Source organism: Pseudomonas cremoris (genome assembly GCF_014230465.1).
The window spans coordinates 57543-115213 of the sequence record NZ_JAAXCY010000016.1 but is presented as its reverse complement, the minus strand read 5'-3'; the positions used below and the strand labels follow the sequence as shown (position 1 = coordinate 115213).

The following is a 57671-nucleotide window of genomic DNA, read 5'->3' as shown; positions in this document are numbered from 1 at the left end:
TGTCCGCCTCCCAAGTCCTGGATCAGATGACCTCGGCGGTCCTTGAGCACCCGTTGCTTGCCATCACGACCGGCAAGCACAGGCTCATACTCCAACTCCACGCCTTCACTGCCTCGATTGTCGATATCGGTAAAGCCGGTGACATGCGCGACAACTGAGCCCGCGGGGTAAAACCTGCGGGACTCCTGCAGCGTATAAACACCCGTGGCCTTGAGCGAGCGCAGGTTCTGCATTATCCCGTCCGCGGCTTGCGGTGGAATGCGTCGGAGCAGGTAGACAAATTCCTTGTTTCGATTACGCAGAACGATCGAACTCAACTCGGCCTCAGGCATACCCAGCGCGTTCGCCAACGTTGCCCAACGGTCTTTTTCCTGCAGCAACTCCTTGGGGTTTATCCAGATCGTCGTCACCGGCGTGCTCACGGATAACGGCTGTCCATTACGGTCCGTGATCAAGCCTCGGTACGCCGGTAACGTCATATATCGCACGCTGCGAGCATCGCCTTGGCGTATCAAAAATGCCTTGTCGGCAACTTGCAGCTGGATAATTCGGACGCACACAATAACCGCCATGGTTATCACAAAAATAACCGCCAGGCTGAATCGACATGGACAGCGCGGCGATGTTGCCTTGGTCAAAGCCATAACATTTAAATCGTTTCCTAATCGGTAATATCGGGCACCTACTTAGACAACCATGCAGGCGAATGTATATTCAACTTCTCTAACGTCTCAGGATTAATACCGCCGGTTAATGGCAGTTCACAATCCATCTGAAAGAGGAATATCGCTTCTGCAGTTTGCTCGCCTGCGACACCGTCCAGCGCACCTTGATAATAGTTGCGCACCGCCAACTCACGCTGCAGCGCACCGACTACTTCTTCGGCTACGGGCGCACGGGTGTCTTTTAATACGTAACGGTTATCGGCTGCGCCGCATCCCCGTAGTGCCAACACACAGCCAGAGAGCAAGACAAAGCCAAGACTCGGATAATGGCGCATCATCGTTATGCCTCAGGCCTTAATGCCTTTTATCGACCCCTCGCACTAACACATACTTTCCAACGACAAAGTATTTGCCCATCAGTTATTCGCGATGAACTACAAATCGTTTGGTAGGCCATTTTTACGGCTGCTAGAATATAGATCAACACGCAATCCAGGCTATCTGATATGAATCACATTGATATCGAAACGGTCGACCTCAATCTATTGAGAGTCTTCGTTGCCCTGATCGAAGAAGGCGGTGCCAGCCGTGCGGCTATCAGGCTCGGTGTCACCCAGCCGGCCGTCAGTGCCTCACTCGCTCGCTTGAGGGACATCTACGCAGACCCGCTGTTTGAGCGAACCGGCCGCGGCCTGCGGCCAACCATGCGCGCGAACGAGCTGTACCCGTTGATAGAAGAGGCAATCAACCGCTGCAGATTGGCGCTGGCCTTATCATCCGGTGGCCAGCAAGTGAAGGGCCGCACCATCACCATCGGGCTGTCGGATGACAGCGAAATAGCACTGGGGCAGCAGATTCTTTCGGTCGTGGAAGAACGCCTGCCGGGGCTGCGTATCATTTTCCGGCAAACCCACAGCGGCGTCGTACAAGACATGCTCATGGGGCAGAAAATAGACATCGCGATTTCGGCGGGCGGCCTGTCGTCGCAACTGATCACCAGGATCCGCCTCGGCAGGGGCAACTACCTGTGTGTTGCAGATGCCGACAACCCCATTCCGCAAACAGCGCAGGATTACGCGCAACGTCCGCACCTGCTGGTGTCTTCTGGCGGTTATATAGGCATCGTCGACGAAGGCCTGAACAGTGTCGGCCTGACCCGCACGGTCAAGGCCTCGACCTCACACTTCGCCGCAGTACCGTTTTTGCTGATCGGCTCAACGCTGATCACAACCGTGCCCACCCATGCCGCACGCGCGATGGAAAAAATCACCACGCTGCGGATTTTCCCCTGCCCGGTGCCTATGCCGTCCTACGAACTTGAACTGGGCATGCGCGTCGGCAGCAAACACGACAGCACGCTGCAGGTGGTCAAGTCACTGCTGTTGGAGTCGATCAAACAGCACTTCTTCCTGCAATGAGCGGCCCCTACAGGACGATAGATGTCCCTGGATAGAACACCGTGTTGAGCACAAACAACAGCATCCAAAACCCGATCTCCAAGGTTTCCGAAATCGGCTGGATGCGCTTCAGCGCGCCATACACATGCACGACAAACATCAGCGAAAACACCACAAACAGCAGATCGAACGCGTAACTGAAGCTGGTGCCAGTGGTGGCTGAGCGCAACATCGCCACTTCTATCACCAGGATGAACGCCCCCAGGCACCGGCCAAAATAAATCGCCAGATGCTGATGCTCGGGAATCGTCCAGCCCATGAGGCGCGCCCAGGTGATGGGGGCAACAAAGATCGGCAAGGCAAAAAACAACGTGGTGGTGAGCATCAGCACCGTGATGTAGTACTGGCTGTAGTGGGCGTAGTAACCGAGCATGGCGAGCGTCCTTGTTTGTGAGGGAGCGCTATGCAGAATTGCAGCCGCGCCCGCCGCCGTCCAACGCAACGAGGCCCTACACGACCAAAGAGAAAGGGCTTGGGCACCTGGGATTAATACGGAAGTGGCACGCACATTAAATAAAAATAGATGATCTTAAGCACCTATAAGATAACAATTTATAATAATTAGCTTATTCCAAAAAAGACTTTCACTCAGGTTTTTTATAGGAATATCTTCACATCACAGACCGACCCCTTACCTGGTGGAGGACGCACATCCGACCACCAGCCGCCTGATCCAGGCTTAAGGGATCCTTCTCGATATGCCCGACACCACCTACCCCTTCACCAGGTTTCACCTGTCATTCTTGACCAGCTCCCTGCTGCTAGCCGTAACGCCCTCCTTTGCCGATGCAGCAACCGAAGACGCCAAACTCGACACTGTCACCGTGATCTCCACCGGCCTGCGTGGCCAGGAGCGCACAGTGGCGGACAGCCCGGCACCAATTGACGTGATCAACAGTGACCAGTTGCTCAAGACTGGCCGCGCCGAGCTCTCGGAGGCGATTGCCAAGCTGCTGCCGTCGTTCAACTTCGGCACCAATATCGCCGGCTACAACTCGGTGACGCGCCCGTTGAGCAACCGCAGCCTGGGCCCCGCGTATACGCTGGTGCTGGTCAACGGCAAGCGTCGCCACAACGGCGCCACCGGCCAGCGCGGCTCCATCGACAACAGCGGTGCAAACGCGGTGGACATCGACCTGATCCCGGTCAGCGCCGTGGACCATATCGAAGTGCTCAAAGACAGCGCTGCCGCACAGTACGGTTCTGATGCGGTGGCCGGTGTGATCAACATCATCCTCAAGAACACCAAGAGCGGCGGCCACCTGGAAACCAGCTACGGCCAGCTGTATTCCGGCCAGGGCGAAACCATCAAGGTGGCCGGTGACCAGGGATTCGAGCTTGGCCAGGGCGGCTTCTTTCACCTCTCCGCCGATGCGCGCAAGCGTGGCAGCGCGTCGTGGAACGACAAGGCCGACAGCAGCGTGAGAGCCTTCAATGACCCGGCAAAGGAAGCGGCCTGGGACCGCGTGGCAATCAAGAACGGCGACCCCGACCTCAAGGCCTTCAACCTGGCCTACAACGCCGAGCTACCGCTGCAAGACCTGACGCTGTACTCGTTCTCCACCTACGGCGAGCGCGATGCCGAAGCCGCCAACTACTTCCGCCTGCCCACCGGCACGGCGGCGGTGCCCGAGGTATTCCCCGACGGTTACTTCCCGCTGAACAACATCAAGGACCGCGACTACCAATTGCTATTCGGCGGAAAGGGCCAGGTCGCCGACTGGAACTGGGACCTGAGCACCACCTACGGGCGCAACAATGTGCACCACTCCAGCGACTTGAACATCAACCCGTCCCTGGGCACTGCGTCACCGACCAAATTCGACAACCTGGCAACCTTTCGCTTTGAGCAATGGGTGAACAACCTCGACTTCACCCGCCGCTACGACAGCCTGTTCAACCTGACGTCGCCGGTGCAGGTGTCGGCCGGGCTGGAACATCGCTGGGAGCATTTCAGCACCTTCGCCGGTGACCGCGAGGCGTATATCACCGGCACTTACCCAGCGGCTTCGGGCGCGCAAGCGGCGGTGACGATTCGCCCGGAAGACGAGGTGAGCCTGATCCGCAATAACTACGCGGGCTACCTGGACCTGGGCTTTGACCTGACCGAGCGCTGGTTTCTCGACCTCGCCGGCCGCATCGAGCATTACGACGATGACTCGGGCAACACCTTTGGCCTGAAAGTGAACTCGCGTTATGAGCTGACCGACACCGTGGCCGTGCGCGGCACCGTGGGCACCGGTTTCCGTGCGCCATCGCTGACCCAGATCGGCTACACCGTGGCCGACAACCGCGTGGCAATCGACGCCAACGGCAACGTGGTTCCGGCAGTGACGCGCCTGACCCCATCCGGCAGCAACCTGGCCAAGGCCCTCGGCGGCGATGACCTCAAGCCGGAAAAATCGCGCAACCTCGGCCTGGGCCTCACCTGGCAACCCGCGCCGCGTACCAGCATCACCGCCGACGCGTACCTGATCGACATCGACGACCGAATCGCGCTCACCAGCAATATCTATGACCGTGGCAACGGCGCCATCAACTCGATCCTCACCGCGCAAGGCGTGCCTTCGGGCACCTGGGTCAACTACTACACCAACGCCTTCGACACCCGCACCAAAGGCCTGGACGTGGTCGCCGACCACACCACGCCGCTGGACGCCTGGGGCGATGTGCGCTGGAGCCTGGGTTTCAACTGGAACAAAACGACCATCGAAGGTAGCCGCGATACCCCGGCAGCATTGGCTAACTCAGGTGTGACCCTGGTAGGCCGCGACCGCGAAGGCGACCTCACCGATGCCTCGCCCAAGACCAAATGGATTTTGGGGGCCAACTGGAAGGTCTCGGACCTGGCAGTGAACCTGCAAACCGCACGCTACGGCTCGGTCAAGACCCTCGCGGTCAACCCCAGCGGCGACCGCAGCTTTGGCGCCAAATGGATCACCGACCTCGACGTCAGCTACACCTTCGTCGACAGCCTGACGGTGAGCATCGGCGGCACCAACATCTTCGACGTGCGCCCCGACAAGCACGCCGTCTACAGCAACCTGGGCCTGGCGGCCTACGGCAACCCGCCGTTCTACCCCGGCGGCGGCTACTGGTACACCAAGCTGGCCTACGACTTCTGATCCCAACCTCCCACGCACCCGAATCGCCATACGAGGGCAAACCATTGAATACCTCCAACTTGATGAGCCGTCTGCTGGCCCCTTGTGCCCTGGCCTTGAGCCTGGCCGCGTGTTCTCCGGGTAACGACACCCAGGCGAACAAGACCTTGAACATCGCGTTCTTCGGCGACAACACCATCCTGGTCAGCATCGACCCCTTCCAGGTCTATTGGCTGGAACACCGCGTGCTGCTGCGCAACGTCGCCGAATCCCTGACCGACCAAGACCCGGACACCGGCAAGATCATTCCCTGGCTGGCCAAAAGCTGGGAAGTGAGTGACGACGCACTTAGCTACACCTTTCACCTGCGTGAGGACGTGACGTTCAGCAATGGCGAGCGTTTCGATGCCAAGGCAGTAAAAACCGCGTTCGACAGTGACAAGGCCCTGGCCACCGAGTTGCCGGCGACCTTTGGTGCGACTTACCTGGCGGGCTATGACCACGCCGAAGTGGTCGACGACTTCACCGTCAAGCTGGTGCTCAACAAACCTAACGCCGGCTTCCTGCAAGCCACTTCCACGACCAACTTGTCGATCCTTGCACCGGCGTCCTACGCCCTCACCGTCAAGGAGCGTTCGCTGGGCAAGATCATCGGTACCGGCCCGTTCGTACTGGAGAGCTACACCCCGGAAGTCGGTGCGCACCTGACCAAGCGCAAAGGCTACGCCTGGGCGTCGGCGAATATGAAAAACCAGGGCGAAGCGCACCTGGATGCCGTAGACGTCACCTACATCCCCGAAGAGAGCGTGCGCAACGGCCTGTTCCTGCAAGGCAAGGCCGACATCCTGTGGCCACGCAACCCGTTCTCGGAAGTCGACTTGAAACTGTTCCAGTCCAAGGGCGCAACCATTCAGAGCCGCTCGCTGCCGGGCCCATCGCTGAACCTGTTCCCCAATACGCGTGGTGAGCGCGTGCTTGCCGACCAGAACGTGCGCTTGGCCGTGCAGAAATCCATCGACCGCAAGAGCTACGCCAGCACCGTGTACAACGCCGAGTTCCCGGTGGTGCAAGGTGTGTTCGATGTGACCACGCCCTACTTCAAAAGCCAGGCGGACAAGCTTGCCTACGACCCCGCAGGTGCCGAGCAATTGCTCGAGCAAGCCGGCTGGGCCAAGGGCGCAGACGGCTACCGGCAGAAAAACGGCAAGCGCCTGAGCCTGAGCTACAACATCAGCCCGGCGGAAACCGCTGGCGACGTGCTGATCCAGGACCAGCTGCGCAAAGTCGGCATCGAGTTGAAACTCAGCGTGGTGACCCGTGCCGAATGGGTGGCCAACAACTCCGCCGGCAACTACGACCTGACCATCAACTACATGACCCGCGCCGACCCGATCATTCTGCAAACCATCCTCGACCCACGCAGCGCTAACAGCTCCACCGTCGCAACCAACACCTACACGCCTGCGGTGCTGGACAAAGCCAAGGCCTTGTTCGATGCCGGCATCACCGCCACCCAAAGCCAGCAACGCGCAGCGGCGTATGGCGACCTGCAGGACTTGCTGATCGATGAAAGCTCGGCGTTCCCGATCTACGAGCGTGTGTGGCAGGCGGCAACCTCGGCCAAAGTGAAGAACTTCCGCTGGACCGCCGAAGGCTTCGCGCTGCTGGGCGATATTGAGATCGGCACGCCATGAGCCGCTATGTGATCGGTCGGGTCGGGCAAGCGCTTGTGGTGTTGTGGGGGGCCTACAGCATCACCTACTTCATCCTGTACCTGCTGCCGGGTGACACGCTGTCGCTGATGCTCAGCGCTTCGGGCATGGAAGCCGACTCGCTGTCGGTGGAAGACCTGGCCAAGGCGCGCGCCTATTACGGCTTGGACAAAGGCGTGTTCGAACAATATTTCGACCTGCTGTGGGGCGCGTTGCGGGGTGACTTCGGCCAGTCGCTTTCGCTGAACCGCCCAGTGGCTGAGTTGCTGGTGGAGCGGCTGCCGCAAACCCTGTCGCTAGCCGGCTTGGCCATTGTGTTGTCACTGCTGGGTGGTATCGGCCTGGCGTATTTGACCGCCTATATCCGCTGGCAACCGTTGAAAAAAGCGTTGACCCGCCTGCCCTCCCTGGGTTTCTCGGTGCCGGTATTCTGGATGGGGTTGCTGCTGATCCAGGTGTTCGCCTTTGGCCTGGGTTGGTTTCCGGCGACCGGCAGCAAGGGCTTTGAAAGCCTGATCCTACCGGCGGTGACCCTGGCCATTCCAAGTGCAGCGGTGTACGCCCAGGTGCTGCAACGCAGTTTCCAGGGCGTGTGGAAGGAGTCCTATATCGCCACCGCCTATGCCAAGGGCCTCAGCCGTGGCCAGGTGCAGGCGCGGCACGGGTTCAAGAACGCTGCGCTGCCGATCCTCACCCTGATCGGCTTGCAGGTGGGCAACACGGTGTCCGGGGCGGTGCTGGTGGAAACCATCTTCGCCCGCTCCGGTATTGGCCGTCTCGCCCAAGAAGCGGTGCTGCGCCAGGACATTCCGGTGGTGCTGGCCATTGTCGCCGTGTCTGCGGCGGCGTTTGTGCTGGTGAACCTGCTGGTCGACCTGCTCTACCCCTGGTTCGACCCGCGTATTTCCCACACGCCAAAGGTGTCGTAGATCATGACCATCCTCCAGCAAAACCTGCACGGCAAAGCCATCCCGGCCAGTCATCCTTTGTGGCGCCGCCGCAGCCGCCTGCAGCGCGCGTCGGCAGTGCTGCTGCCGTTGCTGCGACGGCCCGGTTTCAGCCTGGCCCTGCTGCTGGTGTTATTCGCGCTGGCCTCAGCCGTGGCACCGCACCTGCTGACGGGCTTCGATCCCTACGCCACCTCCCCCGTCGACAAGCTGCGCGCACCCAACCTAACGCATTGGTTCGGCACCGATGAGCTGGGCCGCGACCTGTTCACGCGGGTGGTCTACGGCGCCAGCCTGTCAATGCTCGCGGCCTCGCTGGCGGTGGGGATTGCCTTGGTGGGCGGGCTGGGGCTGGGCATTTTGTCGGGGTTTGCCGGTGGACGTATCGACTCGGTGATCATGCGTTTTGTCGACGTGTTGCTGGCGTTGCCTGGCGTGCTGTTGGCCTTGGCGATTGTCACCGCCATCGGTTTCGGCACGGTGCCGGTGGCCATCGCGGTGGGTGTCGGCATTATTCCGGGGTTCGCCCGCACCACCCGCGCCGAGGTGCTGCGGGTCAAGACCTTGCCCTATGTGGAAGCCGCGCGCCTGGGAGGCGCGAGCTGGGGACGTACCTTGCTGCTGCACATCCTGCCGAACGCCTGGGGCCCGGTGGCGGTGTTGGCGACACTCGATTTCGGCGCCGCGATTCTTGCGACGGCGGGGCTGAGCTTTCTCGGCTTTGGCGCTGTGCCCCCGGCCGCCGAATGGGGCACGCTGATCGCCAACGGCCGCCATTTCCTCATCACCGCGCCTTGGGTGTCGCTGCTGCCGGGCTTGTTCCTGGTGGCCGTGGTGTTCAGCCTCAACCATATCGCCCGTACCTTCGAGGAGAACCCGCGATGAACGCTTTAGTGGATGTTCGCCAACTCAGTGTCAGCTACCGCACCAACGGGCAGGTCAATCACGCGGTACGCGCGTTGTCGTTTGCCATCGCCAGAGGTGAAACGGTGGCGATTGTCGGCGAGTCCGGCTCAGGTAAGTCCACCCTGGCCAACGCGATTCTCGGCCTGCTGCCGGACACGGCGCAGATCAGCGCCGGCCAGTTGTGGGTGGACGGCAACGACCTGACCCACGCCAACGAACGCCAGAAGCGTGCACTGCGCGGTCGTACCGTGGGCCTGGTGCCGCAGGACCCGATGGTCAGCCTCAACCCGACGCTGCGCATCGGCCAGCAAATTGCTGAAGCGCTGATCCTGGCCAAGGGCAAGCGCTACCCCGCCGTCGATGCCGATATTGTCGAGCTGCTGCAACAGGTGGGCATCGACAAACCGGTATTGCGCGCTCGCCAGTATCCCCATGAGCTGTCCGGCGGCATGCGCCAACGCGTATTGATCGCCATCGCATTGGCCGGCAACCCGCGGCTGATCATCGCCGACGAGCCCACCAGCGCCCTCGATGTGACGGTGCAGCGCAAGATCCTCGATCACCTGCAGCGCCTGGTCAGCGAGCGTGGCATTTCACTGCTGATCATCACCCATGACTTGGGCGTGGCCACCGATCGCGCCGACCGCATCCTGGTGATGCAACACGGCGAGCTGGTGGAACAAGGCCCGCCCCGGCAGATCCTCACTGCGCCGCAGCATGACTACACCCGGGCGCTGATTGCTGCGGCACCGACGTTCGCCAAGCGCCGCGAACCGTTGATTCGCATCGACCCGATGGAAGAACCGATCCTGAGCCTGAAAAACGTCGGCAAGACCTTTGCCCTGCCCAAGGTCAAGGGTGAAGACAACACGTTCGTGGCCCTGGAAAACCTGAACTTCGAGGTATACCCCGGCCAGACGCTGGCGATTGTCGGTGAGTCCGGCTCAGGCAAAAGCACCGCGCTGCGCATCGCCCTCGGCCTGGAAAAACCTACCCAGGGCCAAGTCTGGTTCGAACAGCAAGACGTCACCCACCTGAGCTGGCGCGACTTCCGCCCGCTGCGCCAGCGCCTGCAATTAGTGCAGCAAAACCCCTTCGCCGCGCTCGACCCGCGTTTTACCGTGTTCGAAAGTATTGTCGAACCGCTGGTCTCGTTCGGCCTGCTCAAGGGCCCCGCCCTTGAACACGCAGCGCGGGAGTTGATCAGCCGTGTGCATTTACCGGTGAGTTTCCTCGATCGTTTGCCACGCGAATTGTCCGGCGGCCAATGCCAACGGGTGGCCATCGCCCGCGCCTTGGCGTTGAAGCCAGACCTGTTGCTGTTGGATGAACCGGTCAGCGCGCTGGATGTGTCGGTACAAGCGCACATCCTCGACCTGCTCGAAGAGCTGCAACGGGACATGGGTATTGCGTATGTGCTGGTGTCCCATGACCTGTCGGTGGTGGCCAACTTTGCCCATGAGGTGCTGGTACTGCGCAATGGCAAGGTGGTGGAACAAGGCACGGTGGAACGTATCTTCAACCACCCGGCCAGCGACTACACCCGCGAATTGATTGCGGCTATCCCTGGCCAGCAAACCACCGCCACCGCTGCCTGAGAATGATCAGATTCAAATGTGGGAGCGGGCTTGCTCGCGAAAGCGATGTGTCAGCCGATGCATATTTAGCTGATTCACCGCCTTCGCGAGCAAGCCCGCTCCCACATTTCGACCGAGTTGTATCTGATATCGCGCGGGTAACTATGGTTCTGCAAAAGGCAGGGGGGCGTCGGTGTCACGCCTTACAGCGAACACATTCAAGGTCATCGCCACCAGCGCGTAATAGCCAAAAACCCCCACCAATTCGACCACTGCGGGCTCACCGAACGCTTCAATCGCCTGCGCATAAAGTGCATCGTCGATTCGCCGCGTCTCGTACATCGTCTTGCCCAGCCGGTACACCAGTCGTTCGTCTTCTTGCGTGAACGGCGGTTCCGTCTGCTGTTGCAGGGCGGCGATCACCGCATCACTCACCCCTGCCGAACGCGCGATAGGCGCGTGAATCTGCCATTCGGCCTGGGATTGCCACCAGGCAGCAGTAAACAGGATGGCGAGCTCCGTCAGGCGCAACTCCAGCCGGGTGCCATAACGGCAGAATGCACCCAGCCGCTGGGCATGGTTGGCCAGTTCCGGACTGTGGATCCACGCCAGGAAAGGCCCGTCGAGGTTACCTCGCGGCCCCGCCAGGATGTCCTTGAGCACCGCGCGCTGCGCGTCGTCCATGGTTGCGTCGGTCAACGTGCCAAGGCGCGATTGGATTGCCATTGCAGGGTTCCCTCAGAGTTTTTTCAAGGTGGTGTTGATCGCGGTCAGGAGCTTGCCAGCGATTTCATCGAGGTGATGGTCCTCAAGAATAAACGGCGGCGCCAGCAGGATGTGATCGCCGCGCTGCCCGTCAAGGGTGCCGCCCATGGGGTAGCACATCAGGCCTTCAGCCATGGCCGCTTGCTTGAGCTTGGCATGCAACTTGAGCGCGGGATCAAATGCGGCCTTGCTGTCACGGTCGGCCACCAGCTCGATCCCTTGGAACAGCCCGCGACCGCGTATATCGCCGACGTGCGGATGATCACCCAAGCTCCCTTGCAGGCGCGCGCGCAAGCCGTCACCCAACTGATTGACGCGGGCCAGCAAGCCTCGCGACTCAATCGCTTTTTGCACCGCCAGTGCTGCCGCACACGCGGTGGCGTGGCCGATATAGGTATGACCATGCTGGAAAAAACCCGAGCCGTTGGCGATGGCGTCGCGGATTTTCTGGCTGACCAACGTTGCGCCGATGGGCTGGTAACCCGCCCCCAGGCCTTTGGCGACGGTGATCAGATCGGCCGTAATGCCTTCCTGCTCCGCCGCAAACAAAGTGCCGGTGCGTCCCATGCCGCACATGACTTCATCGAGGATCAGCAATACGCCGTGGCGATCACACACCTCACGAATGCGCTTGAAGTAGCCCGGCACGGCGGTGACAGCCCCCAAGGTCGCGCCAACCACTGGCTCGGCCACAAACGCCATGACGTTCTCAGCACCCAACCGCAGAATTTCTGCTTCCAGTTCCGCCGCCAGGCGCACGCCCATGGCCTCGCCGCTTTCCCCCGCTTGCTGCTCGCGGTAAGCGTAGCAAGGGCTGACGTGGCTGACGCCGATCAGCAGCGGCTCGAACTGCTTGCGCCTCCATTCATTGCCGCCGGTGGCCAAGGCGCCCAGGGTATTGCCGTGATAACTCTGGCGCCGCGCAATCAGGTGTTTGCGCTGAGGCTGGCCGATCTCGACGAAATATTGGCGGGCCAGTTTCAGTGCCGCTTCAATGGCTTCCGAGCCGCCTGAAACGAAATACACCGAGTCGATGCCTTCCGGCGCGCGGGCCACCAGGAAGTCCGCCAGCTCTTCCATCACCGACGTGGTGAAGAACGAGGTATGCGCATACGCCAACTGCCCGACCTGCTTGCGTATGGCCTCGATCACCTCGGGGTCGCTATGGCCCAGGCACGACACTGCAGCCCCGCCGCTGGCATCCAGGTAGCGACGGTTGTCGCTGTCGATCAGGTAAGGCCCGTCACCTTGAATGGCGGTGGGATAGCGCTGTGTGAGGCTGCGATGAAAGACGTGGCTCATGGTGCCGCTCCGGAGGGTTTTGCAAATAATAGGTGCACGAATTTTAAATGCAATTATTTTTTGCATAACCAATAAATGCATGTATATTTTGCGAAACAGCAAAAATATCGTGCGCCTCCTCTCTCAGGTGGCTAGCCGGGCTAACAACAAAAACAGTGGAGTGAATCGTTATGAATCGCTCGAAAAATTGACTGCCGCTATCCCCACTGCCCCAGGTTTGCCCTGGGGCCTGTATCCCCCTGAAGAGAAAACATGCATGAAGAACTTTCTGAAGGTTTCACTGGCGGTAATGGCATTGGCCACCGCCTCTGGCAGCTTTGCTGCGAGCAAGGAATTGCTGGTGGCCACCGACACAGCGTTCGTGCCTTTCGAGTTCAAGCAAGGCAACGAATACGTGGGCTTCGACATTGATTTGTGGGCGGCGATTGCCAAGGAAATGGGGGTGACCTACCAGCTCAAGCCCATGGACTTCAACGGCATCATCCCTGCCCTGCAAACCCATAACGTCGATGTGGCGCTAGCCGGCATCACCATCAAGGAAGAGCGCAAGCAAGCCATCGACTTTTCCGACGGTTACTACGACAGCGGTTTTCTATTGATGGTCAAAAGCGACAACGACACCATCAAAGGTGAAGCGGATATCGCCGGCAAGACCCTGGCCGTGAAAAGCGGCACATCATCGGCCGACTACGCCAAGGCCAACCTCAAGGCCAGCGACCTGCGCCAATTCCCCAATATCGACAACGCCTACCTGGAACTGCGCACTGGCCGCGTCGACGCCGCCATGCACGACACGCCGAACGTTCTGTACTACATCAAGACCGCCGGTGAAGGCCAGGTAAAAGCGGTTGGCCCGCAGATGCTTGCCCAGCAATACGGCATCGCCTTTCCCAAGGGCAGCGAACTGCGCGAACCGGTCAACGCGGCGCTGAAGAAGCTCCGTGAAGACGGCACCTATGCGCAGATCTACCGCAAGTGGTTCGGCACCGATCCGCAATAACCCCCGTCTTTCACCCATAGAGAATTCAGCATGCATTTCCAATGGAGCGCCATTTGGGATGCGCTGCCGGTCCTGCTTGAAGGCGCCAAACTGACCTTGTGGATTTCGATCCTGGGTCTGATCGGTGGCGCCGTCATCGGCGTGGTCGCGGGCTTTGCCCGCGCCTACGGCGGTTTTATCAGCAGCCGTGTTGCGCTTGTTTTCATCGAATTGATCCGTGGCACCCCGATCATGGTGCAGGTCATGTTCATCTACTTCGCCCTGCCCATGATGGTGCCGGTGCGCATTGACCCGTTCACGGCGGCTGTCGTGACCATCATGCTCAACTCCGGCGCCTACATCGCCGAGATTACCCGCGGCGCGGTGCTGTCGATCAACCGTGGGTTTCGCGAAGCCGGGCTGGCGTTGGGCCTGTCCAAGCGCGACACCCTGCGCTACGTCATCGCCCCGCTGGCGTTCCGGCGCATGATCCCGGCGCTGGGCAACCAATGGATTGTCAGCATCAAGGACACCTCGCTGTTCATTGTTATCGGGGTCGCCGAGCTGACCCGCCAGGGCCAGGAAGTCATCGCCGGTAATTTCCGTGCGATGGAAATCTGGTCGGCGGTCGCCGTCATCTATCTGATCATTACCCTGGTGCTGAGCTATGCACTGCGGCGCATGGAATCGAGGTTGAAAATCCTATGATCGAATTCAAAGGTGTCTCCAAGCACTTCGGCAGTACCCAGGTGCTGCATGACATCAACCTCAACATCGCCAGCGGCGAAGTGGTGGTGATCATCGGCCCCTCGGGGTCGGGCAAGTCGACGCTGTTGCGCTGCATCAACAAACTGGAAGAAGTCAGCGGTGGGCAACTGATGGTCGACGGCCTTGAGGTGAACAACCCCAAGGTCGATGAACGCCTGATTCGCCAGGAAGCCGGCATGGTGTTCCAGCAGTTTCACCTGTTCCCCCAGATGACCGCGCTGCAGAACGTCGCCTTTGGCCCCGTGCGGGTGCGCGGTGCCAGCCGCCAGGAAGCAGAGCAGCTCGCCGCCGGGCTGCTGGCCAAGGTCGGCCTGGCTGACCGCGCCAATCACTACCCGTCCGAATTGTCCGGTGGGCAGCAACAGCGCGTCGCCATTGCCCGGGCGTTGGCGGTAAAGCCCAAGCTGATGTTGTTCGACGAACCGACGTCGGCCCTCGACCCGGAGCTGCGCCACGAGGTGCTGACCGTGATGAAGTCGCTGGCCGATGAAGGCATGACCATGGTGATCGTCACCCATGAAGTGGACTTTGCGCGCAAAGTCGCCACGCGCCTGATCTTTATCGACAAGGGGCGCATTGCCGAAGATGGCGTGCCCGCCGAGCTGATCGCCAACCCACCCAGCGCCCGCCTGCGGGAATTTCTGCAACACGTGTCGTGAGGAGCTGCAATGACACTGCCTTCTATCCATCTTGACGGTAGCGCCTACGCCATTGGCCACGGTTTGGGCGTGTTCGGTCGCGCTGCGGTGCTTGAGCACCTGCGCCCGCTCGCACTCTGGAAATACCTGGCAGCGCAGGCAACCACACCGAAAGCCTTGCAGATGCGCCAACAGGTGCAAAACGAATTCCCGCGTTACTGGCAGGAAATCGAGGGGCTGGCCGATGGCTTGCAGTTGCCACTCGACGAAGTCTTCATGTGGAACTGCCGGGGTGACTATGTGCACGCACAAAGCGTGGACGGCTGCACCACCGTTTTCGGGCCTACACCCACCGGCACGCTGATCGCGCACAACGAAGACGGCTTCCCGCAACTGCGCGGGCACTGTGCGCTGCTGCATGCCACACCCGAAGCAGGTCTTGCGTTCACCAGTTTCGTCTACCCAGGCTCGCTGCCAGGGCACACCCTGGCCGTGAACGAGCGCGGCGTCGTGGCGACCGTGAACAATCTCCGGCCAACGCAGATCCCCATCGGCATCCCCCGGCAGATCCTGGCGCGTGCAACCCTGGACGCCGCCTGTGTGGACGAGGCGATTCGTATCGTCACCCGCACGGGTCGCGCCGGTGCCTTCCACCACACCTTTGGCCAAGCCGGCAGCGCACGCGTGGTCAGTGTCGAGGCATGTGCCGAGGGCAGTCACGTCAGTGAAGTGCAATGGCCGGCTGGGCATTCGAACCATCTGGTGTCGTTGTCGCTGGACCCGGTCGAACAACGCATCACCGCCAGTTCAGGTGCCAGGCAGCGGTGTGTCGACCAACTGCTGCACGGGATAACGGCGGATCTGGACGCCGATTCAGCGCTGAAGATTCTGCGTGACACGACAGGTGGCGCCCTGCCCGTTTACCGTTGCGCAGCGGATGATCCGGACGATGAAAACACCCTGGCAACCGGCGTTTTTCTGATCAGCGCCAACACTGTAGAGTGGCGCGTCTATACGCGGCCAAACACTGACCAACCCGATGCCGAAGGCGTGGTCCACCGCTCATTGATCGACGCCTGTTCAGGTCGATGAAGGTTTGGCGCTCACCCAATCATGGATACCGTTGATGAATAAAGCCCTGACTGCACTTCCCGACACGCTGGATGGCCTCAAGCAATTGCTCGCCGCCATCGAGCGGCGCGAGGTCGACATCGCGTTGGGCAGCAGCTCCAGGCGCGTCCTGATGGCGCTGATCGAATCCCCGCAACGCACGGCGGTGTCGTCGATCAGCGAGCTGGCGGAGCAGCTGGGCGTAAACGCCTCGACCCTGTCACGGTTGGCGCAGCGCTTGGGTTATGGCGGTTTCAGCAAGCTGCAGGATGTGTTCCGGCGGGAGATTACCGAAGGCAAGCACTTCTATAGCGACCAGGCCTCGCGGCTGGTGGTCAACAGCGAGGACAAGGACGTTCTCAACCAGCTGACCCGCCTGGGTCGCCAGGAAAGTGCCAATATCGTCAGCATGATTGAACAGGTCGATCCCGACGTCTTCGTGCAAAGCGTCGAACTGCTGGCCAGTGCTCGCCGGATAAGAATCCACGGTATGCGCCAGTTCAACTCGCTGGCGTTGTTCATGTCATACGGCCTGGGCATGTTGCGCCCAGATGTGGCAGCGCTCGACTCCAGCCGCCAGGGCGTGGCCGATGCCCTGGCGCAGCTGGAGGAAGGCGATGTATTGGTGGTGTCTAGCTGCTTCCCCTACACCCCCAGCGTGCTCGCAACGGCAGAGGTCGCTGCCCGCCACGGGATCAAGGTCATTGCGCTGACCGACTCTGCCAGCTCGCCGCTGGCCAAGGTGGCGCTGCACAGTTTCTACGTGCCCAACCACAGCCTGTTTTTCAGCAACAGCATGTGCGCGTTCATGTTGCTGGCACAGGGTCTGTTGAGCGCGGTTGCCGGCAAGTTGGGCGAGCAGGCGATATCGGCGTTGAAGTACCGTGAGACGCTGATCGACGAACTCAACGCATCACTGTGAAGTGGCTTCCTTGAGCCTGCGCGTGTTGTTCATCGTGGCCGTGGCGTTGATCGCTGCGGACCTGTTGATCAATCTGTTTTGTTCGTGAAGGTGGTGCCTCAGTCGGCAGATTCATTGACTGATGTACCGCCTTCGCGAGCAAGCCCGCTCCCACATTTGAACCGCGTCAGGCATTACAGGTGTATTCACGCCAGCTTCTGGCGCTGTCGCGTACCTGGGTGTCCAACGCCAACATATCCGCTTCACTGACGGGAGATTGCCCCGGCAACAATTGGGGCAACACCAACTCGATAGACACATCACCTGTAAACCCGTTGGCCATCAACGCCTGGTGCTGCGCCTGGAAATCGATATGGCCGCTGCCTATACCCCCGCGTCCCGAATCCGAGATGTGGTAGATCGCCGTCAACCCTGCGTGGTCGCGCAAGGTTTGCAGCGGGTCGGGTTCATTGATGTTCATGTGGAAGCTGTCCAGCACCATGCGCAGGTTGTCGCCGCCCACCTCACGGATCAGCGCCCGGCATTGGGCCGCCGTGTTGATCAGCGGCAGTTCGAAGTGGTTGCAGGGTTCGTACAGTGTCGGCACGCCGCGTGCTTGTGCATAGGCGTCAATCGTCTTGCAGCACGCCAGCAACCGCGCACGCGCCGAGGCTGCGTCGGGGCAATTGCGCGTCCACAGTGACAGGCCTTGCAGCGTGACCGGGACATTGCCCAGCGCAGCGGCAAAATCCACCACCTTGCGGTAGTACGCCAGGGCGTCTTCAGGCGTGGCCTGGGCGGGGTCCCGCGGCCCACCGTTGATCGGGTCGACCGCCAGGATAGCGATGCCTGCCTGCCGTGCCTGTTCGCGCAGGTTCACCGGGCAGGCGTCGCGGTGGTCGCCGGAATACTGGATCGCGTCCAGCCCCAACGCCACCGCTTTGGCCAGCACCTGCTCCGGTGCAGTGATGCCGAGGGTCCAGGTGACAACAGCTATCTTCATGGCGCGCCCTCAGGCCTTGGGATGAAATTCGATGGCCAGCCAGATCGCGTCCGAATCGGACCAATAGCGGTGCCAGGGGTACGTCGGGTTGCCCGCATTATCGACATGCACAAAGGGGTCATGGGTATAACCCGGCGCCATGCTGATCTGCTTGTAAAGGGTGTTTTCATCGCGCTCCAGAAATTTCTGGATACGCCCCGAACCGTGGATCTGGGTGTGGATTTCCAGGAAGGGATGCTCGTTGTGCAGGAAGCAATCGGTGTTGGTCGGCGCCCACCACAGGTTCAGGCGGATGCCGTATTCGCGCAGGTCGACGGCCTCTGCCCGCTGGTTGGCGAATGCATACGGGTCCAGGTGCACAGCGCCAATCTCGTCGTAGCGCGAGATGTACAGCGGCGTGGTGCGCGGGAACTTGGCGAAGCGGTTGCCGAACCAGTCCCACTCACCGAGCACGATGCCGCCCAGGTCAACTTCGCTGCGCACGCGAAACACCGCAACACGGTTGGCACTGGCAATCACGGCATTGAACAATACGGTGGATTTCCAGCCAGGCACCACAGTGGGCACAGGGCCGCCGATGTGCATCGGGGCATGGTCGAGGTTGACTGCTACGCCCCCCTCCACCTTGAAATCTTTAACGTTTTCGACCAGGTAACACGCTACAAACTGGTCGCTGAATTGCAGCTCGCGCTGTTGATTGGTTCTTGTCATTTGTCAGGCCTATGGCGGTGCATGAAGGCCTGCGTTCGTCCCTGAACACAGGCGAATCGATGGCGGGGTCAGAAGCCGCGGTTCTTCACGTACTCATCGCGGTACTCGCCGAGGTAGTCCGGCACGGTGATGTCCCACCAGCCGGTCGGGTGCATGTTGCTCCACGGCCGCTCAATGGAGCACATCGCCTCGATCACGTACGGACGGTTGGACGCCAGTGCCCGGTCCACGGCGGCGCCGATCTGCAGCGGGTCGGTCACACGCTCGGCAGCAGCCCCCAGCGACTTGGCGAAGTCGGCGATATTGGCCTCCCACGACGCGCCATCCGGGGTGCGGAAGTCGGTGATGATTTCGCGGTCTTCACCAAACATGTTCAGTTGCAGGTTGCGGATCGCGCCCCAGCCGCCGTTGTTGATGATCAGGAAAATCGCCGGAACGCCCATCATCACCGCTGTCGCCAGTTCCTGGCCGGTTTGCAGGAACGCACCGTCACCGCAAATGGCAACCACCGGCTGGTTTGGCGCGCCCATCTTGGCGCCAATGGCGGCCGGCAGTGCGAAGCCGATGCCGGAAAAACCACCCGGAGTGATGTGCTGTTTAGGCCCGTACACCGGAAACTCGTTGAACACCTGGTTTTGCGGGTTGCTGGAGTCGGTGACCACAATGGTGTTGCGCGGCAGGATCTTGCGGGCTTCGAACAACACCTGGGACACGGTCATCGGCGACTGGTTGCAGGTGCGCAGCGGCGCCAGGTGCTCTTCCCACTTGGCCTTGAGGTGCTGCAAGCGCTGGAACATCGGCGAGGTGCTGTAGTCCCGCGCGGGGCAACTGTTGCGCAATGCCGCCAGCAGGTCCTGCAGGATCGGCCCGGCATCGCCGACGATACCCACTTCCACCGGGTAGTTCTTGCCCAGTTCGAAGCCATCAATATCGATCTGGATCAGCTTGGTCTTGTTCGGAATGTCGAAGGTCACGCCAGGACGATACGAAGACGTGATGCGGTCGCTGAAACGGCAACCGATGGCCAGGATCACGTCAGCTTCGCGGGTCATCGCGTTGCCCGGAATCGAGCCCAGGTCACCGCACGGCCAGGCGTACAGCGGATGATCTTCGGGGATCGAGCCCTTGCCCATGAACGAGGTGGTTACGGCTGCGCCCACATGCTCGGCGATGGTCACCAGGTCGTCGCTGGCGTTGGCCGCGATCACCCCGCCACCGGCCATGATCACCGGGCGTTCCGCCGACAATAGCAACTGCACGGCACGGGCAATGTCCGCTGGGTCGCCATGCAGTCTGCCGTGGCCGCGATGGGTTTGCGGCGAAGGCAGCTCGATCTCGGCGCATTCGGCTTGCAGATCTTGCGGCAGGTTGATCAGCGTTGGGCCGCGACGGCCCTCAAGCATCACGTTGAACGCCTGGGTCATCACGCCCGGCAATTGGGCCACGGTGCCCGGCTGCCACCAGCGCTTGACCACCGGTTCGGCCATGCGCGGGAAGTTGTCGCCGTGGGGGCGATCCAGTTCCTGCAACACGCCTTTGCCGAGCATGTAGGTGTGCACGCCGCCGCTGATCACCAGTTGCGGCAACGAGTCGGCGAACGCGGTCGCGATCCCGGTCAAGGTGTTGGTGGCACCCGGGCCGATGGACGCACACACCGCCGCGATCTGCCCGCTGGCGCGGTAGAAACCGTCGGCCATGTGCGAGGCGCCTTGCTCATGCATCGCTGGCACCAGGGTGATCTCCGACTTGCGGTCGACAAAGGCGTCCAGCAGCGCGGTGTTGCCGTGCCCGGGAATGCCAAACACGTACGGCACTTTTTCGCGGATGAGGTACTCGACCACGATCTGCCCGCCGGTCATTTTTGTTTTTTTTGTATCAGTCATGCTGCGCTCCTGCTGTTTCGTAGATGAATACGGGTTGGGCCTGCACGTCGTCAGGCCTCTTGATGTGAGTGATGCCAAATTCTGTGTGGAGGATGTGTTCGGCCGCGCGCAACGCCTGAGCGGCGATGGTCAGCGCCGGGTTGACCGCCGCCGACGAGGGCATGAACGACGCATCGATCACGAACAGGTTGGCGTGGTCGTGACTGCGGCAATAGATGTCCAGCGCGGAGGTTTTGGGGTCGGTGCCGAACCGCACCGTGCCGCACTGATGGGACGTGGAGTGCTTGAGCAGTGGCTTGGTCAGCACGATCGGGTAGCCGCTGGCCCGCAGCAGCTTCACCAGCTTCTTGATGAAGCGCCGATGGGGCCCGAGGTTGTTGCGCCGGATCGCCATCTGGATCTGGCCGTCCTTGAGCACAATGCGGCTCTCGGGGTCGGGCAGGTCTTCGGAGAAGGCGATCCAGTCCATGCTGTGGCGGGCCATGGTCGAACCCACCGCCTTGGGCATGAACGGCACATTGGCCGACAGCATGCCGCCCTGCAGCTTGCCGAGCATCTGCGCATGCCCCAGCGGATACGGGTAATCCGGGGCGCCGAAGTAGAACTCGTTCATTGACACGGTTTTCTGGAACACCGTGTCGTTGGGGCGCATCGACAGCCCCATCAGCGCAGTCTGGTTATGCGCCATGTAATGGCGACCCACCACGTCGGAGCTGTTGGCCACACCGTTGGGCGCGGCGTCGCAGGCCGAACGCAGCAGCAACGCCGCGCTGTTGACCGCTCCACAGGCCACCACAATGAGCCTGGCCGTGAGCACTTCGCTCTTGCCGTCGGTTTCAACCACCACACCGGTGACCTTCTTGCCGTCCTGGCTCAACAACAGGCGCTTGACCAGGGTGTTGGTACGCAACGTGACGTTGCCCGTGGCCAGGGCCGGGCGCACCAGCGCAGTTTCCGCTTCCATTTTTGCCGAGATCTTGCACGGGAAACCGTCGCAGGTTTTGCACAGCGTGCAATTGCCTTCGCTCGAATAATTCACCGCCAGCGGCATGGCCGAGGTGCGCGCGCCAGCGGCCCGCATCCCCTTGCACATGGCCTCGACGATAGGCGCCGAGGCCACGGCGGGAAACGGATACGGTGCACTGCGCCACGGTGCTGACGGGTCGTCCTTGTCGTCGCCGTGCACTTTGAAGATTTGCTCGGCCTGGGTGTAATACGGCTCGAATTCGGCGTAGCTGACCGGCCACGCCGGTGAGATGCCCTCCTCGTGCACCAGTTCTTCAAAGTCGCGCTCGCGATAGCGGATCATCGAACCACCGTAGAACTTGGTGCAGCCGCCCACGTTGTAGTAAATGCTCGGGCGAAACGCTTCGCCACGGGCATCCAGCCAGGTGTCGTGTGCGGTGTACTTCTTGTCGAAAAACACCGAGGCCACGCGCCAGTTGTCCGGCTCCTTGGGCACCCAGTCGCCGCGCTCAAGCATCAGTACATTCACACCATTCTCGGCCAGGCGGCGGGCGGTCATTGCGCCCCCCACACCGCTGCCGATCACGATGACCTCAGGAAATACCTTCATGTCAGTCTCGCTCGCAGTTATTCAGCCGTGACCGACAGCGCCGGCTTGGATGGCTTGGCATCGGGTTTTATGCGCATCAGCAGTGGGCCGAAGATGGCGATCAGGCTCATGAGCACCAGCGGCATGTAGAACAGCGCGCCAATCCCATAAGTGCTCACCAGGTAGGAATAGATCGCCGGGCCCCCGAGCATGCCGCCAAAGCCGATGCCGTTGACGATGCCGACGTTGCGGCCCGAGTTGGCCGGGTCCTTGCGCCCTGCAGCCGACAGCATCAGTGGCGCGATGCACGCCAGGCCCAGGCCGAGCAAGGCAAAACCGGCCATGCCCAGCACAGGTGAGTGGCTGAGGGTGGAGAGGAAGATGCCGATGATCGAGATCACGCCGCAGCAGAACACCATCGCCGCCGCGCCGATGCGGGTGGCCAGCCAGTCGCCGGTCATGCGTGCGATAAACCCTGCGCCGGTGAAGAAGCTGATGGCCAGGCCAGCGGTGGAGATGGTCATGCCGGTCTCGCGTACCAGGAATTCCTGGCCCCAGTCACTGACCGAGCTTTCGCTGATCATCCCTGCAATCAACAGTGCGCCGAACGCGATCATCAGCATCAGGATCTTCCAATTACGCGACAACGGCGCAGCGGTGGCCTTGGCCGGTTCGGCGGCCACAGGCAACAACTCGTCTTTGCTGAGCATGAACTGGCTGGTCAGCAGGCTGAGCAGTGCCAGGGACAGGCCGGCGACGGTGAAGGGAATCATCGCGCTTTCGGTGGAAAAACCGGCCAGGTAACTGGCCAGGATGCCAAACAGAAACCCGCCCAACGAAAAGAACGCATGAAACGCCGACATGATCGAGCGCTGGTAAAAGCGTTCGACCTGCACGCCGTGGGCATTCAGTGCGGTGTCCACGGCGCCACGCAACGCCCCCAGCACGCAGCCGAACATCAGCGCGAAGGTGTACGCGGAGGCGTATCCCAAAGCGATCAGTGACAGTGGGTAGGCCAGCAAGATAAGACGGATAACGCTGCGCGGGCCGAAGCGGTCGACAAAGTGCCCGACGATAAAGGCGCCGATGGTGCCGCCAATGGCAATCCCCAGGGCGACCATGCCGAAGTTAAGGTCGCCAAGGCTACCTTCCATGCCCAGGTGGTTGCGAAACGCACTCACCCCCACCGACCAGGTGTAGAACAGCGCGCCCATGATCATGAAACCGGCGAACGTGGCCATCCGCGCTTTCTTGATTCTGGGGGTAACGAGGGAGTTGTCGTGTTTGCTCGATAGCATGGTTCACCTGTCGAGGGGCTATGGCCCCTTCGTTATTGGAATTCAGGCTTCGAGTATCGAGAGATCACGCACCGGGCTCAATTTCGCACCTGGCTCGTGGGTGACGCAAACCGACGCACATGTGCTGCATGCGACAGGCGCTGCCTGCGAGGCTAGACGCTCGCAGGCAGACTATCTAGCATGCGCAAACCGCAGCTCGCGCCTGATTGACTGTACGAAAAAAACGATAAAACGCCGTACCTGAGGAGAGACATCCGCCCATGCCCGCTGTAACCGCCCCCTCCCATGGTGAGCGCCACCAAGTGCGCAGTGACCTGCAAGGCAACGTACAAAGAAACCTCGCCACGCTGGTGGAGTCGTGCCGGTCAGTCGCTGACATGTGCCGCAAGATCGATGTGAACCGCCAACAGTTCAACAAGTACCTGGCCGGCCAGCATGTGCCGTCGCAGAAGATCCTGCAGAAGATCGCCCGCTATTTCATGATGGAGGCCGAGGACCTGTTTCGTGAGCCGGCGGACTTCAAGAAGTTCTACGAGGGCTTCGAGAACGAATTGCCCATCGGCCTGCGGGCATCGGCGCAGTTCAACCACTTCCTGCCACTGGCCAAGGCCTCCGTGCAAGGGTTGGACGACTACCTGGGCGTGTATTACCGCTATCACAACTCGTCGATCTATAAAGGTCGCATCCTGCGTTCGGTCACGTGCCTGTACCGTGCAGACTCGATGGTGCAGTACGTCACAGTGGAGCGCTTCCCGTTGCAGGATGGCAGCGGCAAGACCGGTTATTCATTCACCTACCACGGATTTTGCCTGTTGCTCGGCGACCGTTTGTTCATGGTGGACTTCGAAGGCAAGCAACGTAACGAGATCACTTTTTCGATCCTGACCCCGCAGCATCGTCGGCCGATTCGTTTTCTGCATGGTTTGGTCACGGGGGTGGCGTCGTCGTCTTACCGGCAACCGTTCTCCACCCGCCTGACCTTGGGTTATGTGGAAAAGGGGCTGATCCGCAAGCGTCACCTGCGCGAGGCCACGGTGCTGCTGCCGGGGGATGCATCGCTGCCGTTCGAGGTACGCGAATATATGACGGGGGACAATGCGGGGATTGTCTGGGGCGGGCAAGACTGACAGTCCTGCCCCTGCTGCCCATTGCGGGCAGCAGGGTTGGGTTCAAGCGGTCTTCTTGTAACGCCGGATGCGGATATCAGCCTGCTCCTTGTGGCCCGCGAAACCTTCCATACCGCAGAGACGGGAGCAGTACTCGCCCACCAGCACCGAGGCCTCATCCGTCAGCACATGCTGATAGGTACACGTCTTGATGAACTTGCCGACCCACAGCCCACCGGTGTAGCGCGCCGACTTGGTGGTCGGCAGGGTGTGGTTGGTGCCGATGACTTTGTCGCCATAGGACACGTTGGTGCGCTCACCCAGGAACAGCGCACCGTAGTTGGTCATGTGCTCCAGGAAATACAGCGGGTCGCGGGTCATCACTTGGACGTGCTCGGAGGCGATCCGATCAGCCTCTTGCACCAGTTCTTCCACCGTGTCGCACAAGATGATCTCCCCGTAGTCACGCCAGGCCACCGAAGCAACGGCCGCGGTTGGCAGCACGGCGAGTTGGCGCTCGATCTCGGCAGGAATCGCATCGGCCAGCGCGGCGCAATTAGTGAGGAACACCGCTGGGGAGTTCACGCCGTGTTCAGCCTGGCCCAGCAGGTCGGCCACGACAATTTCTGCGTCGGAGGTTTCGTCGGCGATCACCAGCGTTTCGGTGGGGCCGGCGATCAAGTCGATGCCGATCTTGCCGTACAGCTGGCGCTTGGCCTCCGCCACATAGGCGTTGCCGGGGCCGACGACCATGTCCACCGGCGCAAAGGTATCAGTGCCCAACGCAAGCGCAGCGATGGCTTGCACCCCACCGAGGCAATAAATTTCGTCGGCCCCCGCCAGGTACATCGCGGTGACGATCGCCGGATGCGGTCGGCCATCAAACGGTGGCGCAGCAGCCACCACGCGTTTTACGCCAGCCACCTTGGCGGTGAGCACGCTCATGTGCGCCGAGGCCAGCAACGGGTATTTGCCGCCGGGAATGTAGCAGCCCACTGAGTTAACGGGGATGTTCTTGTGCCCAAGGATCACCCCCGGCAGCGTCTCGACTTCAACATCCACCAACGCGGCTTTTTGCACCTGGGCAAAACGGCGCACCTGCTCTTGGGCGAACTTGATATCGCCGATTTCCTGCTCCGAGAGACTGGCAACACAGGCGGCGATTTCTTCATCCGACAAACGAAAGCTGACGGGGTCCCACTGGTCAAACTGCTTGGAATACTCGCGGACCGCGGCGTCACCGCGGCGACCGACGTTGGCAATGATGTCCGCCACGACGTCGCGAACCTGGCTGGCAATTTCAGCCTGCGCAGCCACTGGCTTTGCGGTCTTGAGGTGTTGAATCATGGTGTGCTCCCGTTGAAAGACGCGTCTTCGGCCAAGGCTCCAAGCCCTGGCAACTGCAGTCGATTTTCCGTACGGAGCGCCGACCCCACCATTTCGCACTGGATATTCATGTGACGCACAATGACGCACGCCAATAAGGCGGGGGTCCGGTATTTAGGGATGATTGCGCTGCGTGCAACAATGCTTTGTCATCAAGGCCATTGATAGCACCCTAACGAAAAGCCCATGCTAGAGGGCTTTTCCAGCGCTTATATCATTCCGAATGATAGTTACCTTTGCTTCATTCGATTCGTGACATAGCACCTCGCCGCGCATGATCCGCCCATCTCAAATACATTGGCGGATGCACCTCATGGAACAGTCACTCAAACATTTGCGCTTCCCCCTGGCGATTTTGGCCGTGGTGGTGATGAGCGCGTGCGGCAAAACCCCGGAGCAAGCGGCCGCCATGCCAGCTGCAGCGGTCAGCGTGGCCAAAGTACTCGAACAGCCGGTCAACGAGTGGGATGAATTCACCGGTCGCCTCGAAGCTCCCGAAACCGTGCAGATCCGTCCGCGCGTGTCCGGCCAGATCGACCAGGTGGCCTTCACCGAAGGTGCCCTTGTTAAGAAAGGCGACTTGCTGTTCCAGATCGACCCGCGTCCGTTCCAGGCTGAAGTGCGTCGTCTTGAAGCCCAACTGCAACAGACCCGCGCCGCCGCCACCCGCAGCGATAACGAAGCCCAACGTGGAGAGCGCCTGCGCCAGAGCAACGCGATTTCTGCCGAACTGGCCGACTCGCGCACCACGGCTGCCCAGGAAGCGCGCGCGGCAGTCGCCGGCATTCAAGCGCAGTTGGACCTGGCCAAGTTGAACTTGAGTTTTACCCGCGTGACCTCGCCGATCAGCGGCCGCGTCAGCCGCGCCGAAATCACTGCCGGCAACCTGGTGACCGCCGACGTTACCCCGCTGACCAGCGTGGTCTCCACCGACAAGGTCTACGCCTACTTCGACGCCGATGAGCGCGTGTTCCTCAAGTACACCGAACTGGCCCGCCAAGGCCGCCGTGGCGCGACCACCCCGGTGTACCTGGGCCTGTCCAACGAAACCGGCAACCCGCACCTGGGCCAGATGAACTTTGTCGACAACCAGGTCAACCCAGCCACCGGCACCATCCGTGGCCGTGCTGTGTTCGACAACAGCAAGGGCGAATACACCCCTGGTTTGTATGCACGCCTGAAGCTGGTCGGCAGCGGCACCTACTCCGCCGTGCTGATCAACGACGAAGCCGTCGGTACCGATCTGGGCAAGAAATTCGTGCTGGTGATGGAAGGCGACAAGCCGGCTTATCGCTCGGTGGAACTGGGGCCGAAAATCGAAGGTTTGCGCATCGTGCGCAGCGGCCTGAACAAGGACGACACTATTATCGTCAAGGGCTTGCAGCGCGTGCGTCCTGGCTCGCCAGTCGCCCCGGAAACCATTCCGATGGCCAGCAAGGAAACCCTCGCCGCCTTGGCCCAACAACGACAAGCGCTTGAAGCCAGCAACCTGGAGCAAGTGGCGCCGGAAAAAACCGCGCCCAAGCTCGCAGCCGTTGCGACTCCACGCGGTTAAGGGATACGACTCAAGATGAATTTTTCCAAGTTCTTCATTTCGCGGCCGATCTTCGCAGCAGTGCTGTCGCTGTTGATCCTGATCGCCGGTGCGATCTCGCTGTTCCAATTACCGATCAGCGAATACCCGGAAGTGGTGCCGCCGACCGTGGTGGTCCGCGCCAACTTCCCGGGTGCCAACCCTAAAGTCATCGGTGAAACCGTGGCGGCCCCTTTGGAGCAAGCCATCACCGGCGTCGAAAACATGCTGTACATGTCTTCGCAGTCGACCGCCGATGGCAAGCTGACCCTCACTATTACCTTCGCCCTGGGCACTGACCTGGATAACGCGCAGGTGCAGGTGCAAAACCGCGTCACCCGGACTCAGCCAAAGCTGCCGGAGGAAGTGACACGCATCGGTATTACCGTGGACAAGGCTTCCCCTGACCTGACCATGGTGGTGCACTTGACCTCCCCGGATCAGCGTTACGACATGCTTTACCTGTCCAACTACGCCTTGCTTAACGTGAAGGATGAGTTGGCGCGTTTGGGCGGTGTGGGTGACGTGCAGTTGTTCGGCATGGGCGACTACTCGCTGCGTGTCTGGCTCGACCCGAACAAGACCGCCTCGCGCAATTTGACCGCCACCGACGTGGTCAATGCGATCCGTGAGCAGAACCGTCAGGTGGCCGCCGGTGCGCTGGGTGCACAACCTGCGCCGAATGCCACCAGCTTCCAACTGTCGGTGAACACCCAAGGTCGCCTGGTGACCGAGGAAGAGTTCGAGAACATCATTATTCGCGCAGGCGATAACGGTGAAATCACCCGCCTCAAGGACATCGCACGGGTAGAGCTGGGTTCCAGCCAATACGCGCTGCGCTCGTTGCTCAACAACCAGCCGGCGGTAGCGATCCCGATCTTCCAGCGTCCAGGCTCCAACGCCATCGAGATTTCCAACGAAGTCCGCGGCAAGATGGAAGAGCTGAAAAAGAGCTTCCCGCAAGGGATGGACTACAGCATCGTCTACGACCCGACCATCTTCGTGCGGGGCTCCATCGAAGCGGTGGTGCACACCCTGTTCGAAGCACTGATCCTCGTGGTGCTGGTGGTCATCCTGTTCCTGCAAACCTGGCGCGCCTCGATCATTCCTTTGGTGGCGGTGCCGGTATCGTTGATCGGTACGTTTGCGGTCATGCACCTGTTTGGCTTCTCGCTTAACGCCCTGTCGCTGTTCGGCCTGGTACTGGCTATCGGTATCGTGGTGGACGACGCCATCGTGGTGGTGGAGAACGTCGAACGGAACATCGAGCTTGGCCTGGAACCGTTCCCCGCCACTGAAAAAGCCATGAGCGAAGTGACCGGCCCGATCATCGCTACCGCGTTGGTGCTGTGTGCGGTGTTCATCCCGGCGGCCTTCATCAGCGGCTTGACGGGGCAGTTCTACAAACAGTTCGCCTTGACCATTGCGATCTCGACCGTTATCTCGGCGTTCAACTCCCTGACCCTGTCGCCAGCACTGGCAGCCGTATTGCTCAAAGGTCACCACGCACCGAAGGACGCGTTCTCGCGGTTCCTCGACAAGTTGCTCGGTGGCTGGTTGTTCAAACCGTTCAACCGCTTCTTCGACAAGGCCAGCCATGGCTACGTCGGCACCGTGCGCCGAGTGATTCGCGGCAGTGGTATTGCGCTGTTCCTGTACGCCGGCTTGATGGTGCTGACCTGGCTGGGCTTTGCCCACACGCCCACCGGTTTTGTACCGGCCCAGGACAAGCAATACCTGGTGGCATTCGCTCAATTGCCGGACGCCGCAAGCCTGGACCGTACCGAAGACGTGATCAAGCGCATGTCCGACATCGCCCTGAAACAGCCGGGCGTGGAAAGTGCCGTGGCGTTCCCGGGCCTGTCGATCAACGGCTTCACCAACAGCCCGAACAGCGGCATCGTGTTCGTGACCTTGAAACCGTTTGATCAGCGTAAAGACCCAAGCATGTCGGCGGGTGCAATCGCTGGCGCACTGAATGGCAAGTACAGCAGCATCCAGGAAGCCTACATGGCGATCTTCCCACCGCCGCCGGTACAGGGCCTGGGTACGATTGGTGGTTTCCGCCTGCAGATCGAAGACCGTGGCAACCTGGGTTACGACGAGCTGTACAAAGAGGTGCAGAACGTCATCACCAAGAGCCGCACGACACCGGAGCTGTTCGGCTTGTTCACCAGCTACACGGTCAACGTGCCACAGGTCGATGCTGCCATCGACCGCGAAAAAGCCAAGACCCATGGCGTGGCGATCAGCGACATCTTCGACACCCTGCAGATCTACCTGGGTTCGCTGTATGCCAACGACTTCAACCGCTTTGGCCGCACGTACCAAGTCAACGTACAGGCTGAGCAACAGTTCCGCCTGGATGAAGACCAGATCGGCCAGTTGAAAGTACGCAACAACAAAGGCGAGATGATCCCGCTGGCGACCTTCATCAAGGTCAGCGACACCTCGGGTCCCGACCGCGTGATGCACTACAACGGCTTCATCACCGCAGAGATCAACGGCAACGCTGCACCGGGCTACAGCTCGGGCCAGGCAGAAGCTGCGATTGAAAAACTGCTGAAAGAAGAACTGCCCAACGGCATGACCTACGAGTGGACCGACCTGACTTATCAGCAAATCCTCTCGGGCAATACCGCACTGTTCGTGTTCCCACTGTGCGTGCTGCTGGCGTTCCTGGTACTGGCGGCTCAGTACGAAAGCTGGAGCCTGCCACTGGCGGTGATCCTGATCGTCCCGATGACGCTGCTGTCGGCCATCACCGGGGTGATTATCTCGGGCGGTGACAACAACATCTTCACCCAGATCGGCCTGATCGTACTGGTGGGCCTGGCCTGTAAGAACGCGATTCTGATCGTCGAGTTTGCCAAGGATAAACAAGCGGAGGGTCTCGACCCACTGGCTGCGGTACTGGAAGCCTGCCGTCTGCGTCTGCGGCCGATCCTGATGACCTCATTCGCGTTCATCATGGGTGTGGTGCCACTGGTGTTGTCCAGCGGTGCGGGTGCCGAGATGCGTCATGCCATGGGCGTGGCGGTGTTCTCCGGGATGATCGGCGTGACCTTCTTCGGTCTGTTGCTGACGCCAGTGTTCTACGTACTGATCCGTCGTTATGTGGAGCGCAGCGAAGCACGCAAAGCGGCCAAGGCCTTGAAGCTGGAGACACAGCAATGAGCGTGAAAGTATTCCTGCCGAGTTTGCTGGTACTGGCGCTGAGCGCCTGTGCCGTAGGCCCGGACTACAAAACCGAGAAGCTGGAGGCGGCCAATATCACGGCCGCCGCCGATGCCAAGCAGTATGACCACGCCAAGTACGAAGGCATCTGGTGGCAGCAGTTCGACGACCCTACCCTCAATCAACTGGTCACTCAGTCGCTGAGCGGTAACCGTGACCTGCGCGTGGCCTTTGCCCGCCTGCGGGCAGCCCGTGCGATTCGTGATGACGTGGCCACTGACATCATGCCCGTGGTCACCTCCCGCGCCAGCAGCGATGTGGGCAAGGGGCAGATCCCCGGCCAGACCACCAAGCGCGTCAACAGCGAGCGCTATGACCTAGGCCTGGACATGGCTTGGGAGGTGGACCTGTTCGGTCGTATTCGCCGCAACCTGGAGGCCAGCGACGCTGACCAACAAGTAGCCGAGGCCGACCTGTACCAACTGCAAGTCACCATGATTGCCGAGCTGGTGGATGCTTACGGTCAACTGCGTGGTGCTCAACTGCGCGAACGCATTGCTTTGGACAACCTGAAAAACCAGCAGGAATCGCGCACCATCACCGTCAGCCTGCGCGATGCCGGCGTGGGCGATCAGTTGGATGTGGAACGTGCCGATGCGCGCCTGGCGGCAGTCGAAGCCAGCGTGCCGCAATTGCAGGCTGAGCAGGTGCGCGAGCGTAACCGCATCGCTACCCTCCTCGGCCAACGCCCGGACAAGTTGACGGTGGACCTGAGCCCCAAAGACCTGCCGGCGATTGCCAAGGCGTTGCCGATTGGCGACCCGGGGCAACTGCTGCAACGTCGTCCGGACATCCTCAGCGCCGAACGTAAATTGGCCGCTGCTACCGCGCGGATCGGCGTGGCCAAGGCCGACCTGTTCCCACGGGTCAGCCTCAGCGGCTTCCTCGGCTTTACCGCTGGGCGTGGTTCGCAGATCGGCTCTGCGGCTGCCAACGCCTGGTCCCTCGGCCCGAGCATCACCTGGGCCGCCTTCGACCTGGGCAGCGTGCGCGCGCGTTTGCGCGGTGCAAATGCCGAAGCCGATGGCGCGCTGGCGACCTACGAGCAGCAAGTATTGCTAGCGCTCGAAGAGTCCGAGAACGCGTTCAGCGACTACGGCAAGCGCCAGCAACGCTTGGTATCGCTGATCCGCCAAAGCGAATCCAGCCGCGCCGCCGCTGACCTCGCCGCCATCCGCTATCGCGAAGGCACGGTGGACTTCTTGGTGCTGCTGGACGCCCAACGTGAACGCCTGGCCGCCGAAGACTCCCAGGCCCAGGCCGAAGTGGACCTGTATCGCGGCATCGTCGCGATCTACAAAGCCTTGGGTGGTGGCTGGCAGCCGGACTCGGTGGTCGCCAGCAGCAATTGATGTAAAGCGCTCCTTTGGTTGGTCGCATCCAGCCAATTTTTAGCCCTGCGGACCATTCGGACGTGGGGCTTTTTTTAAAGTGTTGGCAGACTTAGTCGATATATAGGGGCGTAGCTTTCGATTAATGGAGATTTTCAAGATGGCCATTAATTCAACCGCCGCGCAAAGCAAGGCGAGCCCAGGCTATATCATTCAAAACCCTAAAAAAGTCATCACTGACTTTACGGTGACGGAAGAGTCAAAAGCTGCAGAAGCATTAAACATAAAAAAAGACGAGCAAATTGCCGATCTAAAAAAATTTCTGAAAGGCTATGACATGACCAACATCAGCCTCAACGACCTAAAAAAAGTGGGCAGCAAGCTTTACGATAACAAACTCATTGATGTAGAAGCCTTGACGGTATTCATCGCTGGCCGTCGAGTGTTCGACCACGACGGCAAGCAAGCAGAGAAGGACGTCAAATTCAATGCAATCGCATTATTCGACCAACGGCTTGAAGAACAAACAGCTGCCTTAGACGGCTACTCTGAAAAAACCAAGCAGGAACCAGGATTTGCGGCTTGGAGAAAGGGAATGATTGTGGCCAATCAAGCAATTAACGCGCTCGCCTATTTTATTAACTCTTCACAAAATGATTTATCAGTAGACGAAAAAGCGTGACATAGATCAGATAAAGTGAGGTGCAAAGAAACCAACTTTGCACTCTCATCTGTCGTTCACCTACCGTATCTGACGGTTCCTGAATACGCTTTGGAAACTGCTTCAGGATTTTCAATCACCACACGATAAGCGCCATGGGGCCCGGAGTAGGACGCGTTGGGTCCTATGCCGAACGTTTGGCGCGTCCATGCGCTTCCAACTGCGCGCTCAATATAAATCCGAGGTGCGCTTCCTGCTCCTGACGCAGAAATCGTTGCATTAATGCTGGCCCCCGCGCAGCCGCCTGCCGATGTGATTGAAAATGGGCCATTCGCAGTAATCTCGTCTTTAGGTGACAAAATCCCGCTAAAGCTCTCCGTAATATACAAACACAACGCATTTGCCTGAAACGACGTCAGCGCCAACGCCAAAAAAGGGGATTGCAAAAAAACTTTTCATGGTTCTCACCTCACGTGTTAAACAATTAAGTTATTTGCGTTTAAACCATCGACTTTTTATTTATACATAGGCCGCCCTCCAGGCAGCACGCCACCGTCTGCGAAGACACGTGCTGACCATAGAAAAAGTTATCCGAGCTCAACAGTAGGACCCGTGGCGACGACTATGCATGAATTATTACTTGAGGTAAGCCGGCGGCTTCCTAAAACATTGAAAGACGGCTCTGTAGTACAAATGAAGCACCCAGTAAGTTATTTCCTAGTCCCTTGCTGTAGCAGCATCACAGGCCAACTCCATACCCACCGTTATATAAAAAATGGATTGCTCGCCGCACTCATAAAACAAGATGCTCCTGAATATACCTTTTGAATGCTTGGCTGCGTGCCGTCTGTTGAGTAGGTGGCTTCTGCGGATCAATAGAGCCCGGCGGATGTTGCATTAGCCTGAATACACCGAGCAGCTGCTGGGAGCTCCGATCGACCATATACATCAACCCTGGCGCAGGTGTGTTGATGGATCGTTTGCTGACTATTTTGATAGGGACCTGCTCGGTGATGGGCGATGCTCCAAATGAATTCAGCGCATTTTCAATAATTAGGCGGTTCTGCTTAAACAATCCTGGGTCGTTCTTCAATTGCGCCAGCAACGCCACGCTGGTCATGGTGGACTCTGCATTCAGGCTGCCCGCGCGCGAGCCAAACATGTTGACGCCTGCCTTGCCCACCAGCGCCGATGCATCCTCTCCCGCACTCACGAATGCTTGTGGCTCAGTATGGCCTTTCGCCAAGTTCAACAGGCCGGCCGCATTTTCCTCGTTCTTTTTCAGCCGTGTGAGGTACGCAAAATCGAGAGATCCCTGAGTCAGCTTGCCTGGAAGGTGGTCCAGCTCGTGGATCAGCGCATTGCTCATTGCACCTTCATTCGAGCCGAAATGCTGGTAGTAACGTTTGGCACCGTCGATATTCACTTCAATGAACTTCCCCGACCGATCTAGCTTGAAATCCTCGGGATTGACCTGTGCAACCCAATCGTGGTCTTTCGAACGCATGAATTTTACATTTTTCGCCGTCAGTACCTCAGCCTTGGCCTTGAGACCTGACAGTCGAGAGTTCATCAATTTGCGCGCCTGTGTGGGGGACATCCCCTGAAAATTCTTGAGCACAAAATCAACATCATCAGTCAGTGCCGGGTCTGCCATTACCTGCAGCGCATCGTTGAGTTTTGAAACCATCAGGGGCTGCGCTCGCTCCACCATTTGTTTGACTTCTGCACGTGTTGCACGTGTTTCAGGCGTGGCGTTGGCGGCAACGGCCTCCTCCTTGCCCACGGTTCCAGCCTCTTTGAGCGACCCTCGGAGCATTTGCATAGGCCGCCCGGCCCGTTGCTCGTCAAGTTGCGCTCTCCAGGCGTCACGCAGCGGGCCCTCACGGCGGCTGAGCCGCAACAAAGACTTCTCCTCGAGCCACTTGCTCGCATTGGCTAGCGGCTCGGCAAGCCCGGCAACGGGGTTAAACAGCCCGTTAGTGATTGAGCCCACGGCACGAGTGGCCGCCCCCAACCGGGAAAACCCAGACTCCGCCCGAGCAATGGCGCCCGCCCCTTCAGCGACGCCTCCCGCAACCACGGAGATGGCCGCCACCGCATCAGTGGCGCACCCCGCCATCGCGCCAAGATCCTGTTTAACACGACCAGACACGACATCGTCGTAGCACGCCTTAAAGGGAATGAGCGTGTTTACCAGCGTCTTCACTACCAGTTTGGCGCGTTGTTCAAAGTTTTCTCGCGGGGTGCTGCCTGAGGCTAGAGCCTGGAGACTATCGAGGTTCAACACCAGATTCTGCTTGGAAACGTGTTGTGCAATCGCTTCGGCACGAGGCGAAAAAAAGCCAAGAGGTGACAACGGCGCAGTTGACCCCGAAGCCGCTGGCAGTGTCTGGCGCAACGCCCTGACTTGGATCTCGGACGCGCCGGCATCGCTGCCATCGACATGGGACTTCATCCGGATATTCCACAGGTTCGGGACCACTGCCTCGCCATTGTCCAGCGCGGCAAGAAACTCCGGCCGCTCGACATAGGCGCCGCTCATGGGGAAAAACTCGAAACACTTGGCGTCTTTTCCTTCTCCTGCGCTGATCAGGAAGCCATAACGGCCCTGCACTGCTGCCAATTGCGCTTGCGCACTTTTGCCGGTCGTTCCTTTGCCATCAATCGATTCGGCTTGTACCTGATAAAAGGTCAGCTTTTGGGTTTCCAGCGCTTCCCTGTCTGCGTGGGGCATTTTGCTGAGAATGTCCTTCAGGCCAGTTGAAATAGCGCTATGGAACCCGATCGAGTTGTCCTTGGCCGCTTGATTGAGCATTTGCCTGGAATACTTCAGCTTGGAGAACTGCGCTTTCAGGCCAGCAAACTCAGGGGCGAACTGGCTGTTAGACGGCGTACTGATCGGCGAGGCGTCATTGAGCAGCGAATCAAACCTGCCATCTTTCAAGAGCCCCATCATGTGCAAGTCGACCAGGCTTTGCTGATAGCGCACATCGTGAGTCGGCGAAAAAAAAAGCACGTTTTCCACAAAATGCACCGGTTTGTTGACGTCACGGCCGGGAAACACCCGTTTCAGATCGGCCTCGGCCAACGCTCTCCTGCCAACCACCGGTGTACTCAGTGTTGTGGTTGCCTGATGAGTTGCCTCGATGTAGACGCGGTACTGTTGGGCGGCTTGTTTCAGGTCCTCGGCGGTGTATTTATCATCCTCACGTAACGCGATGACACCGTGCATTTTGGCCCAATCGAGCAGAGGGTCTGTCTCGGCCGCATGAAAAAGCACGGCTTGCTCAGGTGTCAGTGGTTCAAGCGCAGAGCGCTCGAGCACCTGATCATACGTCAGGGTGCGACTAGATCCCGCCGCGGACTCCTCCAGCAATGCCACCGTTTTCCTGAATGCCAACCAGGCAGGCGAACCGATGTGCAGCGTAGCCGGCATGTCACGTACCAGGAATTCCGGGGCGACATTGGCCAGCATGATGTGAGCAGTGGCTTGCACGGCCTCCGGGCGTACGCCTTTGTGACGCACCAAATGGTTCTCCAGTGCCGCTCGGACCTGCGCCAGGGTGCGCCCCGCGTTCGCCGGGGCGTATAGGTCGAAACCGGCGATATGGTTCCTCCGTAAGCCCAGTTCGGGATCGATGTGCAGCATCTGCGCAGTGAGCAGCAATTGGTTGCGCTGTACTGTTGTCATTCCCGCGTCAATATGGCCTATGGCCGACAGCAACATTTGCTGGCGAAAGCGATTGAGCGGCGCATGACTATGCAGATGCCGGGTGATCCGGTCATCCATATTCTCGGTGGTCGACGGTATGCCGTTTAGAATGCCAGCCCCTACATCACGTTCGAACGCCGCGATCAACTGTTGGCGCTCTTGCGGGAGCAACCCAGAAAGCGAGGGCGCCTGAGCCCCCAGCCAAGCACCGGAATAATTGCCCATTGCCGGGCCCGCCGGCAGCGGATGTCGTAGCCATTTGATCAAGTTGCGCGCCTGCCCAACCGTGCTGGGGGCGTTCTGCGCGTTCATGTGCGGCCAAAGTTGTTGCAAGAACTGCAGGGCGGTCGTCTCTCTTACGTCGCGATCGCCGCCCCGCGCCAGGTCGAATCGGATGTCTTCCAAATCAAGTGTTGTGTCGTCAGCTTTGCCGTTTGCACGCGCCTCGATCGCCACCAGCCAGCGTTCTTTTTCACGTGCATCCAACACGGCGGTGGCGAGTTTACTGGGTGAAACCATGGGGCGTTCATCTCGTACCACGGGGCCTGAGCGCTCTGCGGTCGATGATTCAACGAAGGGCGGAGGGTCAAATCGCCCAGAGCCAGATGCTTGGGTAATGCGGGGAACGGTTGATAACATGTCGTGCACTCGTCTGTAGCTCAAGAGTGCTCAGGTTGTCGGGGGCGGTAACCTGGAGGAATAAGATAACGCTGCGGACCGAGCCAGACGTTTCGGCATACAGAGAACCCTTCGTCTAGCCCTGCTCCCCCAGAATCAAACTTCTGTAATGCCCGGGATTGGACCCTGCCCACTTACGAAACGCTTTGTAGAATGAGCTGGTATCAGCAAACCCCAACCGCTCCGCAATCTCGGCAAAACTGATCTGCGGTTCCGCCAACCACACGATCGCCAGCTCCTTGCGCACGCTGTCCTTGAGGCCTTGGTAGGTCTGCCCCTCCTCCGCCAGACGGCGGCGCAGGGTAGATGCGGAGATGCACAGGCTGGCGGCCAGCCCGTCGGTTTCTGGCCAGGTGTCGGGGGGCATCTGGCGCAGGTTGTGTTTGATGCGGGTCGCCAGGCTGTCGGGGTCGCGGTATTTGACCAGGATATTGGCCGGTGCGTGGGCGAGGAAGCGCTTGAGTTCTTCTGCACTGCGCTTGACCGGGAGGTCCAGGCAATCGGCGGAGAAGATCATGCGGGTTCGCGGCCGGTCGAAGCGCAGGTTGTCGGAAAACATCACCTGGTAGTCGTCGCAGAAGTCCGGCTGCGGGCAGCGCAATTCCACCGCCAGGATCGGAATCCGTCTTCCGGCCAGCCAACACGCGACACCGTGCACGATCATCCAGTAGGTAAAGCAGGTAAACGCACGCTTGGGTTCCAGCTCTGGCTCCAACAACACGATTTCAGCCAGGCTTTGCTGCCGCACCAATTGCGCAGGCATCCGCTCCAACATCAACGACAGAAAACCCAGGCCGGTTTCCAGGCTCGCACCCAGGGTCGGTTGCGCCATCGCCGCGCGACAGAGGAATTCCAGGCTGCCGGACTTGAGCTTGCGTGGGTCCATGCCGAAAAACTCATCATCCATGCGCCGCGCCAGCAAGCGCCAAAAGCGCGCGTAGGACGTGGCCGGCACCCGCGCAGAAGGCTGCTCCAGCAGCAACGGGTCGATGCCGGCTTTGCCCAGCACTTCGGCCGTGGCGGCGCCCGGCGCACAGCTCTGCAACAAGGCTTCGCGCACGAGGTGGATGGAGATGGTGTCTTTTTCCGACATAGGGGATCATGCATTCATTGCCGCAGATAATGGCGTGCATCATAAGGTGGCTTGCGTTTCGCCACCACCGTTCAGCCGCAGTTCAGAAAAGGTCAAGATTGCTTGTTTAGTAATGAGTATCATTATGTTACAAATTAGCATCCTATCTAATCGTGATGCGGTGCCGAATGCTTGTTCCCTTTCTGATCATGCTGCGCGAAGGCATTGAAGCCGCCCTGATCGTTGGCATTATCGCCAGTTACCTGCAACAAACCGGCCGTGGCCAGTGGATGCCCGCCGTGTGGATTGGGGTGTTTCTCGCCGCCGCCCTGGCCCTGCTGGTCGGTGGTGGCCTGGAACTGGTCAGTGCCGAATTCCCGCAGAAACAACAGGAACTGTTCGAAGGCATCGTTGGCCTGGTCGCTGTGGGCATCCTCAGCTCCATGGTGTTCTGGATGCGCAAAGTAGCGCGCTCCATCAAGCATTCCCTGCATCAATCCCTTGATCATGCGCTGGCCGGTTCCAAGCATCAGGTCACCGCGCTGATCCTCATGGTGTTTTTCGCCGTGGCCCGCGAAGGCCTGGAAACCGTGTTCTTCCTGCTGGCCGTGTTCCAACAGAGCGAAGGCCCGGGTGCGCCGATTGGCGCCCTGCTCGGCCTGATCCTGGCGATCATCGTGGGTTTCCTGATCTACACCGGCAGCATGCGCCTGAACCTCGGCGCGTTTTTCCGCTGGACCGGCCTGTTCATCCTCGTGGTAGCCGCCGGCATCCTCGCCAACTCCGTACAGGCCTTGCACGAAGCGGGCGTATGGAACCACTTGCAAACCGTATTGTTCGATTTCAGCGCGGTGTTGCCGATGGACAGCCCGTTGGGCTCGGTACTCGCCGGCATGTTCGGTTACCAGGAAGCTCCTACCGTCAGCACCTTGGGCGCCTATCTGATTTACCTGGTGGTGGCCCTGGTGATGTTCTTCCTGCCCGCGCCGCCGCCCAGGCCTGTTTCTGAATCTTCTTCCGTTTCCAGCCAGTAAGGACCGTCCCTTGTCCAACCCAACCCCTAAACCGGCTTCGCCTCCCCGCGCGCTGCGCTGGGCCGTGGCGGGCTCGGTGGTCGTGATGATCGCCGCCGGTGGCCTGTTTTATTACGCCTCGCAGTTGGCCGCGAGCAAGCGCCAGACCAACCACAATGAAATCGCGGTGACCATCCATGGTCACGCCTGCGAGCCAAATGAACTGACCGTGCCTGCCGGGCGCGCGAGCTTTCGTATCATCAACCGCTCTGACCGGGCAGTGGAATGGGAAATCCTCGACGGCGTGCTCGTGATCGAAGAGCGCGAAAATATCGCCCCTGGCCTGAGCCAAGTGATCAACGCCAACCTGTTGCCCGGCGACTACGCGATCACGTGTGGCCTGCTGAGCAACCCGCGTGGCACCTTGCATGTCACGCCAACTGCCGAGTCGGATGCCCAGGCCAAAGCCAAGCCGTCGATGGTGGCGTTTATCGGCCCACTGTCGGAGTTCCGCGTTTACTTGAGTGGCCAGGGCAGCGCGCTGGTCAAGGCTGTCACTGCCCTGCAACAGGCCATCGACGCCGGCGACCTCTCCCAAGCCCAGGCGCTTTACGTGCCAGCCCGTGAGGCTTACCAGCGCCTGGCCCCGGCCTCCCAACGCTTGGCGGAACTGGACAACGCGATCAACGCGCGTGCCGACTACTTCGAAAAGCGTGAACAGGATCCGGCATTCAGTGGCTTCCACCGCCTCGAATATAGCCTGTTCCAGCAACGCAGCCTCGACGGCCTGGCCCCGGTTGCCGCGCGCCTGGTGACCGACGTCACCGCGCTCAAGCAGCAGCTGTTGGCCCAGTCCCTGCCGCCAGAGCAGCTGGTGAGCATCGTGGTGCGCAACCTCAATAGCCTGGCGGATGTGCGCGCCATCAGTGGTGAAGAGGAGCGCTACAGCCACATCGACCTGAATGGCTTTGCCGCCAACCTGGAGGCCGCCCACAAGGTTGTCGAGTTGATGCGCCCGCTGCTGGTCAAGTCCGCCGCCGACTTGCTGCCAAAAATCGACACTGCGCTCGCCGCAATCGATGCACAACTCAATGATTTGAAAGTCGACGGTCAGTACAGCCGCTACGACAGCGTTACGGCCGATCAGCGCAAGCAGATCGCCGACAAGGCCAAGGCTCTGGCCGCAGCACTCGATGGAATCGACCCAGCCCTCGGCCTTTCTGGCCTGCAGTGAAGACGACCGCACACATGAGTGATTCAGAACACACCAACCTTCAGCGTCGCCGTGTCCTGCTGGGCATGGCGGCCACCGGCGCTGCAATCGCCGGGAGTACCCTGACCTGCCCGGCCATGGCAGCCGCAGCCGAACAAGTCACCACCGCGCCGCGCAGCGACAAGACCCAGGACCATCACGACTTTTTCGGCAAACACCAAAGCGGTATCGTCACGCCACGCCCGGCCTGCGGCATGGTGGTGGCATTCGACGTACTGGCCAGCGACCGCGAAGACCTGGAGCGCTTGTTCCGCACCCTGAACGAGCGCATCAGCTTTTTGATGACCGGCGGCACCGTGCCGCAAGTCGACCCGAAACTGCCGCCCACCGACTCCGGGATCCTCGGGCCAGTGGTCACACCGGATAACTTGACCATCACCGTCTCCATCGGTGAATCGCTGTTCGATGAACGCTTCGGGCTTGCCAAAGCCAAGCCCAAGCGCCTGATTCGCATGGTCGGCTTCCCTAACGACGCGCTGGAGCCCGCGCAGTGCCACGGCGACCTGAGCCTGCAATTCAGCTCCAACACGCCGGACACCAACATCCACGCCCTGCGCGACATCGTGAAAAACCTGCCCGACCTGCTGCTGGTGCGCTGGAAGCAGGAAGGCAGCGTGCCGCCCCAGGCGCCGAGCAAACCTGGAGAGCCGGCACAAAGCGCGCGCAACTTCCTCGGTTTCCGTGACGGTTCGGCCAACCCGAACTCCAACGACGACACCGCCATGAACCAGATTGTGTGGGTGCAGCCCGGCAGTGACGAACCGACCTGGGCCGCCAACGGCAGCTATCAGGCGGTGCGCATCATCCGCAACTTCGTCGAGCGCTGGGACCGTACCCCGCTGCAAGAGCAAGAAAGCATCATTGGCCGTGTCAAGACCACGGGCGCGCCCATGGATGGCCAAAAAGAAACCCAGGTTCCCGACTACAGCAAGGACCCGGAAGGCAAGCTGACCAAGCTCGATGCCCACATCCGCCTGGCCAACCCACGCACCCCGCAGACTCAGGCCAACCTGATCCTGCGTCGGCCGTTCAACTACTCCAACGGCGTCAACAAAAACGGTCAGCTGGACATGGGGCTGCTGTTCATCTGCTACCAGGCTGACCTGGAGAAAGGCTTTATCAGCGTGCAAACCCGGCTCAACGGCGAGCCTCTGGAGGAATACCTCAAGCCAGTCGGCGGCGGGTACTTCTTCACCTTGCCGGGGGTCACGGGGCCCAAGGATTTCATTGGGCGCACGCTGCTCGCTGCAACGCACCCTCAAACCACTGCCAATACCTAAAACAAACCCCAGAGCGGAAATCGTCCCATGAAAAAGTCGTCTATCGCGTTGTCGTTGCTGCTGACCCTTTCACCGCTGGCAGCGTTTGCCGCTACCGCGCCGCTGGACCTGGTGGGCCCGGTGTCGGACTACAAGATCTACGTCACCGAAGAAATCGGTGAGCTGGTCACCCAGACCAAAGCGTTTACCGACGCCATCAACAAGGGCGACCTGGCTACCGCCAAAAAGCTCTACGCGCCGACCCGTGTGCACTATGAGTCCATCGAGCCAATCGCCGAACTGTTCAGCGACCTTGACGCCTCCATCGACTCCCGAGTCGATGACCACGAAAAAGGCGTGACTGCCGAAGACTTCACAGGCTTCCACCGCATCGAATATGTGCTGTTCTCGCAGAACACCACCAAAGGCCTGGAAGAACTGACCGCCAAGCTCAACACCGACGTCAACGACCTCAAGACCCGTGTCGACGGCCTGACCTTCCCACCCGAGAAAGTCGTGGGCGGCGCCGCCGCGCTGCTGGAAGAAGTCGCCGCCACCAAGATCTCCGGTGAAGAAGACCGCTACAGCCACACTGACCTGTACGACTTCCAGGGCAACATCGACGGCGCGAAGAAAATCGTCGACCTGTTCCGTGGCCAGATCGAGAAACAAGACAAGGCCTTCCTGGCCAAGGTCGACAAAAACTTCGCCACCGTGGACAAGATTCTGGCCAAGTACAAGACCAAGGACGGTGGCTTTGAGACCTATGACAAGGTCAAGGAAAACGACCGCAAAGCCCTGGTTGGCCCGGTCAACACGCTCGCTGAAGACTTGTCCACCTTGCGTGGCAAGCTGGGTCTGAACTGATGCGCCGGGGGTCACTCATCCCCATTGGATGAGTGACCCTTGCGCTCATTCCGACTTTATTACCGGTGGCTTGCCTGGATCGACCAGGCCAGTCCCAACCAGGAAGTAACACTTCAATTTCTCCTCGGCCATTGCCAGATGAGGCAAGGCTTTACTCAGCCCCAAAGGGGTTGTGGTCGTCAGCCTCGGCAGCTTGGCCAAACCTCGGGATGTAGCACCCAACAACCGCGGATAGCCGTCCAGAGGGTTGAAAACCGCGTTGAAAAATTGCACTGTCTGCTTTGAAAAATCCAAGGCTGCGTCGCTGAATCGGAGCTTTGGCTCATTCCATGACCATGCCACTTTGGGTGCCCAGGGCTTGACTGAAGCGCTCAGCTTTCCACGAGTCGGCGCCAGACTGCTTAGCGCAAACGCTTTCGCCGAGCCGAGTAACTTACGCGCCTGGCCACCGGCGCCAATCAGCACGCCGCCCACATCCAAGGCCAGGCTTTGAAGGCCCTTGGCGACATTGCCATCGGCGAAATCCTGATAAGCCCCCACGAACGGCACAAGCGAAGTCAGCAGGTTGATATCTCGCGCATGCTCCGCCCGGCTCTTTTCCACAGGCAATTGCCCCTTGGCCCTTTTGAGCATCTGCTCCGCACTTTCATAGAAGTTCTGTTCCGCAATCTCACACGCAATGAACTCGACACGGTCCGACTGGTAACTGTCGGGCACAAAAGTGGCCAGGGTCTGATTTGCGGGAAGCGCGCCGGCCTCTACATAGCGCCCCAGTCGGTCGATGATGACATCCGGCGACGTCACGCCGGGCCTTGGCTGGCTACCGCTGGCATAGGCTTCAAAATCCAGCGGCACATCATGCCCGCCGCGAATGTAAAGTTGGCCCTGCAACTTGTATTGCCCCAAGTAGCTTTTGTCGCGCACCACTTTGTCGAGCGCGCTCGTAGCAGCAGGGTCGTCATGCCGGATAATCCTGCCGCTATTGAGCACTTCGTAGTAAGTCACCGCCTGATCATGCAGTACGCGCATCAGTGTGCCCTGGCGCCCCGTGACTGCGGCACGGTCATCATCCGATTCCCACACCTGTTGCTTGCCGGTTTTCTTGCGCAGGGTAAACAAGTCCACGGCCCCCAGCTCGATACGTTGGCGGTCAGACAGGGGCAACTTGGCGAACATCAGCTTCAGCTTTGTCACAAATGCTCTTTGCTGCGCGTTGTGGTGTTTGCTGACGGCGGTTTTGAGTAAGTCGTCCAAAGCAGGCAGTCGCCGGATCAGCCCGTCCAGTTTGTTGCGCGCGGGCATCGGGAGTGTTTCATCGTTCTGAAATTGAAAGGGCGTACGTGACGCTTGCCCGGGGCCGGTTGGAGGCACATCACTGCTCAATATCCACTTGCCGGGCACCAGGTCACCGGTCATGTAGGTATCGATCAGTGAGCGTGTACGAGGTTCGGAGGTTCGCAGGTTTCTGCGTTCTTGTGCATCGACCAACTGGACCGTCATGGCCTCCAACTGACGGGCACTTTTATCCGGGAACACTTTTAACAACTCTTGCTGGGCCAGCAGCCTACGCGTTGGTAATGGCGTGCCAGTGATATTGAACGCCCGCGTGGCCAGCCTGCGCTGGCGGTTGAATACCTCGGAAGCCTTCTTCAGGTCGCTTGCCGTATGCTGCCCCTGGGGCTTGGCAGACACAATTCCGTTGAGCACCGCCCAATCAAGCAGCACACGGGACGCACGAACCTGCATCAACGTGCGCTGCTCGTCAGAGGTCGGCACCAACGTCGTCAGCGCACGGACCTGTTCTGAATTCAATGCTCGCGAGGTGCCAGGTGCCACGGCTTCCGCCATCTCGCACCCCAAGCGCAGTTCGGTCCAGGCGGGCGTTCCGATCGTTGTCGCTTCGGTCCCTTCACGCACCAGGAACTCCGGGGCAACCTGGGCCAGCCCGATGGTCGCAACCTGCCCTGCAAGGTCGGGTTCCAGGCCCTTCTGATCGCGCAGGTGTTGTACCAGGTCGTTGCGCACTTCGCTGAAGGTACGGCCCATGTTCACGGGATGGTAAAGCTCGAACCCACCCACGGAGCCAGGAGGACTCTCCAAGGCGCGCCATTGCGCACGCGCTGGCTGGCTGGCATCTAGCCCACTGTAGTCACCCTCGACCGGAGCGGGTGGCAACGCCACGCGCAACCACTCGATGACGTGGCGTGAGGCCCCAGCCGTCCGGGGTGAGCCCAGGCCCTTGTATTGGAGCAACTGGTCGACGTTGTAGCGCGCCTGATGCCCGATACCTTCGGCGGAAGCCGGCGACACGTTTATCTGCTGCAGCGTCCAATCAATCGGGCGATCAGCCGGCATGTCCAATAAATGCGCCTCCATCAAGGAGGCTAGAAAGGCGCGCTCATCCAGGTCGGCAATCACGCGCCTGACGTCCGTCATGCCAGCCGCCACGGCAGGAGAAAGCACCAGCGGACTCTTCGGCGCTTCTCCTACTGGCAGGTCATACGCTGAAGTTGCGACATGCAGAGGGACTTGGTATTCGCCGCTATCAAGGTAAGGCATCCCCTTGTCTTCGGGGTCCAGAAGGTCGCGGATGGCGCGCATTTTCGCCGAAGCTTGCCACCAGCCGCTGTCATCGGTGGCACTGAATGCGACAGCGGTGCGCACACCGTCGCGGGTGGTGTAGCCCTTCACCTCGTGTTTGTGCAAGGTCAAGCTATCCAATTCCAGCCCTTTGCGCGCAAACCAGTCCAGTGTCTGCGGTTGATTAAGCAAGTCGCGATAGAGCTGCAAGGCCTTTTCCAGGCTGCTGCCGTGGGGAATGTTAACCCGCACTTGCCCACTGCTCACGGCGCTGCTCAAACGTCCAGCCAGGACGGTGTCGCCCTGGCTGGTATTAACGTTCTCGCCAGGCGCTTCAAGGGTCCAGGTCGGCGTCGCAATCACAGGCGCTTCGTCAGCCGTAGACCGAGTGCGACGCACAAATGAAGGAGTAAGCGTTAGCGCTTCAGAATGAAGGGGAATTTGACGAAACTCGGGAGGCGGCGAATACGAGGAAATGGATGACATGAGAGTGTCCTCTGCTGGCTGAGTCCTGACGGAAAAGCCGCGCATCCCTGCCCGGTAGGCAGTCAATCTATTAAGAACACAGAAAGTCGCACTGTAAGCGAAGTCTTAGTCGCTTCGCCTACAGTGTTGCAATGTATGCAGGATTTATAGAATGCGGTACAGCAACCGCTCAATCCGCACCCGGCTGACTCGCCGCAGGAACTTGCCAACCGCCGCCGGGTAGTCCACCAGCGTTTGCAGGTCTTGGTAACCCTCTATTCGCGTGGTGTGCTGGAAAATCTGTGCCAGCTCGGTGCGTCGTGGCTCTAGCCACTGGCCCTGTGGGTCGTCGATCAGCAAAGCGTTTTCCAGGTCGAGGCGGAATGCTCGTGGGTTGAGGTTGTTGCCGGTGAGCAAAGTGTAGCGTTGGTCGACCCACATGCCCTTGAGGTGATAGCTGTTGTCGCCGTCGTGCCATAAATGCAGGTTCAACTGGCCATTATCGATGTCGCGCTGATGACGCTTGGCGAAGCGACGCAGACTGATTTCATACAGGTAAGGCAGCGCCGCGATGACCTTGAATGGTTCGCTGGGCGGGATGTAGAAGTCGTTGGCAGTCTTGTCACCAACGATGATGTCGATCTTCACCCCGCGCGCCAGGGCGCGGTTGATTTCGCGGGTTACCGGCAGCGGCAGGTTGAAATAAGGCGTGCAGATCGTCAGTTGATGCTGGGCGCTGGCGATCAATTCAAGGATCACCCGGCTCAGGGGATTGTTCTTGCCTACACCGAGCAGCGGGCTGACGGACAGGTGGCCATTGGGCAACTGCCCCGCCGTGGTGTCGTAGGCCGCGTGTTTGAGCCGGCTGCGCAGATCACCGATGTCGTTGCGCAAACTGCGGGTGGTCGGCGGGTTGGGCAGGTCAAGGCGGTGCACCGCCTTTGACGCCACCAGGCCGTGCTCTACCAAGTGTTGCATGGAGTCGGCCAGCGGCTGGCTGTGGATCAAGTGGTAGCGGTCGAAACGGTACTTGTCGAACTTGTGCAGGTACACGTTGTTCAGGCTCGCGCCGCTGTACAGCACGGTGTCATCGATCACAAAGCCCTTGAGGTGCAGCACGCCGAACAGCTCGCGGGTTTGCACCGGCACACCGTACACCGGCACTTCGCTGGCGTGTGACTGGGTCATGGCTTGGTACCAGGCGCTGTTGCCCGGCTGCTTGCCGGCGCCGATCAGGCCGCGTTGGGCGCGCAGCCAATCGACCACCACCACGATCTCCAGTTCCGGCCGTGCGGCCTTGGCGGCGTGCAACGCGTCGTAGATCTCCTGCCCCGCCTCGTCCTGCTGCAAGTACAACGCGACGATATAGATGCGCCGCCTGGCCTGGGGGATTTTCTCCAGCAGGCAACGGCGATAGGCATCGGCGCTGGGCAGCACGTCAATAGCGTCGGGAGTGAGGGGGAAACCGCGCAGTTTGGGCAACAGGGAGCGTTTGAAGAACGACGGCATAAGGCTCGCAATGGGTCGAATCCGAAGAGGCCCCGAGCTTACACCATGGGGGTGCCCAGGTCTCGTTGCCGGGCATGGAAAAAGTTGATTGACCAAGAAGAACGATCGTTCTACTGTTAGCAACATGAACGAAATGACCAACAGTGAAACCCGCGACATTATTCTCGACGTCACCGAGAAGCTGATCTATCGCCATGGCATCGCCGCCACCGGCATGGACTTCCTGGTGAAAACCGCCGGTGTTTCACGCAAAAGTATTTATCGCTACTTCGCCAACAAGGACGAATTGGTGATCGCCGCCCTGCAGCGCCGCGATGAACGCTGGATGCACTGGCTGCGCAGCGAAGTTGAACGCAGCGAAGGCACCGGTGAACGCCTATTGGCACTGTTCGATGCCCTCAAGGCCTGGTTCGGCTCGGCGGATTTTCGCGGCTGCGCGTTCATCAACACCAGTGGCGAAACCGGCGACCCGCAAGACCCGGTACGGCTGCTGGCCAAGGCGCATAAACAAAAGCTGTTCGAGTACGCACTGGAACTGTGCCAGGCACATGGCAGCGCTGACGCCGAGCGGCAGGCCGCGCAGTTACTGATCCTGATCGACGGTGCCATCACCGTTGCCCTGGTGATGGGCGATTCAACCGCTGCCGATAACGCGCAACACATGGCACGAACGCTATTAAAGCTTTGACCGCACGACCCCGTACAACTCCCGATGAACCTTATAGTTTTGAGGTACCGCCCCATGTCGTCTGCTGCCGAAACACGCCCGCCACTCCCACCCTTTACCCACGCATCGGCCCTTGAAAAAGTACGCCTGGCCGAAGATGGCTGGAACTCTCGGGACCCGCAGCGTGTGGCCCTGGCCTACACGCAAGACACCCAATGGCGTAACCGGGCCGAATTCGTGCACAGCCGCGAACAAGCAGCGGCCTTTCTTACCCGCAAGTGGGCCAAGGAGCTGGACTACCGACTGATCAAAGAGTTGTGGGCATTTACCGATAACCGCATCGCCGTGCGCTATGCCTATGAATGGCACGACGATTCGGGCAATTGGTTCAGGTCCTACGGCAATGAGAACTGGGAGTTCGACGGGAATGGCCTGATGGCGAATCGTTTTGCCTGTATCAATGACCTGCCGATAAAGGACAGCGAGCGCAAGTTCCATTGGCCGCTGGGGCGGCGCCCGGACGATCACCCCGGCCTGTCCGACCTGGGTTTGTAGTGAGCGGGCTTGTCGAACCGTCGCACCGCCCGCGCTGGGCTGCGAAGCGGCCCCAAAACCGGGCAATCAAGTTCTTTCTGGAAGAATGCGTTTGCCGAATTAGGGCCGCTACGCAGCCCAGCGCGGGGCGAGCCCGCTCACTACACTAATCCTGGTTCAATCCCACGCGGTACAGCACGCCGTTGTCCTCATCCGTCAGCACATACAGGTAGCCATCCGGCCCCTGTCGTACATCCCGAATCCGTGCTTTCAAGCCGCCCAGCAAGCGCTCTTCATGGATCACCTTGTCACCATCGAACTGCAGTCGAATCAGTTCCTGGCTGACCAGTGCGCCAATGAAAACGTTGTGCTGCCACGGTTTGAAACGGTCGGCGTCATAGAACGCCATGCCGCTGATGCCCGGTGATTTCTCCCAGACATGATGCGGCGGCACCGTCCCTTCCACCGTTTTGCCCTGGGCCTCGGGGATTGGCGTCAACGAATAGTTGATGCCGTGGGTCGCCAACGGCCAGCCGTAGTTCTTGCCACGCTCGATGATATTGATCTCATCACCGCCACGCGGCCCATGTTCGTTTTCCCAGATCGTGCCGCTCCACGGGTTCAGCGCCAAGCCTTGCGGATTGCGCTGGCCGTAGGACCAGATCTCGGGACGAACGCCTTCCTGACCAACAAAAGGGTTGTCATCCGGCACGCGGCCATCGGGGAAGATTCGTACGACCTTGCCTTGCAGCTTGTCCAAGTCCTGGGCGGTAGGCCGGTCGTTGTTTTCACCCAGCGTCACGAACAGGTAGCCATCACGGTCAAACGCCAGGCGTGAACCAAAGTGGTTACCGGTGGAGAGCTTGGGCTCCTGACGCAGGATCACCTTGAAATCGGTCAAGCCTTTCAGGTCAGCCGACAAACGCCCGCGCCCGACCGCTGTGCCGGCTGTACCGCCCTTGCCGCCGCCCTCCGCGTAGGAGAGGTAGACCATGCGGTCCTGCTTGAAGTCCGGCGACAGCACCACGTCCAACAGACCGCCCTGCCCCTTGGCCCAGACCTCGGGCACCCCGGTCAACGGCGCAGAAAGCTTGCCGTCCGGACTGACAAAACGTAAATGACCGGGTCGTTCAGTCACCAGGAAACCTTGCTTGTCTGGCAGGAAAGCCACGGCCCACGGATGGTCTAAACCTTTGGCAATAGCCGTGGCAGTGATGCTGCCTTGTTCGCTGGGGAACTGTTGGCCATCAGCCGCATAAACAGCCGCCATGGGCAACATCGCGGTTGCACAGAGAGCGGCGAGAAGGGTTTTGCGTAGCAACATAAGGCGAGTCCTTACCGGCGATTGCCGTTGGCGTCATAGGTGGGCGCTTTGGTTTCAGTGGCGGGTCGGCTGGGGACGGGGTTGCGCTTGGGATAGCTGTTGCCGATACCGCCGTTTTCCACGGTCGGTGCGCGCGGGGTGGGCCCGGTTTGGATACCGCGCACCGACGGCGCACTGGGCTGGGTGCCCTGCATGCTATTAGGGTTGGCCCGGTGAATCGGGCTGTTATTGGAATCGGTGCTGCCGGGCAAGCTTTGAGCCTGGGCCAGTGGCACCAAGGCCAAAGCCAGTGCAAGCGCTGCAACGTGACGCATACAACTGTTCATGACAAAGCCTCTCAGGAGCGAGTAGTACGTGCTTTCGATAACACGCTACGCCCTGGGTTCGGCTTTGGTAACTAAATAGTTTCTCATCAGGTGTAACACAATCTGTCCGCGCATCTGCCCGCCGAAACTTTTACAGCCTGCGGCGAGTCACCAGAAGACCACCGTCTTCTCAAGGAACTCAGGCATGCCACGGGCAATATGGAAAGGTGCGATCAGTTTCGGCTTGGTGCATATCCCAGTGTCGCTGGTGTCCGCTACGTCCGCCCAGGGCGTGGATTTTGACTGGCTGGACAAGCGCAGCATGGATCCGGTGGGCTATAAGCGCATCAACAAGGCCACCGGCAAGGAAGTCAGCAAGGACAACATCGTCAAGGGTGTCGCCTATGAGAAAGGCCGCTATGTGCTGCTCAGCGAGGAGGAGATTCGCTCGGCCCACCCCAAGTCGACTCAGACCATTGAAATCATCGCGTTTGTCGCCAGCGATCAGATTCCGTTGCAGAACATCGATACGCCCTACTTCCTGGCCCCGGATAAACGCGGTGGCAAGGTGTACGCACTGCTAAGGGAAACCCTTAAGAAGACCCGTAAGGTTGCCCTCGCTAATGTCGTGTTGCACACCAAACAACACTTGGCCGCACTGATGCCGCTGGAATCGGCACTGGTGCTGGTAATGCTGCGCTGGCCGGCCGAGGTGCGCAGCCTGGACACGTTGGAGTTGCCCAGCGACGTGACCAAACCCAGCCTGGCAAAGGCCGAGCTGGACATGGCCAAACGCTTGGTAGACGACATGAGCGCTGACTGGCAACCCGGCGATTACCGCGACAGCTTTCAGGAAAAAATCATGGCGCTGGTGGCGAAGAAGGCCAAGGCCGGCAAGATCAAGGACGTGGAAACCGTTAAAGGCAGCGAAGAACGCAAGTCAGCCGACGTGATCGACCTGACGGAACTGCTCAAGCGCAGCCTTGCCGGCAAGCCTGTCAAAAAGGCCGCCGCGAAAAAGACTACCAAGGCCTCCTGACCCATGGCCAAGCCCCTCAGCGAATACAACCGCAAGCGCGATTTCGATATCACCGCCGAACCCTCCGGCACTGCGCCCAGCGGCAAACGCAAGGCCACTGCACTGTCCTTCGTGATTCAGAAGCATGATGCGCGCAACCTGCACTATGACTTCCGATTAGAGCTCGACGGAGTGCTCAAAAGCTGGGCGGTCCCCAAGGGGCCGAGCCTTGACCCTGGCCAGAAACGCCTGGCCGTACACGTCGAAGACCACCCGCTGAGCTACGGCGGTTTTGAAGGCAATATCGCTGCCGGCCAATATGGCGCTGGAGATGTCATCGTGTGGGACCGTGGTGTCTGGCAACCCCATGGCGATCCCCACCAGGCCTATGCCGCGGGCAAACTCAAATTCAGCCTGATCGGCGAGAAGCTGTCGGGGGACTGGGCGCTCGTGCGCACACGCCTGAAAGGCAGCGGCGACAAAGAGCAATGGTTGTTGATCAAGGAGCACGACGCACAGGCTCGCCCGAGCGCTGAGTACGATATCGTCCAGGCCCAGCCCAACAGCGTGCTCAGCGGGGCTGGCGTTGGAGCGACCAAGACGCGCGTTAACCCTAAGCAGGCATTTCCAGAACACTTGAAGCCGCAACTGGCCACGTTGGTCGATCACGCGCCGGACGGCGACTGGCAGTACGAAATCAAATTCGACGGTTACCGCATGCTCGCACGCATTCAGGCCGGCGAAGTGCGGTTGTTTACACGTAATGGCCACGACTGGACCGAACGGCTGCCGCGTCAAGCCAAGGCGGTGCGTGCCCTCAAGCTCAAGGACAGCTGGCTCGACGGTGAAATGGTCAGCCTCAATGGCGACGGCTTACCGGATTTTCAAGCGCTGCAGAATGCCTTTGAAAGTGGGCACAGCCTGGACATTGTGTATTACCTGTTTGATGCGCCCTTCTTGAATGGGCTGGATCAGCGCCAAGCGCCCATTGAAGCCCGGCGTGAGAAACTCAAGTCAGCATTGGCCCCGAGCAAAAACAGCCTGCTGCGCTTCTCCGAAGCCTTCACTGCCCCCCCTCGCGACATCATTGAAAGCGCCTGCGCGCTTAACCTGGAAGGCGTCGTCGGTAAACGCTTGGGCAGCCCGTATGTGTCCACACGCAGTCCCGATTGGATCAAGCTCAAATGCCGACAGCGTCAGGAATTCGTCATCGTCGGTTATACCCGCCCTCAAGGCTCACGCAGTGGCTTCGGGGCGCTGCTGCTGGCGGTGAATGGCGCGTCCGGACTGGCCTATGCCGGACGGGTGGGTACGGGGTTTGATCAGGCCTCACTGGACACTGTCCACGCGCAACTCACGGCACTCGACCGTAAAACCTCCCCACTGGCTAAACCACTGACCCGTGCACAGGCGCGGGGCGTGTGCTGGGTAGCGCCCAAATTGGTCGGTGAAGTGCAATTTGCCGAGTGGACGCGTGAGGGCATGGTGCGCCACGCCACGTTTATCGGGCTGCGCAGCGACAAACCGTTCGCACAGGTTGTTCATGAGCAGCCGTCTAAACCTGCGATAAGCATTACGCACGCCGACCGCGTTATCGACTCACAAAGCGGTGCTCAAAAACAGCACGTGGCGCAGTACTACAGCGACATCAGCGAATGGATCCTGCCGTTTCTGCGCCATCGGCCGGTGTCATTGCTGCGCGCCCCTGAAGGCATCGATGGCGAGCAGTTTTTCCAGAAACATGCTGAACGCCTTGCAATTCCCCATATCAAGCAACTGGCTGCAGGCCTGGACCCGGGGCACGCACGGTTGATGGAGATCGACAGCGCGCAGGCGCTGCAGGGTGTCGTGCAGATGGGCACCGTCGAGCTGCACACCTGGGGCGCCACGACGGACAAGATCGAAACCCCAGACCACTTTGTACTCGACCTTGATCCAGACCCTGCGTTGCCCTGGAAAACCATGCTCGAGGCTGCACAACTGACCTTGTCGGTACTCGATGAGTTGGGGCTAGAGGTATTCGTCAAGACGAGCGGCGGCAAGGGTTTGCATCTTATGGTACCGCTGGCGCGACGGGATGGCTGGGAGACCGTCAAGGCGTTTTCCAAGGCCATAGCGCAGTTCATGGCCAAGCAACTGCCCGAACGCTTTACCGCCACGTCCGGGCCGAAAAACCGAGTGGGCAAAATCTTTATCGACTACCTACGCAATGCCCGGGGCGCAAGTACAGTGACGGCTTATTCTTTGCGGGCCAGGCCGGGCCTACCGGTGTCTGTACCGGTCAGCCGGGAAGAATTGACGGCACTGCGCACAGCCCAGCAATGGACACTCGCCAACGTGCTTGAACGCTTGCAGGGTTTGAAAGCCGATCCGTGGGCAGGCTACGCCCACCGGCAAAAGATCAGCAAGAAGATGTGGGACAAACTAGGGGCTCGTCCACCGGAATGAACGGCCCCCGCCCCGGGTTCAGATATAAATGAAGATCAGCGCCAAGCCAGCAAAGATCGCCCATTTTTCCAGGTAATAACGCGTGCGGTTGCGTTTTTTCAGCTCTTTACCCCGCAGACGGATCTTGTACAGGCGAGTAAAGGCGCGGTTCAGTGCACCGGTCTTGTCACCGGCATCGTTGGGAGAGCCCGCAGCCGCCATCACGTTGCGGCTGAACCAGCGATTGAACGCGGCCGCCCAGCGGTACTTCATCGGTCGCTCGATATCGCAGAACAGGATGATGCGGTTTTGTTGCGTGGTGTTTTCAGCGTAGTGAATGTAAGTCTCGTCAAACATCACCGGCTCGCCGTCACGCCAGTAGTAATTTTCGCCATCCACATTGATGTAGCAGCTAGGGTCGTTCGGCGTGTCCAAGCCTAGATGGTAGCGATAGGAGCCGGCATACGGGTCTCGGTGACGCACCAGCTTGGAGCCTGGCGGCAACTCGGCAAACATTGCAGCCTTGATTGAACCGATGCTTTGCACCAGCTCAGTCGTGCGTGGGCAGAGTTTCATTGCCGAGGGATGACTGTCGCCGTACCACTTCAGGTAGAAACGCTTCCAACCCGACTTGAAGAACGAGTTGAAACCCACGTCGTTGTATTGGTCAGAGCGCTTGATCTCACCCGCGCGCATCAGGTTCTGGCCTTCCTGGCGAATTTCTTCCCAATGTTCCTGCAACGGGCTCAGGTCGGGAAAATCGCTAGGCGACAGATACGGTCGGCTGGGTAGCTTGGAGAACAGATAGAGAAAGCAGTTGATCGGTGCCAGGAAGGTTGAATGGTCACTGAGCTGGCGGCCCAGCTTATGCCGCACCCGGCCACGCAGGTGAACATACGCAATGGAGGCAACGTAGAGAACAACAATGATGAGTTTCAAGAGATTTGGTCACAAGTCAGTAGAGAACAGGCTGCTCCCACGTGCCCACAACGGCCGGGGATTGAAGATGCAGCACCTGAAATCACAATTCACACACTCGGCCAAACCGACTGAATGACCAGCCGGCGCGAGGCCATTGCCAGTTATTTAGCCACAGTTTGTAACCAAAAGTTAACTAAGAATTGTGAAAAGCTGTCCACTGAATGTGTATCAGCGGGCTCGACTTGCGGCGAGCCCGCAGTACGCTTAACCCGTCCTACGGGCGCGGTAAACGGCGATCGCCGGCCAACGAAAATGGTCCCGTTTCACGGCGCACCTGAACGAAATGCAGAAGCAGCGCCACCAATGTCCCAAGCATCAACCCAGCCACCGTGCTTAATGCAATGATCAAGGCCTTCTTGGGTTTTATCGGGCCCATGGGTTCCTGCGCCTGCCGGTCGACTGTCACCAGTTTCAAGTCGGTCATGTCGATATTGAGGCCACGTAACCGCGACACTTCGGCCCACAACGGTTCAACATCCTGCAGGAACATATCTTCATTCTTACGATTGTTGAGGACCTCCACCTCACGATTGATATCGAGCATGCGCAACTCCTTGCCGATCTCGGCGACACGACTATTGGTGAAGTCGTCGTTGGTACGCTGTTTTAGCGCGGCCCTCTCCGCCTCCAGTACCTCACTGCCCATGAAGTACAAGGGGATCGCCTGGTTCGTTACGACAGTACGCATCACCTGGCTTGAGCTACGCGATGCCTCACCGCCCATCGCAGAGGGCGTGGTGGGGTTTTTGATGCCAATGGACTTGGCAATCTCGATCGCTTCCGCCAACTCTGCCAGGCGACTGGCGCGCTCCATCTTCATCTGCAAACGCAAGGCCGTGAGTTCATCCTGCAGCCGGGCACGCTTGACGTTGTCAGCCTCCAGCAACCTGGCGATTTTCGACTCCTTGGCTGTTTCATAGTTAGCGCGAGCAGCATCGATCTTGCCCTTGAGTTCGTTGAGGCGGTTATTCACGATGACCTTCAGGTCGGCGCCCACCTGACCGCGCTCCTGCGCAATGGCGTAGTCGACAAACCCATTAAGGATCGCCGCACCGTCAATCCCCTTCGGGTACTGCATTTCCAGGCGAAGAAAACTGTTGAAGGATTCGGACTTCTTTGGGTCAGGCAGGACCAGCGTGATCGCATCACGGTTAAACGCCTCAAAGCTCTGCTCCAGGTTTTGCCCGGGCCGCTGAAACGCTTCGAACAGCACGGGGTTGGCCCTGAAAAAGCCCAGCTTGGATTCATAGGAATCCAGTTGCGCGCCAACCTTGGCCAACGCATCGGCTGGCGGCAGCATGTAGACTTCAGACCGGTTGAGTGCGTCCAGTTCGTTGATCGCGGCAGGCCGCAACACACTGCTGACTTGGTAAACCTGGGGAGCAAGAAATGCGTAGCCTGCTCCCAGCAGGCCTGTCAGCATCGCGCAGCCGATGACCCATGCCTTGCGCTTCCAGAGCGCCTGAAACAGCTCAAAAAGATCGATCTCGTCCGAGGCTAAATGAGGGTGAAGCTGAGGAGTGTTGTTCAAAATTCATACACCCTGATGAGTTGAAATGCAGTGCCCAAAAACTCAGACCTGGATAACAACCGAATAAACAGGGGGCAACGTCCGGGCTCACGACATACGTGGCCCTCTGCCGGCAAAGGGACCACCCAATTGACTGACACGCCTGCCAAGCTGCAAGCGGTTTTATTTCAGTTTCACAGGTGCCGTTACTGGCAGGCACCCGGAGCATAGACGATCCGTTACGAGACGTTACCCAGCGGCCAGGCAAAGTAACGCTAATTGCCTGTCTTATAAGGGAAAATATTAGGTAAAACTAAAAAACAGGAATATTCCTACACATAATTACGCGCATGGTGATAAAGCGTCCCGCCTTATCCCCTTAAAGCAGCGATTAGCCCTTCAGCAAAAAGGAATTTGTATGCCATCCATTTCAGACCCGGATTTCCAAGCCCTTCAAGGTGCGTGGGAGCAAACCTCACTTGAAGACAGTGGCGTGCTCAATCCCGTCGATGCCCACAGCGCTCCGGGGGCAATTACCACGATTACCGACGACCGTTTCGAAGTGAAAACCGTCGATGGCGATGTATTACTGGCTGGACGGTTTTTTCTAGACAGCACCACTGTTCCCAAGAGCATTACCTGGGTGGACTCCATAGGAGACGACGCAGGTAAGCAGTTGCCCGCGAGCTATCGCCTTGAAGGCGATGAATTTGTGTTTATCGCAGCGGATGAAAGTATGCCCAGGCCCATTACATTCAGTACTGGCCCAGGTCAAACCATGCGCACTTTCGTACGCCGAGCTTGATTGCAGAACCATTCAAGCTTACGACCGCATTTTCACAAAGCCTTCACTTTCAGGTCTATAGGGTGAAGCCTACCTACTCCAGTGAATCCCTTAGCCCGCCTCTTATCGCGGGCTTTTTTTTGCCTGTGAAAATGAGCTTAGCCGGGGCGTTTGGTAGCCATCAGAGTGAAACACAGCGGCAGTTGTGCGGGCTGGTGCTCATACTGGTCGTAGAGTTCTTCACGGTTGGAGTGGGCATATTCCTGCAGGTGCGTAATCTGCAAATCGGCGCAGATGGCTGCACTGATCACGTCGCCCAAGGTGTGGACGAACCAATAGGACGTCGGCCCCGCCTCCTCGCCCAGGCCTTCATAGACAATCGACTCCTGCAGCACAAACGGCTCGCGCTGGAAGTACGAGCTGGCCGGCAACAGGGGCTCGGCGGCCCTGGGGTCGAACACCTCAAGGAAGGGATGGGTTTCATACATCACCAGGCTGCCGCCCGGCTTCAAGGTGCTGGCGACATGGCGCATGAACAGCGCCACATCCGGCATCCAGCCGAGCACACCGATGGTTACCAAGGCGATATCAAACCGTTCGTGCAACTGCGCGGGCAGATGGTGGATATCGCTTTCGATGAATTCGGGATCATGCGGGGACACATCGGCCAGCTCACGCGCCTGCTCGAGGAAGGCGCGGGACTGGTCAACCCCCACCACCGAGCGCGCGCCAAGCCCATACAACGACAGGCTTTCGCGGCCGTTATTGCAGCACAGTTGCACCACGTCCTTTCCCGCCACGCCAAGGTCTTGCAACAACCCGGTGATCGTTGGGTCCAGGCAGGAAAAACCGGGGTTGCTCACCGACTTAAGCAAGGCGGCCCAGGTATCAGTGGTTTTGTGCAGGCTGGCCGATTGATCCCACGCGTCCTTGTTGCAGGCAATCGCCTGTTGAGCTGAGGGCATGTCCATTGCGTCTCCAGAAAGTCGTTACAGCGAGGTTGAGAAAATAAGCCAAGTGCTCGCCGATTAAAACCCCAAGATGCGGGCGAAACTTAACGCCTGACCGGTAGGTCATTAACGCAATGAGTGTTCAGCCGGTGAACGCCCCTTGCG

The 57671-nt window shown here is 59.7% G+C and carries 45 protein-coding genes (1 of these 45 only partly in view); 25 read left to right on the top strand and 20 right to left on the bottom strand.

Annotation, left to right across the window (positions count from 1 at the left end; all coding sequences use genetic code 11):
• Both HF257_RS30515 and HF257_RS30510 read right to left on the bottom strand, forming a co-directional pair.
• Nucleotides 1–644: the 5' portion of a peptidoglycan D,D-transpeptidase FtsI family protein gene (locus tag HF257_RS30515; protein ID WP_198913725.1), read on the bottom strand. It extends 1054 nt beyond the left edge of the window; 644 of the gene's 1698 nt are visible here — the first part of the coding sequence; the start codon lies at nt 642–644; its stop codon lies beyond the left edge, outside the window.
• A 38-nt stretch (nt 645–682) separates the two neighbouring features.
• Entirely contained in the window at nt 683–1003 is a 321-nt protein-coding gene (locus HF257_RS30510) for a peptidoglycan-binding domain-containing protein (RefSeq protein WP_185709854.1), read from the bottom strand.
• Nucleotides 1004–1171: 168 nt separating this feature from the next.
• Here HF257_RS30510 and HF257_RS30505 point away from each other — a divergent pair, with 168 nt between their 5' ends.
• Nucleotides 1172–2083, top strand: a complete 912-nt coding sequence (locus tag HF257_RS30505) for a LysR family transcriptional regulator (RefSeq protein WP_185709855.1) — start codon at nt 1172–1174, stop codon at nt 2081–2083.
• Nucleotides 2084–2090: 7 nt separating this feature from the next.
• Here the strand turns inward: HF257_RS30505 and HF257_RS30500 are convergent, their stop codons facing one another.
• Nucleotides 2091–2495 (bottom strand): hypothetical protein, encoded by a 405-nt coding sequence (locus HF257_RS30500; protein ID WP_185709856.1) that lies wholly within the window; start codon nt 2493–2495, stop codon nt 2091–2093.
• Nucleotides 2496–2820: 325 nt separating this feature from the next.
• Between HF257_RS30500 and HF257_RS30495 the strand changes: the two genes are divergently transcribed.
• From HF257_RS30495 to HF257_RS30475, 5 genes are all read left to right on the top strand, one after another.
• Nucleotides 2821–5247, top strand: coding sequence for a TonB-dependent receptor plug domain-containing protein (locus HF257_RS30495; RefSeq protein WP_185709857.1), 2427 nt, complete (start codon nt 2821–2823; stop codon nt 5245–5247).
• A gap of 62 nt (nt 5248–5309) precedes the next feature.
• A complete protein-coding gene (locus HF257_RS30490; protein WP_185709941.1) occupies nt 5310–6920 on the top strand; it encodes an ABC transporter substrate-binding protein in 1611 nt (536 codons plus the stop codon).
• Nucleotides 6917–7867: an ABC transporter permease gene (locus HF257_RS30485; RefSeq protein WP_185709858.1), complete on the top strand. Its 951-nt coding sequence runs from the start codon at nt 6917–6919 to the stop codon at nt 7865–7867. Before HF257_RS30490 ends, HF257_RS30485 begins: the two co-directional genes overlap by 4 nt.
• A gap of 3 nt (nt 7868–7870) precedes the next feature.
• Entirely contained in the window at nt 7871–8770 is a 900-nt protein-coding gene (locus tag HF257_RS30480) for an ABC transporter permease (RefSeq protein ID WP_185709859.1), read from the top strand.
• Entirely contained in the window at nt 8767–10389 is a 1623-nt protein-coding gene (locus tag HF257_RS30475; protein WP_185709860.1) for a dipeptide ABC transporter ATP-binding protein, read from the top strand. Before HF257_RS30480 ends, HF257_RS30475 begins: the two co-directional genes overlap by 4 nt.
• Nucleotides 10390–10530: 141 nt before the next feature.
• Here HF257_RS30475 and HF257_RS30470 read toward each other — a convergent pair whose 3' ends face one another.
• Complete coding sequence (locus HF257_RS30470; protein WP_185709861.1) at nt 10531–11094, bottom strand: carboxymuconolactone decarboxylase family protein; 564 nt, start codon at nt 11092–11094, stop codon at nt 10531–10533.
• A gap of 12 nt (nt 11095–11106) precedes the next feature.
• Nucleotides 11107–12435: an aspartate aminotransferase family protein gene (locus HF257_RS30465; protein ID WP_185709862.1), complete on the bottom strand. Its 1329-nt coding sequence runs from the start codon at nt 12433–12435 to the stop codon at nt 11107–11109.
• A 256-nt stretch (nt 12436–12691) separates the two neighbouring features.
• On the opposite strand from HF257_RS30465, the gene glnH reads away from it, so the two are divergent.
• From glnH to HF257_RS30440, 5 genes are read left to right on the top strand one after another with little or no spacing between them, the layout of a single operon-like run.
• The gene (gene glnH, locus HF257_RS30460; RefSeq protein ID WP_185709863.1) at nt 12692–13435 is read left to right on the top strand and encodes a glutamine ABC transporter substrate-binding protein GlnH; all 744 of its coding nucleotides are present in this window, start codon (nt 12692–12694) and stop codon (nt 13433–13435) included.
• A gap of 30 nt (nt 13436–13465) precedes the next feature.
• A complete protein-coding gene (glnP, locus tag HF257_RS30455) occupies nt 13466–14122 on the top strand; it encodes a glutamine ABC transporter permease GlnP (RefSeq protein ID WP_185709864.1) in 657 nt (218 codons plus the stop codon).
• On the top strand, nt 14119–14841 hold the full coding sequence (glnQ, locus tag HF257_RS30450) for a glutamine ABC transporter ATP-binding protein GlnQ (protein WP_185709865.1): 723 nt from the start codon (nt 14119–14121) through the stop codon (nt 14839–14841). Before glnP ends, glnQ begins: the two co-directional genes overlap by 4 nt.
• 9 nt (nt 14842–14850) lie before the next feature.
• On the top strand, nt 14851–15912 hold the full coding sequence (locus tag HF257_RS30445; protein ID WP_185709866.1) for a C45 family autoproteolytic acyltransferase/hydolase: 1062 nt from the start codon (nt 14851–14853) through the stop codon (nt 15910–15912).
• Between the two features lie 34 nt (nt 15913–15946).
• On the top strand, nt 15947–16852 hold the full coding sequence (locus tag HF257_RS30440; RefSeq protein WP_185709867.1) for a MurR/RpiR family transcriptional regulator: 906 nt from the start codon (nt 15947–15949) through the stop codon (nt 16850–16852).
• A 166-nt stretch (nt 16853–17018) separates the two neighbouring features.
• Here HF257_RS30440 and HF257_RS30435 read toward each other — a convergent pair whose 3' ends face one another.
• From HF257_RS30435 to HF257_RS30415, 5 genes are all read right to left on the bottom strand, one after another.
• On the bottom strand, nt 17019–17834 hold the full coding sequence (locus tag HF257_RS30435; protein WP_185709868.1) for a sugar phosphate isomerase/epimerase family protein: 816 nt from the start codon (nt 17832–17834) through the stop codon (nt 17019–17021).
• Nucleotides 17835–17843: 9 nt separating this feature from the next.
• The gene (locus HF257_RS30430; RefSeq protein ID WP_185709869.1) at nt 17844–18545 is read right to left on the bottom strand and encodes a hypothetical protein; all 702 of its coding nucleotides are present in this window, start codon (nt 18543–18545) and stop codon (nt 17844–17846) included.
• Between the two features lie 68 nt (nt 18546–18613).
• Nucleotides 18614–20428 carry a thiamine pyrophosphate-binding protein gene (locus HF257_RS30425; RefSeq protein ID WP_233081583.1) on the bottom strand — a complete coding sequence of 605 codons (1815 nt, stop codon included), beginning with the start codon at nt 20426–20428 and terminating at the stop codon, nt 18614–18616.
• Nucleotides 20421–22004 (bottom strand): GMC family oxidoreductase, encoded by a 1584-nt coding sequence (locus tag HF257_RS30420; RefSeq protein ID WP_185709870.1) that lies wholly within the window; start codon nt 22002–22004, stop codon nt 20421–20423. Before HF257_RS30420 ends, HF257_RS30425 begins: the two co-directional genes overlap by 8 nt.
• 17 nt (nt 22005–22021) lie before the next feature.
• Nucleotides 22022–23224 (bottom strand): MFS transporter, encoded by a 1203-nt coding sequence (locus HF257_RS30415; RefSeq protein WP_233081585.1) that lies wholly within the window; start codon nt 23222–23224, stop codon nt 22022–22024.
• Between the two features lie 317 nt (nt 23225–23541).
• Between HF257_RS30415 and HF257_RS30410 the strand changes: the two genes are divergently transcribed.
• A complete protein-coding gene (locus HF257_RS30410; RefSeq protein ID WP_185709872.1) occupies nt 23542–24408 on the top strand; it encodes a helix-turn-helix transcriptional regulator in 867 nt (288 codons plus the stop codon).
• Nucleotides 24409–24450: 42 nt separating this feature from the next.
• Here the strand turns inward: HF257_RS30410 and hisD are convergent, their stop codons facing one another.
• On the bottom strand, nt 24451–25734 hold the full coding sequence (gene hisD, locus HF257_RS30405) for a histidinol dehydrogenase (RefSeq protein ID WP_185709873.1): 1284 nt from the start codon (nt 25732–25734) through the stop codon (nt 24451–24453).
• A gap of 352 nt (nt 25735–26086) precedes the next feature.
• On the opposite strand from hisD, the gene mexE reads away from it, so the two are divergent.
• The 4 genes from mexE (at nt 26087) to HF257_RS30385 (ending at nt 32596) form a co-directional block, all read left to right on the top strand.
• Nucleotides 26087–27328 (top strand): multidrug efflux RND transporter periplasmic adaptor subunit MexE, encoded by a 1242-nt coding sequence (gene mexE, locus HF257_RS30400; protein ID WP_185709874.1) that lies wholly within the window; start codon nt 26087–26089, stop codon nt 27326–27328.
• A 15-nt stretch (nt 27329–27343) separates the two neighbouring features.
• Entirely contained in the window at nt 27344–30523 is a 3180-nt protein-coding gene (locus tag HF257_RS30395; RefSeq protein ID WP_185709875.1) for an efflux RND transporter permease subunit, read from the top strand.
• Nucleotides 30520–31935, top strand: a complete 1416-nt coding sequence (locus HF257_RS30390; protein ID WP_185709876.1) for an efflux transporter outer membrane subunit — start codon at nt 30520–30522, stop codon at nt 31933–31935. Before HF257_RS30395 ends, HF257_RS30390 begins: the two co-directional genes overlap by 4 nt.
• A 139-nt stretch (nt 31936–32074) precedes the next feature.
• Nucleotides 32075–32596 carry a hypothetical protein gene (locus tag HF257_RS30385; RefSeq protein ID WP_185709877.1) on the top strand — a complete coding sequence of 174 codons (522 nt, stop codon included), beginning with the start codon at nt 32075–32077 and terminating at the stop codon, nt 32594–32596.
• A gap of 772 nt (nt 32597–33368) precedes the next feature.
• Here HF257_RS30385 and HF257_RS30380 read toward each other — a convergent pair.
• Both HF257_RS30380 and HF257_RS30375 read right to left on the bottom strand, forming a co-directional pair.
• On the bottom strand, nt 33369–36809 hold the full coding sequence (locus HF257_RS30380) for a hypothetical protein (protein ID WP_185709878.1): 3441 nt from the start codon (nt 36807–36809) through the stop codon (nt 33369–33371).
• A 235-nt stretch (nt 36810–37044) separates the two neighbouring features.
• Nucleotides 37045–38061: an AraC family transcriptional regulator gene (locus HF257_RS30375; protein WP_185709879.1), complete on the bottom strand. Its 1017-nt coding sequence runs from the start codon at nt 38059–38061 to the stop codon at nt 37045–37047.
• Between the two features lie 167 nt (nt 38062–38228).
• Between HF257_RS30375 and efeU the strand changes: the two genes are divergently transcribed.
• The 4 genes from efeU to efeO (HF257_RS30355) are packed head-to-tail and all read left to right on the top strand — an operon-like array spanning nt 38229 to nt 42452.
• Nucleotides 38229–39074 carry an iron uptake transporter permease EfeU gene (gene efeU, locus HF257_RS30370; RefSeq protein ID WP_185709880.1) on the top strand — a complete coding sequence of 282 codons (846 nt, stop codon included), beginning with the start codon at nt 38229–38231 and terminating at the stop codon, nt 39072–39074.
• Between the two features lie 10 nt (nt 39075–39084).
• A complete protein-coding gene (efeO, locus tag HF257_RS30365; protein WP_185709881.1) occupies nt 39085–40287 on the top strand; it encodes an iron uptake system protein EfeO in 1203 nt (400 codons plus the stop codon).
• The gene (gene efeB, locus HF257_RS30360; RefSeq protein WP_185709882.1) at nt 40284–41606 is read left to right on the top strand and encodes an iron uptake transporter deferrochelatase/peroxidase subunit; all 1323 of its coding nucleotides are present in this window, start codon (nt 40284–40286) and stop codon (nt 41604–41606) included. The genes efeO (HF257_RS30365) and efeB overlap by 4 nt, the downstream gene beginning before the upstream one ends.
• Before the next feature lie 27 nt (nt 41607–41633).
• Entirely contained in the window at nt 41634–42452 is an 819-nt protein-coding gene (efeO, locus tag HF257_RS30355) for an iron uptake system protein EfeO (protein ID WP_185709883.1), read from the top strand.
• Nucleotides 42453–42497: 45 nt separating this feature from the next.
• Here the strand turns inward: efeO (HF257_RS30355) and HF257_RS30350 are convergent, their stop codons facing one another.
• The gene (locus tag HF257_RS30350; protein ID WP_185712139.1) at nt 42498–45242 is read right to left on the bottom strand and encodes a hypothetical protein; all 2745 of its coding nucleotides are present in this window, start codon (nt 45240–45242) and stop codon (nt 42498–42500) included.
• 420 nt (nt 45243–45662) lie between these two features.
• A complete protein-coding gene (gene pssA / locus HF257_RS30345; protein ID WP_185709885.1) occupies nt 45663–47006 on the bottom strand; it encodes a CDP-diacylglycerol--serine O-phosphatidyltransferase in 1344 nt (447 codons plus the stop codon).
• Nucleotides 47007–47130: 124 nt separating this feature from the next.
• Here pssA and HF257_RS30340 point away from each other — a divergent pair, with 124 nt between their 5' ends.
• Both HF257_RS30340 and HF257_RS30335 read left to right on the top strand, forming a co-directional pair.
• On the top strand, nt 47131–47694 hold the full coding sequence (locus HF257_RS30340) for a TetR/AcrR family transcriptional regulator (protein WP_185709943.1): 564 nt from the start codon (nt 47131–47133) through the stop codon (nt 47692–47694).
• 54 nt (nt 47695–47748) lie between these two features.
• A complete protein-coding gene (locus HF257_RS30335) occupies nt 47749–48228 on the top strand; it encodes a nuclear transport factor 2 family protein (protein WP_185709886.1) in 480 nt (159 codons plus the stop codon).
• A 145-nt stretch (nt 48229–48373) separates the two neighbouring features.
• On the opposite strand, the gene HF257_RS30330 is transcribed toward HF257_RS30335, so the two are convergent.
• Together HF257_RS30330 and HF257_RS30325 are read right to left on the bottom strand one after the other, a co-directional pair.
• Nucleotides 48374–49531 carry a PQQ-dependent sugar dehydrogenase gene (locus HF257_RS30330; RefSeq protein WP_185709887.1) on the bottom strand — a complete coding sequence of 386 codons (1158 nt, stop codon included), beginning with the start codon at nt 49529–49531 and terminating at the stop codon, nt 48374–48376.
• 11 nt (nt 49532–49542) lie between these two features.
• Nucleotides 49543–49857: a hypothetical protein gene (locus HF257_RS30325; RefSeq protein ID WP_185709888.1), complete on the bottom strand. Its 315-nt coding sequence runs from the start codon at nt 49855–49857 to the stop codon at nt 49543–49545.
• A 184-nt stretch (nt 49858–50041) separates the two neighbouring features.
• Here HF257_RS30325 and ku point away from each other — a divergent pair, with 184 nt between their 5' ends.
• Both ku and ligD read left to right on the top strand, forming a co-directional pair.
• Nucleotides 50042–50875, top strand: coding sequence for a non-homologous end joining protein Ku (gene ku / locus HF257_RS30320; RefSeq protein ID WP_185709889.1), 834 nt, complete (start codon nt 50042–50044; stop codon nt 50873–50875).
• Between the two features lie 3 nt (nt 50876–50878).
• Nucleotides 50879–53302: a DNA ligase D gene (gene ligD, locus HF257_RS30315; RefSeq protein WP_185709890.1), complete on the top strand. Its 2424-nt coding sequence runs from the start codon at nt 50879–50881 to the stop codon at nt 53300–53302.
• Between the two features lie 18 nt (nt 53303–53320).
• Here ligD and lpxO read toward each other — a convergent pair whose 3' ends face one another.
• Together lpxO and HF257_RS30305 are read right to left on the bottom strand one after the other, a co-directional pair.
• A complete protein-coding gene (lpxO, locus tag HF257_RS30310; protein WP_185709891.1) occupies nt 53321–54220 on the bottom strand; it encodes a lipid A hydroxylase LpxO in 900 nt (299 codons plus the stop codon).
• Nucleotides 54221–54476: 256 nt separating this feature from the next.
• The gene (locus HF257_RS30305) at nt 54477–55793 is read right to left on the bottom strand and encodes an LPS O-antigen chain length determinant protein WzzB (protein ID WP_185709892.1); all 1317 of its coding nucleotides are present in this window, start codon (nt 55791–55793) and stop codon (nt 54477–54479) included.
• A 397-nt stretch (nt 55794–56190) separates the two neighbouring features.
• Here HF257_RS30305 and HF257_RS30300 point away from each other — a divergent pair, with 397 nt between their 5' ends.
• The gene (locus tag HF257_RS30300; protein WP_185709893.1) at nt 56191–56577 is read left to right on the top strand and encodes a TIGR03067 domain-containing protein; all 387 of its coding nucleotides are present in this window, start codon (nt 56191–56193) and stop codon (nt 56575–56577) included.
• A gap of 137 nt (nt 56578–56714) precedes the next feature.
• Here HF257_RS30300 and HF257_RS30295 read toward each other — a convergent pair whose 3' ends face one another.
• Complete coding sequence (locus HF257_RS30295; protein WP_185709894.1) at nt 56715–57527, bottom strand: class I SAM-dependent methyltransferase; 813 nt, start codon at nt 57525–57527, stop codon at nt 56715–56717.
• Between the last annotated feature and the right edge of the window lie 144 nt (nt 57528–57671).

What these genes read in the sequence shown, in the direction of transcription:
- HF257_RS30510 (WP_185709854.1), bottom strand. Translation starts at nt 1,003, where the DNA reads ATGATGCGCCATTATCCGAGTCTTGGCTTTGTCTTGCTCTCTGGCTGT.
- HF257_RS30505 (WP_185709855.1), top strand. Translation starts at nt 1,172, where the DNA reads ATGAATCACATTGATATCGAAACGGTCGACCTCAATCTATTGAGAGTC.
- HF257_RS30500 (WP_185709856.1), bottom strand. Translation starts at nt 2,495, where the DNA reads ATGCTCGGTTACTACGCCCACTACAGCCAGTACTACATCACGGTGCTG.
- HF257_RS30495 (WP_185709857.1), top strand. Translation starts at nt 2,821, where the DNA reads ATGCCCGACACCACCTACCCCTTCACCAGGTTTCACCTGTCATTCTTG.
- HF257_RS30490 (WP_185709941.1), top strand. Translation starts at nt 5,310, where the DNA reads ATGAGCCGTCTGCTGGCCCCTTGTGCCCTGGCCTTGAGCCTGGCCGCG.
- HF257_RS30485 (WP_185709858.1), top strand. Translation starts at nt 6,917, where the DNA reads ATGAGCCGCTATGTGATCGGTCGGGTCGGGCAAGCGCTTGTGGTGTTG.
- HF257_RS30480 (WP_185709859.1), top strand. Translation starts at nt 7,871, where the DNA reads ATGACCATCCTCCAGCAAAACCTGCACGGCAAAGCCATCCCGGCCAGT.
- HF257_RS30475 (WP_185709860.1), top strand. Translation starts at nt 8,767, where the DNA reads ATGAACGCTTTAGTGGATGTTCGCCAACTCAGTGTCAGCTACCGCACC.
- HF257_RS30470 (WP_185709861.1), bottom strand. Translation starts at nt 11,094, where the DNA reads ATGGCAATCCAATCGCGCCTTGGCACGTTGACCGACGCAACCATGGAC.
- HF257_RS30465 (WP_185709862.1), bottom strand. Translation starts at nt 12,435, where the DNA reads ATGAGCCACGTCTTTCATCGCAGCCTCACACAGCGCTATCCCACCGCC.
- glnH (WP_185709863.1), top strand. Translation starts at nt 12,692, where the DNA reads ATGAAGAACTTTCTGAAGGTTTCACTGGCGGTAATGGCATTGGCCACC.
- glnP (WP_185709864.1), top strand. Translation starts at nt 13,466, where the DNA reads ATGCATTTCCAATGGAGCGCCATTTGGGATGCGCTGCCGGTCCTGCTT.
- glnQ (WP_185709865.1), top strand. Translation starts at nt 14,119, where the DNA reads ATGATCGAATTCAAAGGTGTCTCCAAGCACTTCGGCAGTACCCAGGTG.
- HF257_RS30445 (WP_185709866.1), top strand. Translation starts at nt 14,851, where the DNA reads ATGACACTGCCTTCTATCCATCTTGACGGTAGCGCCTACGCCATTGGC.
- HF257_RS30440 (WP_185709867.1), top strand. Translation starts at nt 15,947, where the DNA reads ATGAATAAAGCCCTGACTGCACTTCCCGACACGCTGGATGGCCTCAAG.
- HF257_RS30435 (WP_185709868.1), bottom strand. Translation starts at nt 17,834, where the DNA reads ATGAAGATAGCTGTTGTCACCTGGACCCTCGGCATCACTGCACCGGAG.
- HF257_RS30430 (WP_185709869.1), bottom strand. Translation starts at nt 18,545, where the DNA reads ATGACAAGAACCAATCAACAGCGCGAGCTGCAATTCAGCGACCAGTTT.
- HF257_RS30425 (WP_233081583.1), bottom strand. Translation starts at nt 20,428, where the DNA reads ATGACTGATACAAAAAAAACAAAAATGACCGGCGGGCAGATCGTGGTC.
- HF257_RS30420 (WP_185709870.1), bottom strand. Translation starts at nt 22,004, where the DNA reads ATGAAGGTATTTCCTGAGGTCATCGTGATCGGCAGCGGTGTGGGGGGC.
- HF257_RS30415 (WP_233081585.1), bottom strand. Translation starts at nt 23,224, where the DNA reads ATGGCCACGTTCGCCGGTTTCATGATCATGGGCGCGCTGTTCTACACC.
- HF257_RS30410 (WP_185709872.1), top strand. Translation starts at nt 23,542, where the DNA reads ATGCCCGCTGTAACCGCCCCCTCCCATGGTGAGCGCCACCAAGTGCGC.
- hisD (WP_185709873.1), bottom strand. Translation starts at nt 25,734, where the DNA reads ATGATTCAACACCTCAAGACCGCAAAGCCAGTGGCTGCGCAGGCTGAA.
- mexE (WP_185709874.1), top strand. Translation starts at nt 26,087, where the DNA reads ATGGAACAGTCACTCAAACATTTGCGCTTCCCCCTGGCGATTTTGGCC.
- HF257_RS30395 (WP_185709875.1), top strand. Translation starts at nt 27,344, where the DNA reads ATGAATTTTTCCAAGTTCTTCATTTCGCGGCCGATCTTCGCAGCAGTG.
- HF257_RS30390 (WP_185709876.1), top strand. Translation starts at nt 30,520, where the DNA reads ATGAGCGTGAAAGTATTCCTGCCGAGTTTGCTGGTACTGGCGCTGAGC.
- HF257_RS30385 (WP_185709877.1), top strand. Translation starts at nt 32,075, where the DNA reads ATGGCCATTAATTCAACCGCCGCGCAAAGCAAGGCGAGCCCAGGCTAT.
- HF257_RS30380 (WP_185709878.1), bottom strand. Translation starts at nt 36,809, where the DNA reads ATGGTTTCACCCAGTAAACTCGCCACCGCCGTGTTGGATGCACGTGAA.
- HF257_RS30375 (WP_185709879.1), bottom strand. Translation starts at nt 38,061, where the DNA reads ATGTCGGAAAAAGACACCATCTCCATCCACCTCGTGCGCGAAGCCTTG.
- efeU (WP_185709880.1), top strand. Translation starts at nt 38,229, where the DNA reads ATGCTTGTTCCCTTTCTGATCATGCTGCGCGAAGGCATTGAAGCCGCC.
- efeO (WP_185709883.1), top strand. Translation starts at nt 41,634, where the DNA reads ATGAAAAAGTCGTCTATCGCGTTGTCGTTGCTGCTGACCCTTTCACCG.
- pssA (WP_185709885.1), bottom strand. Translation starts at nt 47,006, where the DNA reads ATGCCGTCGTTCTTCAAACGCTCCCTGTTGCCCAAACTGCGCGGTTTC.
- HF257_RS30340 (WP_185709943.1), top strand. Translation starts at nt 47,131, where the DNA reads ATGAACGAAATGACCAACAGTGAAACCCGCGACATTATTCTCGACGTC.
- HF257_RS30335 (WP_185709886.1), top strand. Translation starts at nt 47,749, where the DNA reads ATGTCGTCTGCTGCCGAAACACGCCCGCCACTCCCACCCTTTACCCAC.
- HF257_RS30330 (WP_185709887.1), bottom strand. Translation starts at nt 49,531, where the DNA reads ATGTTGCTACGCAAAACCCTTCTCGCCGCTCTCTGTGCAACCGCGATG.
- HF257_RS30325 (WP_185709888.1), bottom strand. Translation starts at nt 49,857, where the DNA reads ATGAACAGTTGTATGCGTCACGTTGCAGCGCTTGCACTGGCTTTGGCC.
- ku (WP_185709889.1), top strand. Translation starts at nt 50,042, where the DNA reads ATGCCACGGGCAATATGGAAAGGTGCGATCAGTTTCGGCTTGGTGCAT.
- ligD (WP_185709890.1), top strand. Translation starts at nt 50,879, where the DNA reads ATGGCCAAGCCCCTCAGCGAATACAACCGCAAGCGCGATTTCGATATC.
- HF257_RS30300 (WP_185709893.1), top strand. Translation starts at nt 56,191, where the DNA reads ATGCCATCCATTTCAGACCCGGATTTCCAAGCCCTTCAAGGTGCGTGG.
- HF257_RS30295 (WP_185709894.1), bottom strand. Translation starts at nt 57,527, where the DNA reads ATGGACATGCCCTCAGCTCAACAGGCGATTGCCTGCAACAAGGACGCG.